The sequence below is a fragment of the Sphingorhabdus buctiana genome (assembly GCF_042680825.1).
GTDB lineage: Bacteria > Pseudomonadota > Alphaproteobacteria > Sphingomonadales > Sphingomonadaceae > Sphingorhabdus_B > Sphingorhabdus_B buctiana.
Window position 1 is genome coordinate 55,861 of sequence record NZ_JBHUEL010000002.1, and the last position, 56,026, is coordinate 111,886.

The window sequence follows — 56,026 nt, forward strand, 5'->3', positions numbered from 1 at the left end:
GCCGCTCGCGCTCATGGCGACCGCGCTGGTGGCTATGGTCGGGACCGGCGCCTACGCCTGGTACAACTTCAAGGTCCTCAACCGCTATGAATCGAGCAATGAGGGCGAAAAGTGGCAGGCGGATTATGAGAAGAAATATCTCAAATATGAAAAGCTGCCACGGCCGACCGTCAAATCGGTGAAATTTGATGTGCAGATCCATCCCAAGGATCGCCGTATGGACGTTGTCGGCAGCTATATCTTGCGCAACGAAACTGGCGCGCCGCTTTCCGAAGTGCATATCCGCCAGGGCGATCGTGATGCGACATTCAGCTTGCTCGACCTCAAAGGCGCAAAACTGGCGAGCGAGGACAAGATATTCGGCTATCGCATTTTCCGGTTCGAAAAGCCTCTCGCACCGGGTGCGGAGACCGAACTGAAATTCAAGTCGCAGATCTGGCATCGCGGCTTCCGCAATGGCCAGCCAGCAACGACGGTGAATTTGAACGGCACTTTTGCGAACAACAGGGCCTTTGCCCCGATCATCGGGATGAACCGCCAGGAGGTCATTCAGGATCGTACCGTGCGGCGACGGCAGGGGCTTCCTGCCGAGCTGCGCCCTGCGAAGCTGGAGGACATGTCAGCGACGCGCGAAAATTATGTGCGCAGCGACTGGATCATGTCGGACATCACCGTCACCACCGATGCTGACCAGGTGCCCATTGCACCAGGGCGGAAGGTTGCCGATTCAACCAGCAACGGCCGCCGCACGGCGCATTTCGTTTCGAGTGCGCCCATCCACAATTTCCTCTCGATCCAGTCGGCCCGCTACAAGCTGACCGAGAAGAATTACAAGGGTGTGCAACTGACGATCTTCCACGATCCACGCCACGAATGGAATGTGCCTGCGATGCTCAAGGCGCTTGAGGCTGGACTGGACTATTACCAGGCCAACTTCGGTCCCTATCAATTCGATCACGCCCGCATCATCGAATTTCCGGGTTATCAGACCTTCGCGCAGGCTTTTGCCGGCACGATGCCTTATTCCGAAAGCATCGGTTTTGCGGCGGATGTGACCGACCCGGATTCGATCGATTATGTCAGCTATGTCACCGCACATGAGCTTGGGCACCAATATTGGGCGCACCAGGTGATCGGTGCGGACATGCAAGGCAATACGATCACGAGCGAGACGCTGGCGCAATATTCGGCGCTGATGGTGATGAAAAAGCTCTATGGGCCCGACAAGATCCGCCGCTTCCTGAAATATGAACTCGACCAGTATCTGGCCGGGCGCAAGGGCGATCCGATTGGCGAATTGCCGCTCTATCGCGTCGAAAATCAGGGCTATATCCATTACCGCAAGGGCAGCCTTGTCATGTACCTGCTGCAGGAGAGGCTGGGCGAAGATGCCGTCAACCGCGCACTCGCGCGTTTCATCCAGACATGGAAGTTCAAGGGAGCACCCTACCACCGTTCGGTTGATTTGATCGCCGAGTTCCGCAAGGAAGCGAAAACGCCCGAAGATCAGGCGCTGATCACCGATCTGTTCGAACGGATCACGGTGTACGATTTCAAGGCGAAAGAGGCGAAGGCGAAGAAGCTTGCCAACGGCCTCTGGCAGACGACCATCTCGGTCGAGGCAGCGAAATATTATGCCGATGCCAAGGGTAATGAAAAGGCAGCACCGCTATCCGAACCGATCGAAATCGGTCTGTTCAACGCCCGCCCTGGCATCGGTGCATTTGGCAAGAAGGATGTGGTCTCGATCGAACGCAAGCCGGTGAAAGGCGGCAAGCAGCAGATCGTTGTCACGTCGAAGACCAAGCCCAAATTTGCCGGGATTGATCCCTACAACTTCTACATCGACCGCAATTCCGACGACAATCTGATCGATGTAACTGGCTAAACTGCGCCCGGGGGCGCCGCCAATATGGCGAAGCTCCCGGTTGCCAGCGCAACCAGCTTTCCGCCCTGTTCGATCCGCGAGGTGAGGTGGGCGATACTGCGCCCCTTATTGTCGATCTGCGTCGCGCATTGGATCTCGCCGCCGGAAACCGGGCGGAAATAGCTGATCTTGATTTCGATGGTGGCGCAAGCTTGTCCCGCATCCAGTGTCGGGTAGAGCGCGGCACCCATGCCGGTATCGGCCAGCGCATAGATCACTGCGCCATGGACGACGCCATGCGGGTTCATATGTTTGTGCTCCGCAACTAGCGTAGCCGTGCTGCCGCCCTTGCCGTCAGGCAGGACGGCAAGATCGATCAAATCGGCAAAGGGGTGCGGGCGGCCAGACATGCGCCCGGTCGATCAGCGTACGCGCGGACCGCCAAAGGGCATCGGCGGGGGCGGGCGACGCACGCCGCGCGGCAATTGCGCCTGATAGGCGCGGCCGCAATGTTCGACGCAATAGGGGAAGCCGGGGTTCACCGCTTCGCCGCAGAAATGGAAATCGGGCTCGCCCGGATGGCCCATCGGCCAACGGCAGACGCGATCGCTCAGGTCGAGCAGGCTGGTCTTGTCGGCGATTTCGGGGCTCGGCTTGGCCGGAACCAGGCGGCGCGGTGGCGCAGGCGGAATCGGTGCCTGCTGGTCGCCGGGGCCTTGGCGCATGAAACCGCCGGGGCCGATCGACACGATCTTGGGCATGTCCGAACGCGGGGTAGGGGTCGCCTGAGCAGGTGCTGCTGCCGAGGGGCTGCGTTCGGGGGCAGGCGCTGCCGCACGCGGGGCAGCGGCCTTTTCAACCGGCTTTGCCTTGGGCTTGGGTGCAGGCTTTGCTTCGCCTTCGTTCGCCTTGACGGGCGACGGGCGCGATTTGAGGCCGAGGCGGTGCGCCTTGCCGATCACGGCATTGCGGCTGACCCCGCCAAGTTCGTCGGCGATCTGGCTTGCGGTGAGGCCCTTTTCCCACATGGATTTCAGGCGATCGATCCGTTCGTCGGTCCAGGACATCAAAAACTCCAAACAAATAAAGCGCGGCTATTTGCTGCTACACATAAAAGCGCCTTGCCGCGCAAGGGGCAAGCCGATAGTCGATATTGCGATGAGTAGCAACCAAACTTCCAGCCAGCCCAAATCTAATGACGCCACGGTCGAGGTTCAAGCCGAGCCCGCCGAACGACAAATTCACACCGTCAACTGGATCGGCCTGAAGACGCTGTACCTCAAGGAAGTACGCCGCTTCATGAAGGTGCAGTTGCAGACCATCTGGGCACCCGCGATCACCACATTGTTGTACCTGATCATCTTCACCGTTGCTTTGGGCGGGGTGAAGCCATCGGTGTTGGGCGTGCCTTTCGCAGACTTCATTGCGCCGGGCCTGATTATCATGGGGATGATGCAAAACAGCTTTGCGAACAGCAGCTTTTCGCTGCTCGTCGGCAAGATCCAGGGCACGATTGTCGATTATCTGATGCCGCCGCTGTCTAATCTGGAACTGCTGGTCGCGATGGTCGGCGCGGCAGTGACCCGTGCAATATTGGTCGGGTTTGCAGTATGGCTTGCCATGGCCTTTTGGCCCGGCGTCAATGTCACCCCTGCGCATTATGGGGCGATGATCTGGTTCGGCCTGATGGGTTCGATCCTGCTCGCCCTGATTGGCGTTATCACCTCGATCTGGGCTGAAAAGTTTGACCATGCGGCGGCCATCGCCAATTTCGTTGTTGCGCCTGCAGCCTTGCTTTCGGGTACATTCTATTCGGTCGACAAATTGTCCCCCGTTTTCAACGCAATCAGCCATGCCAACCCGTTCTTCTATGCGATCTCCGGTTTCCGCTATGGCTTTATCGGAACGGCGGACAGCCCGGTGCTGTTCGGCGGGCTGCTGCTGCTCGGTATCAACCTGGCGCTCGGCGTGATCGCTTACGCGCTGCTCCGTTCGGGCTGGAAATTGCGCAGCTAATCAGCTTGCCGGCGTCCAGGTTTGGGTCTGGCAGATAGGGCCGATACAGCCTTTGACGACGAGGTTGCCCGACTTGCCCTTGTACACGACCGAACGGAAGGTCTTGCCCCGCCGCGGGTCGTAGATGCTCCCCTTCCATTCATTGCCCGCTGCCTTGAATCCGCTGAGCAGGTTGATGCCGAGCAGCGGGCGACTGCGCAGCGCCGGGTTTGAATTGTTCACATCCTTTTGCGCGTTTCCACCGGGCGGCGGGTTCAGGAATTTGGCAAGCTTGCCGCAAATACTGTCGCCGCAGGCATAGATTTCAACGACGCCATCCTTGTCTTGCGTAACCCATCGGCCTGTAATCGGCGCGGCTGCCTGAACCGGGGTTGCGATTGCCAAAAGGGCGATAATGGAAAGGCTGGTCTTCCGCATAAGGTCATTTCTCCTCTCTCATCGGTCATACCAATCAGACTGTGTGGCGCAATGCTTTTGCCTTTGGTCGCGGGCATGCTAACCGGCAGGTATGAGCGAAATTATCCTGTTCGACTATTGGCGATCCTCTGCCAGCTACCGCGTCCGCATCGCACTGAATCTCAAAGGTGTTGTCTACACCTCGGTGCCGACCGACCTGCTCGACGCATCGCACAAGAAACCCGAATATGTGGCGCGGAACCCGCAGGGATTCGTGCCCATGTTGTCTATCGACGGGCATGATCTGACTCAGAGCCTTGCAATTATCGATTATCTGGATGCGCGATATCCCGATCCGCCATTGGTTTCACCCGAACCGGCCATCCGATCGAAAACGCTGGCGCAGGCGCTGTTGATCGCGGCGGATATCCATCCACTCAACAATCTGCGTGTGTTGAATTATCTCGATTCTGCTTTTGCAGCATCGAGACAGGCAAAATCTGATTGGTATCAACACTGGATCATTGAAGGGTTCACCGCGCTCGAAGCCATGGCCCCCGAAGACGGCCTTTTCGGCAGCGACCTGCCCAACCTTGCCGATATCTGCCTTGTGCCGCAAATGGCCAATGCACGGCGTTTCGAAACCCCGCTCGATGCATTCCCGAAACTGGTGCGGATCGATGCCGCGCTGCGCGCGATAGAGGCCTTCGCCAAGGCTGCGCCGGAGGCGGTGAAGCCGGAATGAAAGGTGCATTGATAGCTCTGCCGCTCGCCTTTGCGGGCATGGCCTCACCTGCTTGGGCGCAAGTCAACAAGTCGGAGTATAAGGATTGTCCATCGGCAGCCGATGGAGAAACCCTCGAATTCTGCACGATTTCGGTGGTTGGAAACCTGCCGACGTCGATCGGTGAGCGCACCGAAGATGTCGATGAGGTCCCCTTGACTGCAGCAAGGCTCGAATCCGCATTGCAACAGGTTCCCAGCCTCCAGCAATTCCGCCGCTCTGATGCGCGTAGCGCAAACCCGACCAGCCAGGGCATCACCTTGCGCGGTCTGGGCGGCAACGCTTCCTCCCGTGCGCTGCTATTTCTCGACGATGTGCCGCAGGCCGATCCGTTCGGCGGCTGGGTAAGCTGGCCGGGCTATGATGCGTTGAACCTTGCCAGTGCGCGCGTGCGCAAAGGCGGCGGGCAAGCGAGTGCAGGGCCCGGGGCGCTCGCTGGCGTGATCGAGCTTGATAGCATACAGTATCGTGATGCCGCCGCTCTGGCGCTGGCCTATGGCAGCCGAAACAGCATCGAAGGCAAAGCAAACTACGCGACAAGACTCGGAGGTGGATCGGTCATAGCTGCGGCGAGCTATGCCCGCGGCGATGGCTTCATCCCGATCATTGCCGGTCAACGTGGGTCGGTCGATCGGCGGGCGCCTTACGAACAGGCGGGCATTTCACTGCGCGGTGTAGCTCCATTGAATGCCTCCACAGAATTGCAGGCCAATGTGCGTGCCTTCACCGATACGCGTGATCGCGGCGTCGATTTCAGCGATAATGCCAATAGCGGTGTTGATGCCAGTTTGCGGCTGGTCGACCGCATCGGTGACTGGCAATGGTCGGCAACGGGCTATGTCCAGATCCGCGAATTCTCATCCGAATTCGGAGCGGTCGCGGTCAACCGTAACAGCGTCACGCAAACGCTCGATCAGTTTGCGACGCCATCGACCGGACTTGGTGCACGTTTTGAGCTGCGCCCGCCAGTGGGCGAACAGGTGGAATTGCGTCTGGGTGGCGAATGGCGGCGAACCGATGGGGAGACCCGCGAATTTTTCACCTATGTCGCTGGTGCGCCGACGCGTTTTCGCACTGCGGGTGGGCAGACCGACAGCTATGGCGGCTTTGCTGAGTTGAGCTACCAGCCAGTGGAAGCGTTGACGCTCTCTGCCGGTGGTCGGCTCGATCGCTGGACGATTACGGATGGCTTCAGGCGCGAGGTCAATATCGGCGGTACCGTCCGCTCGGACGATCGTTTTGCTGACCGCAGCGGCACCGAATGGACAGGCCGCGCCGGTTTGGGCTGGGAATTTGCAGACGGATTTTCATTACGTGGTGCAGCCTATCGCGCATGGCGTTTGCCGACGCTCAACGAACTTTACCGGCCGTTCCGCGTTGGTGCCGATGCGACGGCCGCAAACGAAAACCTGCGCCCTGAAAGGGTCGAAGGTGTCGATGCCGGGCTAGCTTATGACAACGGGACACTCAACCTAGGTGTCACGATGTTCCGCAACCGCCTGAACGGAGCGATCGCCAACGTCACGCTGGGGCAGGGGCCGGGCAATTTCGCTGGCGTCGGCTTTGTCGCGGCAGGCGGCACCTATCGCCAGCGGCAAAATCTGGATGCGATTGTTTCCAAGGGCGTCGAATTGGATGCGGGCATTGACCTGACCGACGCGGTGTCGCTGACAGCTGGCTATGCCTTCGTCGATGCCGAGGTGCGCGGTTCGGGTGTTTCGGCGCCGCTGAATGGATTGCGTCCGGCACAAGTGCCGCGCCGTTTCGGCAATGCGACCTTGGCCTATGAACGGCAGTCGATCTCTGCCTCCGCCACATTGCGCTATATCGGCGCGCAGTTTGAGGATGATGCCAACATCCGCACGCTGGCCGATGCATGGACGCTCGATTTTGATTTAGGCTTCGAGATCATGCGCGGTTTGCGCCTGCAATTGCGCGGCGAAAACCTGTTCGATGCGCGGGTAGAAGCCGCCATTTCGGGCAGCGGTGTGATCGAACGCGCCAACCCGCGTACCCTTTGGCTTGGCGCAAGCTGGAAATTTGATTAGCAGACCGCGCATGACCCGTTCGAAACTCACCCTTGGCGAATTCCTGCCTTACCAGCTTTCGATCACCTCGAACGCGGTGAGCGACTTGATTGCGCGCAGCTATCGCGGGCGGTTCGGGCTCAAAATTCCCGAATGGCGGGTCATGGCGGTTCTCGGCGAAAAGGGGAGTGCGACCCAGCGGGAGCTGGTCGCTGCGACGCAGATGGACAAGGTGACGGTCAACCGCGCTTCCAAGGCATTGGACGAACGCGGGCTCATTGGCCGCGCCCCCAACGAAACCGATGGACGCTCGCACCACCTCGCGCTGACGGCGGTGGGCAAGGAATTGTACGACCAGATCGTCCCGCTCGCGCTGTCGGTTGAGTCCGAGATTGAGGGCATATTGGGCAATGAAGAGGCAGCGCAGCTTGCAGCCTTGCTTGCCAAGCTGCGTGAACGGGTGCGCGAAATGGAGCGCAAGGCGGACTAGGCCCGCAAGGATGCGCGCTTGCGCAAACTGGTTTCAATTGTTACTATATCGCAGATTCGGGATCCCCGAACATGGCTCTATTGTCTCTGGATGAACCCTCATGCCCGACCTGTTTGAAAATCCCCTTGGCCTCGACGGTTTCGAATTTGTCGAATTCTGCGCCCCGCAGAAAGGCATCCTTGAACCCGTCTTCGAAAGCATGGGCTTCACCCGCGTCGCCCAGCATCGTTCTAAGGATGTCCATCTGTGGAGGCAGGGCGAAATCAACCTGATCGCCAATTACGAACCACGCAGCCCTGCGGCCTATTTTGCCGCCGAACATGGCCCTTCGGCCTGTGGCATGGCGTTTCGCGTCAAGGATGCCGCCAAGGCGTATAAGGAGGCGATCGAGCGCGGGGCGGAGCCTGTTGAAAGCAAGACCGGCGTGATGGAACTGCGTATCCCCGCAATCAAGGGCATTGGCGGTGCGTTCATCTACCTTGTTGACCGCTACGCAACGCTTGAAAATCCTGATGCGCTGTCAATCTACGATATCGATTTCGTCTATCTGCCCGGGGCCGAGCATTTCCCGGTCGGCGCTGGCTTCAAGTCGATCGATCACCTGACGCACAATGTCTATGGCGGCCGCATGGCGCATTGGGCGTCCTGGTATGAGCGTATATTCAACTTCCGCGAGATCCGCTATTTCGACATCAAGGGCGAATATACCGGCCTGACTTCCAAGGCGATGACCGCGCCCGATGGCAAGATCCGCATCCCTCTGAACGAAGAAGGCAAGGCCGGTGGAGGCCAGATTGAGGAGTATCTGCGCGCCTATAATGGCGAGGGTATCCAGCATATTGCGCTGATCTGTGACGATCTGCTCGCCTGCTGGGACAATCTCAAGAAACTCGGCGTCACCTTCATGACGCCGCCGCCCGATACCTATTATGCGATGCTCGATGATCGGCTTCCCGGCCATGGCGAACCGGTTGATGCTTTGAAGGCGCGCGGAATTTTGCTCGACGGCACCACGGAAGGCGGCACGCCGCGCTTGCTGCTGCAGATTTTCGCACAGCCCGAAATCGGCCCGGTTTTCTTCGAATTCATCCAGCGCCGCGGCGATGAAGGCTTTGGCGAGGGCAATTTCAAGGCGCTGTTCGAAAGCATCGAGCGTGACCAGATCGAACGCGGCGTGCTGGAGGTGGCCGAATGAGCGTTCCCTTCAAGACCGACCGCATCCACCACGTCGCCTATCGCTGCAAGGACGCGAAGGAGACCGTTGAATGGTATGCCCGCGTTTTGGGCTTCACCTACACCACGGCCTTTGCCGAGGATCATGTACCGTCAACCGGCGAATATGATCCCTATATGCACATCTTCCTCGATTGCGGCGGTGGCAATGTGCTGGCGTTCTTTGAACTGCCCAACCAGCCCGAAATGGGCCGCGATGAAAAGACCCCGGCTTGGGTGCAGCACCTTGCCTTCAAGGTAGCTGATTTCGATACGCTGAAGGCGGCAAAGGCGCATATTGAGTCACTGGGTATCGACGTGATCGGCCCGACTTTCCACGGAATTTTCCGCTCGATCTATTTCTTCGATCCCAACGGCCATCGGCTGGAGCTCGCCTGCGATATCGGCACCGAAGAACAATATGCCGAATTGAAGCGTGTAGCGCCGCTGATGCTCGATGATTGGAGCAAAACCAAGACTGCGCCCCGCCACGCCGAATGGTTGCACAAGGAACCGATCGAAGCGTCCGAATAACCGTGCGGTCAGGTAGTTTCGTTGGCAGCGCGCCCGACCTTGGGCGTTTCAGTCTTGGGTACGCGCGCCTCAAGTGCGTTGAGCCAGGTTCGGGCATTGTCCCCGATGAATATCTGCGGATCGGACGGCACCAGACCGCGCCCCGCCTCCCACAGCAGGATCAGCGATCGCGCCTCGTCATTGGCCTGCTCGAGGCTTTGCGGCTTGCGCAACGCGGTGTTGATCAGGGCATCGCCGAAAAAGGTCCAATCATTGCCGGGGTTGCAGCCGAACGATGTGCGCTGCGACGAGGCGGCGGTTATGATAACCGATTGATCACTGTTGAGCACGGGTACGAAAACACCCGAAAAACAGGCCGAAAGGATGATCAACCGACGCTGGATACCCAGATCATCAAGCAAGGCTGCCAGTCGCTTGGGGGCAATCATGCCCATGGCTTTGTCCCCGTCGCGATAGACGAGCCCCAGTCGCGGGTCGCCATGGGTGGTCGCAAACAGGACGAGCACATCCTCTTTGACATTCATCTTCGCAGCGACCGCCGCCAGAGCGGTGGCAAGGTTGGGCGGCGATCCTTGCGGCGTACCCATGCCTTCATTGCCGGCCCCTGCGGCAAGGAAAAGCGAGCGGCCTGTGGCACCATAGCGCCGGGTCAGCACCTTCAGCGCTTCGCCCGCTTCGCGCCCGAAAACAGGATCGGAATCAAGCCCGATCGAAACCACATAAGCATCGATGGTGCCAGGGCGCTGCGGTTGCAAGGCGGCAAGCGCCGAGGACAATCGCCGGTGCTGCGCATAATGCCAAGCGGCACTGCGCCCTTGCTCCATAGACCAGCCATTTTCCGCCGCCTCGCGGTTGTTGAAGCCAACCTGGCTGGTCGACGGACCGGCCATGGCAGTCGCAACAAGAAGTGCGGCGGCAAGCGTTTTCCATCGCATAGCCACTGTCTCCCCAATTCCCATAATCTAGGCAGGATAATGCGATTGCTGCAAGCCCGTATTCCCGCCATGATGCACCACCACAACAGGATGCCCCTATGAAACTTGCCTCACTGAAATCCGGACGCGACGGAAAGCTCGTTGTCGTCTCGAACGACCTCGCCTGGTTTGCTGATGCCAGCCATATTTGTGCCACCCTGCAGGCAGCGCTCGATAATTGGTTTCGTATTGCACCGCGGTTGGAAGCGTTGGCTACCGATCTCGAGCATGATGTAATCCCCAAGGAACGCTTTCACGAACATGATGCTGCATCGCCGCTGCCGCGTGCGTATCAATGGGCAGATGGCTCGGCCTATGTGAACCATGTCGCACTGGTCCGGCAGGCGCGCGGGGCCGAGATGCCAGAGAGTTTCTGGCACGATCCGCTGATGTACCAGGGCGGCTCCGACGGATTCCTTGGGCCGCGCGACGATATTCCGCTCGGCGATGTCGCATGGGGATGCGACATGGAGGCAGAAGTCGTTGTCGTCACCGGTGATGTACCGATGGGTGTCAGCGCCGACGAAGCGCGCGAGTTTATCCGGCTCGTCGGTTTGACCAACGATGTCTCGCTGCGCGGCCTCATTCCGGATGAGCTTGCGAAAGGCTTTGGTTTCTTCCAATCGAAACCCGCCAGTGCCTTTTCGCCGGTGTTTGTGACGCCAGAGGCGCTGGGTGCGCGTTGGGATGGCGGCAAGCTGCACGGTGCGCTGTGCGTCGATTTGAATGGCAAACCGTTAGGACGCGCAGACGCTGGCGTCGACATGACCTTCGATTTCGGCCAACTGATCGCCCATGCCGCGAAAACGCGCAGCCTTGTTGCGGGTACGATCATCGGATCAGGCACTGTTTCCAATCGGGATGCCGATGGCGGCCCGGGCAAGCCGATAGGCGAGGGCGGTCTGGGCTATAGCTGCCTTGCCGAAGTACGCACGATCGAGACGATCCAGAAGGGCAAGCCCGAAACCCCCTTCATGCAGCCCGGCGATACGGTGCGGATCTGGATGGAAGATGAAAAGCACCATCCGATTTTCGGGGTGATCGAGCAGCAGGTGGTTGCAGCCTGAAACGAAAAAGGCGGGAAGCAATTCCCGCCTTTTCCTTTTTGAGATTTCGGATCGATCAGCGCTTCGAGAATGCGTCGCCGATCGAGCATGCTGCCGGGCCAAGGATCACGATGAACAGCGTCGGCAGGATGAAAAGGATCAGCGGCACCGTCATGATCGCAGGCAGGCGCGCGGCCTTTTCTTCTGCGCGCATCATGCGCTCGTTACGGAATTCGGCAGACAGCACGCGTAAGGCTGATGCCAGCGGCGTACCATATTTTTCGGTCTGGATCATCGTGGTGACAACGCCCTTTACCGAGTCGAGATCGACGCGATAGGCGAGGTTTTCGAAAGCCATGCGGCGTTCGGTCAAAAAGCCGAGTTCGATTGCGGTCAACGCGAATTCGTCACCCAGTTCGGGGAAGCCGCGACCCAGTTCCTTGGCAACGCGGTTGAAAGCTGCGTCGACTGTCAGGCCGGCCTCAGCGCAAATCACCAGAAGGTCGAGTGCGTCCGGCAAGCCCTTGCGGATAGCATCGGTGCGCTTCTGGATCAGGTTGCCCAGATAAATGTCGGCGGCCTTGTATCCGAATATGGTGATTGCCGCGAACGCGCCGAACTTCTTGAACGCAGTCCAGTCAGCCAAGCCGCCTAAGCCATAGATCCACATGCCAGCGGCGCCACCAAGGACGATAGGGCCAACAAGGCGGCTGAAAATGACTGCAACAGCCAGTTCCTTGCGGCGGATACCAGCTTGGGCCAGCTTTTGCTGGGCAACCTTGATCTGGTCATCCTGCAAAACCTTCAGCGACGACAGGAATTGACGCATCCGGTCGGTGGTTTCGGTGTTGCGCACAAGCTTTGCGCGCTTCTTGGCCGTCGATGCCGAGATACCAGCCTTCAGCTGCTCACGGCGTTCGTTCAATGCCTTGACGCGCTTGGCCATCGGATCGCGGACGGTAACCGCGGCATAGATGGCAAGGATTACCGCAAAGCTGGCAATCGCGGTCAGCAAGGTGGCGACCCAGAGTACGTCGACACCCATCAGTTCCGGGCCGGGTTGTGTACTGTTCATTCTATTGTACCCCCGCGCTCAGATTTCAAAGCTGACCATTTTGGCCATGATGCCGACACCAATCGCCATCCAGACCATGCCGACCAGGCCGGCGACCATCAGGCGCTGTTCGTAGAAGAAGCCTGCCAGATATTCGGGGTTCACCGACCAGACGAGGCCAAAGACCACGAACGGCAGCGAGCCGACGATATAGGCCGAAGCCTTCGATTCCGACGACATGGCGCGGATCTTCAGCTTCATCTGTGCGCGCTTGCGCAGCACATCTGCCAGGTTCGACAGCGTTTCGGCGAGGTTACCACCGGTCTCGCGCTGGATTGCCAGCGTGATCACAAAAAACTGGAACTCGGGCGTGCCGAGGCGCTCGGCAGTTTCCTGCAGTGCGTCTTCCATGGTCTTGCCGATCTTGATCTTTTCGGTGACCATCTTGAATTCTTCGCCGACAGGGCCGGGAATTTCGCGTGCGACGACGGTCAGCGTCTCGCCAACGGGAAGACCCGATTTCAAGCCGCGGACGAGAAGCTCGATGGCTTCAGGAAATTTGGTCGTGAAATCGTTGATACGCTTCTTGATCAGGAAACTGACCGCAAAGTGCGGCACCGCAAGCGCCAGGAACAGCGCCAGGCCGAATGCCAGCATCACGGGTGCGCCGCGGATCGAGAGAATACCGAGCGCAACGACGAAAATACCGCCAGTGGTATAGAGATACTGGTTCAGCGCCCATTTCTTGCCGGTCTGCTGCAGGCGCAGGCGGAGGCGATCAATCGGGCTCATCTTTGAGCCTTCGGTGAAGGTGATCGGGCGGCGCGCAGCAACGGCCTTGCGCATTTGCTGCTCAAGCTTGGCATCAACCGAGTCGGAGTGCCGAATTTTCACTGCACTCAAACGCCGGGATGCAGCCTTGCCCGTTGCCGGTCCGGCAAAGACATAGACCACCATTCCCAAGGATAACAGGAGGCCGGCAAGGAGTATCAGATTGTTCATCGCTTATTGCCCCCGTCTAACCGGCCTTCGAACATCGAAGGCTGATCATGACGATTGAGTGTTATTTTTTTGCCAACAGCGATTTGAAACCGCCGAGCATGGACTTTTTCGAGGCCGATTTGACTTCCTCTTCCACCGGTTCCGGGGTTCCGGTTGACTTGATCATTTCGGCGAGCGTTACGATGCCGCTGGCAACCTTGCTCGATCGCACTGAATCCACGACCGGCTTGCCGAGCTTCGCAGCCTGGGCGGTAGCCTTTGAATCGAACGGAATGACGAGGTCGATCTTGCGTTCGATCGAGCTTTCGAAATCCTTGCGCGAAATTTCGACGCCACCGGCCTGGACCTTGTTCGCCACGACCAGAGTCTGGCACGACGGTGCATTGGTCTTCAGCCATGCCAGCAGGCGGATTGCATCGCGGGCCGAAGCCAGCGTCAGCTCGCACACCACCACAGCGACGTTCACGTCGTGGAGAAGGTGCGGATAGGCGATCAGCATGTTGCGCGGCAGGTCGACAATCGTATTTTCGAATGCCGCGCGGAATTCTTCCTGCAACTGGAAGAAGGCCGAGCCGTCGGTCATGATCGGGTTGCTGATGGCAGCCTCGGCCGACAGGATCGAAAGCTTGTCATTCGCCTTGATCATCGCGCGTTCAATGAACAGCCCGTCGATGCGGCTGGGATTGTCGATCGCGTCGGTCAAGCCACGACCCGGTTCCAGATCGAGCGCAAGCGCGCCGGTTCCGAAATGGATATCGAGATCGAGCAGGCCTGTCAGATGATCCATGCGTTCGGACAGCAGCCACGCAAGCGAGGTTGCAATCGTCGACGCACCAACACCGCCGCGCGTGCCGATGACTGCGGTCGAAAGATGCGTATGCTCCTTCGCGCTGTCATCATGCTTGGGCGCGTTGAGCACCATCTGCGCGTGCGTCACCGCATCGCGCAGCGCATCGGGGCTGACCGGCTTCAGCAGGTAATCCTGCAGGCCCGACATCATCAGGTCGCGATAAAGGCGGACATCGTTGACCTGGCCCATGGCGATAACCACGGTGCCGGGTTCGCACACCTCGGCAAGGCCGTTTATGTCGGCAATCGGATCGCCCGATTCCGACAGGTCAACCAGCAGGATCTGCGGGCTTGCCGAAACCGAAAGCGATTGGATTGCGTTGCGCAGACCGCCCTTGAAAGCCTTTTCCTGCGGCCAACCCATATCGTCGCAAACGGTGCGAACGACATCGAGGGTCAGGTCATCGCAGACATAGGCCATGAACGGGTCACGCGACCCAATAGAGGCAGATTTCCATGGAGCGTTCATTATTTGGTGCCTCCAACTTTCTTGCGGGTGCCACCACGGCTGTTTTCAGGCGTGGATTCGCGGCCGCGAACCAGATCTTCCGGATCAGCGACCATCGCAGCGAGGTTGCTGTTGACTGCGCAGCCATAATTCGGGTGATTGGCCGAATTGAAGTTGCCTTCGGTCGTCTTGCTCCAATTCGGGCAGTTGGGAACACTGGCGGTTGAACGGGTAACAACCACGCGGGCGGTGCCCGGGGCCACATTGCCGGAGGTGACCGGCGCCGTTTCGCTTACCAGCATGCCATATTTCGCGGCCAAATCGGCCACTGCCTGCTTGGTCGCGGCGTCGGCATAGCCATCGCCGAAGTCAACTGCGATGCGATCGCCAAAGCCCAGCTTCATCGCCTCGAACCATTGCGTGATGCGATCCTGTTCGAACGAAGACAAACCGCTGCCGCCATCGACATTGACGTCGAGGGCATAGTTGCTCCGCTGCACAACGGGCTGGTTGGTCGAATAGAGCGAGGTGTTCTCACCGATTGCGCCGCAGCCGGCGAGCGTGAAGGCCAAAGTTGCCGTCAAAAGGATTTTTGCGCGCATGTTCTTGCTCCTCACATCACTCAGTTAAAGCTGAAGCCTGGTGCCGACGAAGCGTCACCCGATTTCGATTTGTTTGCCTGTTTCGGGCTGATGGCCGGTGCAGCTTCGCTGACGGTGCCGAATTCCGGGCCCTTCACATTGTCGGTGGCAACGGTCGGGACCGGTCGATCGGTCGGGCCGTTGGTGTTCGACGCGGTCTTGTTGAGCAGGATGCGCTCCAGATCGGTCGGCGTGTTATAGCCATCGGTCGGCAGCTTGATTTCCGATTCCGAAACCGGCTTCACCAGATAGGGCGTCACGACGATGACCAGCTCGGTCTCGTTGCGTTTCCAGCCATTGGACTTGAACAGCGCGCCCAGTACGGGAACGTCGCCAAGGCCCGGATATTTGTCGATCGAGGTGTTGGCCGAGTTCGACAGCAAACCTGCGATCATGAAGCTCTGGCCAGAGCCGAGTTCCACAGTCGTTTCCGCCATGCGGGTGGTGATGGCCGGGATTTCCGTGCCAGCGATACGCACAGCGCCTTGCGACGAGATGTCCGAAACTTCCGGGCGGACGCGAAGCAGGATGCGACCGTCGGCTTGCACTGTCGGCGTGTAACGCAGGCTGACACCGAAATCGCGGAACTGCACCGAGGTAGAACCGAAATTGTCGGCAACCGGGATCGGGAACTGGCCACCGGCTAGGAATTCTGCAGTTTCACCCGAAATCGTCGTCAGGTTGGGCTGTGCCAGGGTCGTCGAAAGACCGGCGCGCTCTGCAATGTCAAACGCTGCCGCAATATCGATGCCGAATAAGCGACCGGCGAGGTTCAGCGCATTGCTGCCCACCGGATTGTTGAAGGTGAACTGCGTTCCCCCAGTGATGAACCGGCCAGTGGCTGGATCGAAGGGCAGCGAAATCGAACCTGCCGGCAGACCGTAAAGCGACGAGGCATCAAGGCGCGGAAGGCCCGATGTGTTGATATCGCCAATGGTGCCGACATTGCGACCGCGACCGATGCCGAACACCAGGCCATTGCCGTCATTGTCACGCGTGGTGAAGTTCGAAGCGATTTCCTTGGCCAGCGAACGGCTGACTTCGGCAATGCGAACCTGCAGGTTGACCTGCATCGGAACGGCGGTCTTCAGGCGGCTGACAACCTTGGTCTGGTCGCCAACAAAAGCCTGCACCAGCGTTTCGGCTTCCTGCACATCTTCAGGCTGCGCAACCGTACCGGTCAGCAGCACGACGCCGTTCATGGTCGCAACCTTGATGTCGGCTTCAGGCATGGCGAGAAGCAGCATCTGGTCGATCGAGTCGAGATTGTTGCCCACGCGCACCGTAGCTGAATAGACCGTGCGGCCGACAGCATCGGTTGCATAAACCGTGGTTTCACCTTGGCCTTTTGCCAGGATGTAGATCTGGCGCGGGCTGCGCACGTCGACATCGGCAATCTGCGGGTTTGATACGACCACATCGGAAACCGAAGCGCCGAGGTTGATCTGTTCGCCGCGACCGACTGACAGGACGATGACACGTCCGGCCTTTGCACTGGCGGCTTCAGCCTTGGCGGGCGCCGCAACGGCGGGGTTCGTCAGTGAGGCAGCGAAAACAATCGCAGCGGCACCGGATTTCATGAATGTCTTGATGTTCATTGTTATTACCTCCGGTCCACATTGACTTCTTCGACGTTGCCGGCGCGCGAAACGCGGACGACGCTGCCACGACGGACCTGTTCAATCTGCTTTTCGACGCGAACCGCTTCAGCAGCGATCTGGACCGGCGTGATGGCCGGAGGGGTCGAACGCTGGAAGCGCGAGACGTCACCGCCGGTTGCATAGGTGCTCGGGCCAGCGGTCGGCTGCTTCTGGATCGAGGCGAGGATTTTCTCCTCCTCTTCCGGGGAAGCGCCCTTGGGCAGTTTCACATCGCCTGATGCCAACGCCATTTCGAGTTCGGCGGCATTGTCCGCGAGCGAGCGCAGCGAAAGGCTGATGGTGCCGATGGTCTGCGCAACTGCAATCTTTTCGGCGATGCGCGGTGTCACCTCAATGGTGACAAGCTTGTACTTCGACGGGACGGTCTTGCCCTTGGCATCGACGGTGGGTGTAGAACGCTGGTCGGTTGCCAATACGCGCAGGTTGCGGATGATCGTTTCCGAAACCTTGAGGGCTTGTCCGGTGCCCGCGCCATTCACATTCTGCGTCAGGACGAGGTCAACACGGTCGCCCGGGAACACAAAGCCTGCAACGCCGGTCAGTGCCGATACCGGAACCGAGACCGCACGCATGCCAGGGCCAAGTGCCGCTGCAAGGAAACCGCGATCACCAGGGGCAACAAGCGAGCCTTGGGTAATCGGCTGGCCTGCCGTGATCGGATTGCGCACAACGGTACCAATCAGCGTCGAAGTCTGGTCAGGCTGTCCGTCCTTGCGGATGAAATAGGCTTCCTCGATCAGCTCGGCAGGCCAGGGCTGATAGCGGATGGCATCCTCCGTAAGGATGGTGCCGACCGGCAACGCACGCGTGGCGACGATGACCTTCGGGCCGGTGGGTACCGGCTTTTGGGCGACGGCCCGTGGTGCGGCGCCTCCGCCTGAGAACATGCTGCGCGCCATGAAGGCGGTGACTGCGGCTATCAACAGCGCACAGACCAGCAATATGACTTTTTTCCTATCCATGACGAACAAGCTCCTGAACGGTCCCCTGAATGAGACAGCTAATCACCTAAAATGGTTAAAAAATTGTTCACCGCTGCACCAAAGGCCGGCGAGTGAAATCGCGACACCATAGGGTATCCGGACGGGCCCCTCTGCTTTCCGGATCTTGTGAATGGCAAAGAAGATTATGGTTACCAAAGCGCCGAGCAGGCTGGCATTGAAGACGAACTTTACGACCACCAAAGGGGGGAACCAGAGCGCCACGGCAGCGAACAGTTTGACATCCCCTCCGCCCATCATCCCGAACTGGAAAAACAGCGCAAAGAACAGGAAAGTCGCCAATCCGGCAGCAAGGTAATAGCCGATCTCGGGCCAGCCGAATGTGCCCGTCGCAACCCAGTAAAGCGGTGCGGCCAGGGCGATGGGGCCTGTCACCCAATTGTAAATAAGTCGGTAGCGTATGTCCGAATAGATCGACACCAGCAGGCCGATTGCCAAGCCGCCAAGCAGCGCGTAAGCGAGGAGAGACAGGTTCATATTGCACACCTGTTAACCATCAGAGCTTACCAAAAGGTAATCATGGCCGACGCCGAAATGGAAACTAAAGGTCGATCCATTCCTGCAAATGCGGTGGAGGGATTCTGGATTGCCACTGACGGTTGGAAAATCCGGCGCATCGACCTGAGCCCGATTTCAGCCAATGGGAAACCCGCGCAACAGCCGCGTGGCGCGATGCTTTTCCTGCCCGGACGCGGCGATCATTACGAAAAATATCTTGAAATGCTCGACCGCTATTCGCGCGAAGGTTGGGTAGTCACATCGATTGATTGGCGCGGGCAGGGCGGTTCCGGCCGGCTGCTAGACGACGCGCATGTTGGCCATATCGATGATTTTTCGACCTGGATAAACGATCTCAAAGCCTTTTGGGCGCAGTGGAAAGCTGCCACCCCGGGCCCGCATGTGGTGGTAGCCCACAGCATGGGCGGGCATTTGGCAATGCGTGCGCTTGCCGAGAAGGCCATTGATCCGGTTGCAGTTGCATTGTCGGCACCCATGCTGGGTATTCAGACGACGGGGCTGCCCTATTTCATGCACCACGCGGTTGCGCGGCTTATGCGCGGGCTTGGCAATCCTGAGCGGGCGGCCTGGAAAGAGGGCGAAAAGCCCGGCTCCCCGCTCAGTGTCCGCGCAAAGATATTGACCCACGACAGCCGCCGCTATGCCGATGAACTATATTGGTGGGAAGCGCGGCCCGAAGTCCGGCTTGGCCCCCCGAGCTGGCATTGGGTGGAGCGTGCGATCGAATCGACCCGGCAATTGAACGCCCCTGGCACCCTCGAAAAAATCACCACGCCGATCCTGTTGATGGCAACCACTGCCGACAGGCTGGTTGATACGCAGCGCATCGTTCGCGATTCCAAACGTTTGCCGAACAGCGAATTGCTGCTTTTTGGCAATGAAGCAGCGCATGAATTGCTGCGCGAGGCCGACCCGGTCCGTGATATGTGCCTTGATCGGATATCGCGCTTTTTCGAAGAGCGCGCCCCAAAACAATGACGCGTTTCGATGTGGCCATCATCGGCGCCGGTATGGCCGGTGCCAGCCTTGCAGCCGAACTGTCGGGCGAACGATCGGTGTTGCTGCTCGAGGCAGAAGAATTTCCGGGTTACCATTCAACCGGTCGCTCCGCTGCCTTCTGGAGCGAGACCTATGGCGGCCCGGCAATCCAGCCGCTGACCACGGCATCACGGGCATTTCTTGCAACCCCGCCCGACGAGTTTTCTGAAAAGGGCTTCCTGATCCCGCGCGGATCGCTGCACATCGGCACCGCGGAAAGCAAAGGCGAAGCCGCAGCAATGCTCGCCGATTTTGCGGATAGTCCGGTGCGACTGGAAAAGATCGAAGCGGACGAAATCGACCGCCACCTCTCCGGTCGGCGAAGCGGCTGGGACGTTGCCTTGTGGGAGCCGGATTGCTGCGACATCGACGTTGCGGGATTGCATCAGGCCTATTTGCGTGCAGCAAGTACCCATGGCTGCAAGCCGCTGTGCCGCGCGCGGGTGCGAAGCCTTTCCCACCGCGACGGGTGCTGGCTGATTGAAACCGAGGCTGGGCTGTATGAGGCGACAACCATCGTCAATGCCGCAGGTGCATGGGCTGATACGATCGCGCAAATGGCCGGGGTGCAGCCTCTGGGCATCCAGCCATATCGGCGAACCGTGGTGCAGTTGCAGGTTTCGCCAGCAGCATCGGCCGACCTGCCGTTGGTAGTCGGTCTGGATGGCAGTTTCTATTTCAAGCCCGAAGCGGGTGGCCGCCTGTGGCTTAGCCCGCATGACGAAATCGAAACGCCGCCTTGCGATGCCGCGCCTGAAGAACTGGACGTGGCAATGGCGATTGCCCGATTTGAAGAGGTGGTCGATTGGAAAATCGAACGGTTAGAACGCAAATGGGCCGGTTTGCGCAGCTTTGCGCCTGACCGTAAACCTGTGATCGGGCGCGACGGGGCGGTTGACAGTTTCTTTTGGTTGGCTGGGCAAGGCGGTTTCGGAATTCAGACAGCACCGGCAGTTGCCAAATTGGCGGGCGATTTGCTTCTCGAACGGAAAACCGATCCTGATTTGCCAATCAATCAATATGATCCTAGCCGCTTTGCGTAATTTTACACCGCTTTGCTTGTCTGTTCGCAACGGGCCGCTACTATCGCGATACGCATCAGCGTGAGGAGGTTTTATGGCCCATTATTTCGAGATCAAGCAGAACAAGGCCGGCGAATATGTCGCCTACTTCAAATATAACAGCGAAACCATCTTTTGGACCGAAGGCTATAAGAGCAAGGCATCGGCCAAGAACGCTATCGAATCGATTTTGAAGAACGGCCCCGGCGCGGAAGTGCGCGAGGGCTGATTACCGACCGACCGCTTCGGCGGCATCGCTCGCCAGGCGGTCGGCCCGTTCATTCTCTTCATGGCCATTATGGCCTTTGACCCACACCCATTCGACCTTGTGGCGGGCGACGGCCTCGATCAATTCGTGCCATAGATCGGCGTTGCGCACTGGCTGCTTCGAGGCATTTTCCCAGCCGTTGCGCTTCCAGCCTTCGACCCATTTGGTGATGCCGTCGAGCACATATTTGCTGTCGGTATGCAATGTCACGGCGCAGGGTTCGACCAGCAGGTTCAGTGCCCGGATCGCCGCCGTCATTTCCATGCGGTTGTTGGTGGTGTCGGGATCATTTCCCGAAATTTCCTTCTCATGCTTGCCATAACGCACGACCGCGCCCCAGCCGCCTGGGCCGGGATTGCCCTTGCACGCGCCATCGGTGAAGATTTCGACCTTCTTCATTGCTCGACACCGAATAATGCTACGACATCGGCGCTGCGATAAAATTCCAGCCGCCGGTGGAATGCCAGCGGGTCCTTGCGCGTCACCAGTGCGCCTGCGGGCGTGTTGATCCAGTCATAAAGCCGGGTGAGCAGGAAGCGTGACGAAGCGCCGCGGGCGAGCAGCGCAAAGGCCTGCTTTTCCGCATCGCTCAACTGGATGACTTCGCCATAACCTTGCAACAGCGCACGGCCGATATCGGCGAGATAGCTTTTGCCGTCATTGCTGAAACTCCAGGCGGCATGGGTCACCGCAAGGTCGAACGCGCGAAAATCGGTGCAAGCGAAATAGAAATCGATAAGTCCGCCAACCGCATCGCCGCGGAACAAGACATTGTCGGGGAAAAGATCGGTATGCACGGCATGTTTCGGCAGTTCGCTCGGCCAGTTTGCCTCCAGCCAATCGCATTCGCGCGCAATGTCGTCGGCGAGCCCGGGCAGCAGGCTTTCGGCAGCTGCACGGTCGCAGCGTTCGAACAGAGGTTTCCAGCTTTCCTGCCCCAGCGGATTGGGCTTGGCTTCGCTGAAACCTGCAACCGCCTTGTGCATCTGCGCCATGCTTTTGCCCACCGCTGCCGCCTGGATCGGGGTCGGTTCGGATACCGAGATACCGGGCAGAAACTCAATCAGGCAGGCTTTCTTGCCGAGCAGGTCTTGCAGCCAGTTACCCTGCCGATCATCGATGAAGCGTGGCACCGGGCATCCGGCATTGTGCAGATGTGCGAGGAGGTTGTGGAAATAGGGAAGATCCGCCGGATCGACCCGGCTTTCATACAAGGTCAGGATGAAGCGCGCGCGATCAGTTTCGAGCAGGTAATTGCTGTTCTCTACGCCTTCGGCGATGCCTTTGAGCGAAACCAGCCGGCCGACATCGTACAGCGCCAACAGCCGCTCTGCGGCCTCAGCACTCACCTGCGTGTAAACAGCCATCAGACCGGATCGGCGGCGGCCACCAGGCCCCGGGGCAGCTTGAAGGTGATGCTTTCCTCTGCCGTCACCACCTGTTCCTCGCTCACATCGAAACGCGTGGCGAGGTGCGTGATGAACTGGCGGACGAGCACTTCGGGCGCCGAAGCGCCTGCGGTGATGCCCAATGTCTTAACGCCATCAAGCCAGGCAAAATCGATATCTTCGGCACGCTGAACAAGCCGGGATATGGTGCCCGCGCGCTCGGCGACTTCGACGAGGCGGAGCGAATTGGAGCTGTTGGGCGCACCGATGACGAACAGCATGTCACAGCTTCCGGCAATCGCCTTTACCGCTGCCTGCCGGTTAGACGTGGCGTAACAGATATCCTCACCCTTCGGGCCCACAATGCCCGGAAAACGGCGCTGCAGCGCTGCGACGATATCCGCCGTATCATCGACCGACAGCGTAGTTTGCGTCAGGAAAGCAAGATTGCTGCTATTGGGCACCTGCAGATTTTCGGCATCCTCGACGGTTTCCACCAGCGTCATCGCGCCCTGAGGCACCTGGCCAAATGTACCGATCACTTCGGGGTGGCCACGATGGCCGACAAAGATGATGTGGCGGCCGGCCTCCACCTGTCGTTCGGCCTGGCGATGCACCTTGGAAACCAGTGGGCAGGTGGCGTCGAAATAGGATAGTCCGCGATTTTCGGCATCCGCCGGAACCGACTTGGGCACGCCATGCGCTGAAAAGACGACATGGGCACCAGCAGGCACCTCGTCCAGTTCGTCGACGAAAATGGCGCCCTTGGCTTTCAGGCTGTCGACCACAAATTTGTTGTGCACGATTTCGTGGCGAACATAGACGGGCGAGCCAAAGCGATCGAGCGCTTGCTCGACAATCTGGATGGCGCGATCGACCCCTGCACAAAAGCCGCGAGGCGCGGCCAGCATGATCTTCAACGGCGGTTTGGGAGAGTTTTGTTCAGTCATCGGCAATGTCATTTAGATAGTGTCGCGCCGCTGGCCAAGGACTTTCCCTTGTTGCACAGTTGGGGAAGCGCCGATAAAGACCCTGCAAGGTCGAAAGGCCAAAGTAATTCGAAGGGAAAATGCCCATGAAATCTGTCCGTTTCGCTTTGCCGCTCGCTGCGCTCACGCTCGCAGGATGTGCAGGCGATGGCGATCTGGACGTGTCATCGGGCGTTGGTTTTACAGCGACCCGTACGGGTTGCCCCACCGTTGCCGTTGCCGAAGGTACAGGTGATATCACGCTGTTCAGCCCCGGAGCCGGCCAGACGTCGGATTCGGTGGACGTCGTTGCGACGATCACCAAATTGCGCGCATCGTGCAACAGCGAAGGCGCGAAAATCTATTCGCAGGCCGATTTCGAGGTGCAGGCACGGCGCAGCAATGCCAGCGGTGCGCGTTCAGTGACCTTGCCTTATTATTCGACCGTGGTGCAGGGCGGCACTGCCGTGGTTGCAAAGCGCATCGGGCAGGTGACGCTCAATTTCGCGGATGGCCAAAACCGCGCCAGTGCCCCGGCCAAGGCCGCAGGCTATATCGATCCGGCTGCGGCTGCACTGCCAGCCGAAATCGTTGAAAAAATCACGCGCAAGCGCCGCCCGGGCGATGCCGATGCCGCGCTCGATCCGATGGCGGACCCAGAAGTTCGCGCCGCGATCCAGCGCGCCAGCTTCGAATTGCTTGTGGGCTTCCAGCTTACCGAGGACCAGCTCCGATATAATGTGACCCGATAAGGTCCAGCCCGAGGGGCTGACCGGCCCCTTTTTCTTTTCCGGCATATGGATTAGGGGGCAGCGAAACTGCGCCGACGAACCTATTTGCAGGAAAAGAAAATAGTGACCCTCTTTGTCCAATTTGCCGCCCATGTGAACGCCGCGCTCGACGCACTTGAAACGGCAGGAACACTCCCCGCCGGGCTCGACCGCAAGGCTGTGACTGTCGAGCCGCCCCGCGATGCCGCACATGGCGACCTTGCCACCAACGCCGCGATGGTGCTGGCAAAGCCGGCTGGCAGCAATCCACGCGCATTGGCAGAGGCGATTGCGGCTGAACTCGCCAAAGTCAGCGGCGTGACTGCAGTGGACATTGCCGGGCCGGGTTTCCTCAACCTCAAACTCGACCCGTCAATCTGGATTGAAGAGCTGCGCACCATCGCCACGCAAGGTGATGATTATGGCCGCTCTAGCCTGGGTGAGGGCAAGACCGTCAATGTCGAATATGTCTCGGCGAACCCCACGGGGCCGATGCATATGGGCCATTGCCGCGGCGCGGTTGTCGGTGATGCACTGGCCAATTTGCTGCAATTTGCCGGCTATAAGGTGACGCGCGAATATTATGTCAACGATGCCGGCGGACAGGTTGACGTGCTCGCGCGTTCGGCGCACCTGCGGTATCGCGAAGCGTTGGGCGAGGATGTGGGCGAAATCCCCGAGGGGCTCTATCCCGGTGATTATCTCGTGCCCGTTGGCCAGAAACTGGCGGCTGAACATGGCGACAAATTTGTCGGTGCTGCCGAGGGTGAATGGCTGGTGCTTTTCCGCCAGACTGCAGTCGCGATGATGATGGAGATGATCCGGTCCGATCTCGCGCTGCTCGGCATCCACCACGACATCTTCGCATCAGAAGCCGAAGTGCAGCGGGCGAAGAAACCTGAAGCCGCTGAAGCCTTCCTGCGCGAGCGGGGCCTTGTTTATGATGGTGAACTTGAGCCGCCCAAGGGCGAACCCGACCCCGATTGGGAGCCGGTGACGCTGCCGCTGTTCAAATCGACCCAATTTGGCGACGACCAGGATCGACCGATCCGCAAATCGGATGGCAGCTGGACCTATTTCGGCGCCGACATGGCCTATCACTTCCAGAAAGCGCAAAATGCCGACTGGCTGATCGATATTTGGGGTGCCGACCATGCCGGTACCGTGAAGCGTATCAAGGCAGCGGTTGCAGCGCTGACCGAAGGCAAGGCCGAGTTCGACGTCAAGCTGGTGCAGATGGTGCGCCTGCTGCGCGGTGGCGAGCCGATCAAGATGTCGAAACGCGCGGGCAATTTCGTCACGCTCGCGGACGTCGTGCGTGAAGTGGGTAAGGATGTCGTGCGCTTCACCATGCTGACCCGCAAGGCGGATGCACAGATGGATTTTGACTTCGCCAAGGTCGTCGAAGCGTCAAAGGACAATCCGGTATTCTACGTCCAATATGCCCATGCGCGCATCTGTTCGACGCTGCGCAAGGCAGAGGCGGAGGAGGGCTTCAAGCCTGGCTCTGACCATTTGAACCTGCTGGGCGCAGAGGAATTGTCGCTGGTACGCGAAGCGGCAAACCTGCCGCGCGTGGTCGAGGCAGCGGCCAAGGCCGGCGAACCGCATCGCATCGCCTTTTTCCTCGGCGATTTGGCGGCGGCATTCCATGCTTATTGGAACCTGGGTAACGACCAGCCCGACAAGCGCTTCATATTGGCACAATCGCCCGAACTCAGCAGCGCGAGACTTTTCTTGGCAGAAACTTTGGGGCAGGTTATTCGCAACGGTCTGCGTTTGATGGGAGTGGACGCCGCAACGCAGATGTAAGTGGGCAAAAGTGAATCGACTGTGACCAGAGGGATTGAAAGCGATGACCGACAACGATCGCGATGAAGATTTGGGGTTGGACGATGCGGATCGCTTGCCTTGGCTCGAAACCGCCGATGGCTACGAATATGAAGAGACCGCTTCACCGCTGAAGGTTGCCGGTTTGGTTCTCGCTGGCCTCGCGCTGCTCGCGGCGATTGTTGGTGGCATTTACTGGATCCAGCGCAGCCAATCGGGCGGGGCATCGGGCAATGGCGAACTGATTGCCGCGCAGGAAGGCGACTATAAGGTCGCCCCGACCGACCGTGAGGGCAAGAGCTTTGAAGGTGAGGGCGATGCCGCCTTTGCCGCGAGCGAGGGCAAGAAAGTCGAAGTATCGATCGATCCTGCCAAGGCTAAGGCTGCTGCCCAAGCGCCAGCGCCGGCACCTGTCGCAGCCCCGCAGGCGCAGGGTGCAACCCCTGCAGGCGCTGGCTTTGTCCAGCTTGGCGCGTTCAGCGATTCCGCCAAGGCTGACCAGGCATGGGCGGCCATGGGCAAGCGTTTTGGTTTCCTTTCCGGCCTTAACCGCCGCATCGCCGAAGGCGCGGCCGAAGGCGGACGCAAGGTTTATCGACTCCAGGCAGTGGCCGCGAACCCGGCTGCCGCCCAGCAATTGTGTGCCAAGCTGAAGGCGGCTGGCGAGAATTGCATGGTGGTCAAGTAATCGCCGTCAGGCGGATTTGCCTTCATTGGGGGATGAAGGCATTTTCGGCCGTGGAGCGGGGCATCGCTCCACGGCCTATTTTTTGCGGTTTTGCACAGTTTTCACCTTCGGGGCCGAGTGACGCGCTTGTCAGTAGGGCGAAGCTGACCTAGCCTTTTGCCGTGGAAATTCGGAGTTCGGTCCAGTCATGAAACCAGTCATATTCGGGCTGTCCGGCGAAGAACTGACCAGCGACGAACGGGCCCTGTTCGCTGAAGTCGATCCCGTCGGTTACACATTGTTCAGGCGCAACATCCGCGACCGGGAACAGTTGCGTGCATTGACGGATTCGCTCCGCTCGCTCCACGGGCGCGACGACGTGCTGATCTTCGTCGATCAGGAAGGCGGCCGGGTGATGCGCATGCAACCCCCGACATGGCCCGCATTTCCGCCCGGCTCGGCTTTTGACGCACTATACGATATTTCCGCGATGACCGCGATTGAGGCTGCGCGGGTCAATGCAGAGGCATTGGGATTGGTGCTCAACGAGGTTGGGATCACCGTCAATTTCCTGCCTGTCCTCGATGTCCGCGTAGCCGACACAACGGCAGCCATTGGCGATCGGGCGATGGGTTTTGATCCGGTGCGTGTCGCTGCGCTCGGCCGTGCGGTGCTCGACGGGCTCCACAAGGGCGGCGCGGCTGGTGTTATCAAGCATATGCCCGGGCATGGCCGCGCGATCGTCGACAGCCATTTCGAACTGCCCCATGTCCATGCCACGCGCGAAGAACTTGAAGCGGATATTGCACCGTTTCGCGCGCTCAACGGCGCGACGATGGGGATGACCGCACATCTGGTCTATGATGCATGGGACAATGAGCGGTGCGCCACCATGTCGCCCACCGTCATCCACGATATCATTCGCGGCGAAATCGGCTTCGATGGCCTGTTGATGAGCGACGATCTCGAAATGAAAGCCCTGAAGGGCGACGTGCCGACCCATGCGGTGGATTGCATCGCAGCCGGCTGCGACGTTGCGCTCAATTGCTGGGGCAGGTTGGACGAGATGGTCGCTATCGCCAACCGGTTACCGGACATTTCCGAAGATGCCCGGCGACGGGTTGATGCAGCAAGAGCAGCGTTGCCTTCGGTGGCGTTTGATCAGCAGCGGCTCGACTTCCTGCTTGCCAAGCGCGACGAATTATTGGGATTGGCTGTGCATGTTGCCGATGCAAAGGCTACCAATGCGGAAACAGGCGCGTCATGGGCCTAGACGAAGACCTTGAATTCGAAGCGGGCGAAACCGCGCCGCCGGAAGTCGCGGACGACAGCGAACGACTGACCATAGACATCGATGGCTGGGAAGGTCCGCTCGACCTATTGCTCACACTTGCCCGCACGCAGAAGGTCGACCTGCGGCAGATTTCGATCCTGCAACTGGTTGAGCAATATCTGGGTTTCATCGAAAATGCCCGCGCGCTGAAGCTTGAATTGGCGGCCGATTACCTCGTGATGGCAGCCTGGCTGGCATATTTGAAATCGGCACTGTTGCTGCCCAAAGACCCGGAAATCGATCCGTCGCCCGAAGAATTGGCGCTGCGGCTGCAGCTTCGGCTTGAGCGGTTGAACGCGATGCGTGAGAGCGGCGCGCGGTTGATGGCGCGCGACCGGATCGGGCGCGATATCTTCACGCGCGGCGCCCCCGAAGGGTTGCGCGTGGTGCGCACCACCGCATGGGATTGCAATTTCTTCGAACTGATTTCCGCCTATGGCCAGATCCAGGCGCGCAATGCACCGGTGATGCATGTGGTCAAGCGGCGCGCGGTGATGACGCTTGAAGAGGCGCTCGACCGCGTTTCCGCCATGCTCGGCCATGCGCTCGATTGGACGCAGTTGGAGGCATTCCTGCCCCCCGATGCCGAACCGGCATTGCGCCGTTCGGCACTGGCATCGAGTTTCCTCGCCATGCTGGAACTGGCTAAACAGGGGCGGGTGGAGTTGCAGCAGGAAGCGAATTTCGGGCCGTTGATGGTCAAGTCGCGGGCAGGGGCAAAAGCATGATGATCGAACATGATCCGGCGGTTAGGGCGGTCGAAGCGACCTTGTTCGCATCCGAAGCCCCGATGACAATCGAACAGATCCGCGCTTATGTCGGCGAAGAGGTCGATGTTCCTGGCGCGCTCGGCAAGTTGGAAGAACATTATCAGGGCCGCGGTGTCGAACTCGTCAAGCGCGGCAAAACCTGGCATTTTCAGACTGCCGCCGATCTGGCGCATTTGCTGCGCCGCGAACGCGAGGAAAGCCGCAAATTGAGCCGCGCCGCGGTCGAAACGCTGGCGATCATTGCCTACCACGAACCCGTCAGCCGCGCGGAAATTGAGGCCATTCGCGGCGTGCAGATTTCAAAAGGCACGCTCGATGTGCTGATGGAAGCAGGCTGGGTCCGCCCGGCAGGTCGCCGCGAAGTGCCGGGACGGCCTTTGATCTACGCGACGACAGGCGAATTTCTGACGCATTTCGGATTGGCGTCGCGCCGCGATCTGCCCGGTCTATCCGACCTTAAAGCGGCAGGTCTGCTCGATCCGGTCGACCTTGCGCTCGAAGGGTTTCAGGGGCTTTCTGCCGTCGAAAGTGGCGATATGCCGGAAGAAGGCGAGAGCGAACTGGAAATTGGCGAGGAAAGCGCTTAAATCCCATTAGCAACAAGGCTGCTGGCGTGCAGCAATTGGGGAAGCCCCCGCACGAGGAGTTTGAAAAATGGGTAGTTTCAGCATCTGGCATTGGCTGGTCGTCGGCATCATCATCCTGTTGCTGTTCGGCAAAGGTCGCTTTTCGGACATGATGGGCGATGTCGCCAAGGGCATCAAAAGCTTCAAAAAGGGCATGGCCGAAGACGATGAGGCAAAGCCCGCACCGCGCATCGACAATGCACAAGGCACCGTTGTTGATGCCGAAAAACAGGCGGACAAGACAAACTGATCCCCTGATCCCGGGCTGAACCCGCATGTTCGATATCGCATCCGGCGAATTGCTTTTGGTCGCGCTGGTCGCCTTGCTGGTGATCGGCCCCAAAGACCTGCCGCGCGTGTTGCGTCATGTCGGCCAATGGGTTGGCAAGGCGCGCCGGATGGCTTCGCATTTCCGCAGCGGTATAGACGAGATGGTGCGCCAGTCCGAACTGGAAGAGCTCGAGAAAAAGTGGGCAGCGGAAAATGAGCGCATCATGCGCGAACATCCGCCGGTGCGCGAATATGATTCGCTGCCGCCGCCAGAGGTCGCTGCGGATCCGGCGGATAACAGCCCGCCCAAGGCCGAGCCGCAGCCATGAAGGATATCGACGACAGCAAGATGCCGTTGCTCGATCATCTGGTCGAGCTGCGCAACCGGCTGCTCTGGTGCGTGGCGGCGCTCGCCATATCCTTTGGCGTGTGCTTTTATTTTGCAGAGCCGATTTATGGCTGGCTGGTCCAGCCGCTCAAAAATGTCGGGCAGGACAAGCTGATTTACACCGATATTTTTGAGGCATTTTTCGTGCAGGTGAAGGTCGGCCTGTTCGCCGCATTGATGCTCAGCTTCCCGGTGTTCGCGACGCAAATCTGGCGCTTTGTCGCCCCCGGGCTGTATCGCAACGAGAAGAAGGCGTTCCTGCCCTTCCTGCTGATGACGCCGGTGCTGTTCGCGCTGGGTGCGAGCATGGCCTATTTCGGTGCGATGCCGGTGGCGCTGCGCTTCCTGCTTGGTTTTGAAGGGACTGTTGGCGGCGTGACGCAGGAAGCGTTGCCCGGTGTAGGCAATTATCTGAGCTTTGCGACAACCTTCATTTTCGGCTTCGGCGTCGCATTCCAGTTGCCGGTATTGCTGATGCTGCTCGAACGTGCAGGGATAGTAACGCGCGACCAGCTCAAAGCCGGGCGTCGCTACGCCATTGTAGGCGCTTTCGCGGTTGCAGCGGTGTTGACCCCGCCCGACGTGGTCTCTCAATTGCTGCTCGCTGTTCCGCTTTGCCTGCTCTACGAGCTGGCGCTTGTCGCGATCTGGTTCACCCAGCGCCGCCGCGAAAAGACCGAAGGCGGCGCTGCAAGTGAAGAGCCAGAGACCGCTTAAATAGCCTCGTCACCTGCCTGGCCGACCGATTCAATATCGCGTCCCAAGCCCTTCACAGTGTTGCAAGCCGACAGCAAAAGCGATGCTGCGACGATGGAGGCGGCGATTATCTTGCGCATGACTCTGTCCTCTTGTTGTTGGCGTCCAGCCTATCTTGGAAGGACAATGCTGAACGCCTGATGAGTCAAATGCAATTAAAAGCTGATACGTGCCGTTACTCGGAAATCACGGCCGGCCAGAGGTACATAATCCTTGGTGAAGGAAGCGGCACGTCGCGCGGAAACGTTGAAGATGTTGTTCACCGACGCGATCAGCGCGATGTTGCGGTCACGACCGAAGGGGCGCCAGCTTGCTGATGCATTGACCAGCGTGAAGCCTGCGGTTTCGGTTTCAAAAGTGGCATTGCGCCGCTGATCGTCCGCCCATTCAACCTCTCCACGAAGGTCAAGGCTGCCGCTTTGCAGTTCAACGCCACCCAGGAGGCGAAGCGGCGGTATACGCGGAACGGGGCCACCGCCGTTGGAGATCGAGGCGCGGGTGTAATCGGCAACGCCATCAACGACGAAATCGAAACCGCCGACACGGCCAAGGCGTGCAGAGACATCGGCCTCAAAGCCCCAGAAACGAGCATCGCTCTGGAAATATTGGAAAACGGGCAGGTCGTCTTCTTCTGCGCCGGTGGCGTCTTCATAGATGAAGCCATCGAACCAGTTCGAGTAGACGGTGACCGTCGCGTCGACATTGCTGCTGTCGAAACGCGCATATAGCTCCGCATTCCAGGCCTTTTCGCTGCGCAGATCGGGATCGCCGATTTCATAGGCTTGGGTTGCGATGTGCGGCCCGTCTGAAAACAGCTCTTCGACTGCAGGCGCTCGGCCTGTGCGCGAAGCGTTGATGCCGATTTTCAAATCGCCGATCAAATAAGCCAGGCCAAAGGCAGCCGATACATTGTTGAAATTGCGCGTGATGCCGAGCGTCTGCGCTTCCTGCTTGACCCGGTCATAACGCAACGCTGCTTCTAAGTGCAGCCCGCCCAGATCGAACTCCTGCAGCGAGAACAATCCCAATTGGCGGGTACGGTTGGGCGGAACAAAAGCTTCGGCACCAATCGCTTCGAAATCCCGCGACAGGTACTGGATGCCGCTTGCACCGCGCCAACCATCGCGATTGGCCTGCACCGCTTCGGCGCGGGCTTCAAAGCCGTTGCTCCTGAATACAGTGCCGATTTCATCGCCTTCGAATTCGGTGTGTTCATAATCGGCATAGCCGGCCCGGAAAGTCAGCTTTTCAAGGAAGCCGCCTCCGGTTTCGACTTCGCCACGGATGTCGGCGCGATATTGACGCAGGCCGATGGTAACCGCTTCTTCGCCAGCCTCAGCCATTGAAACTTGCTCACCGGCTGCGGTCGCTTCTTCATGATGGCCAACGCCGGGGCGTCCGGGAATGCCATATTTGGTATCATAGATGCTGAACGAAACGCCCAGATTGCCGCCATCGTCGATGAAGGCGGTGCCGATGCCTGCAGTCCAGGTTTCCACCGCACTGTTGGGAACCCGTCCGCGATTCTCGGCGGCTTCACGCAGCTCTTCTGCCTCGTCGAGTTCGCCTTCTGCTTCTTCTTCATCGGCAAGGTCGAAAACCTCGTCGCGCAGAACGGACGACAATTGGTAACCCGAGATGCGCAGGTCATCGCTTTTGCGATAGCTGCCATCGGCATGGACCACCAGGCGATCGGTAACCGGAACGTCAACCGACGCACCAGCCGACCATTCATCGGCAGCGCTGCCATAGCCTGCCAGCGCATCGACATGGGCCGCTTCCTTGGGAATTGCGCGCGGGATACGCTTGTCGATAGCATTCACCGCACCACCCACTGCCTGGCCGCCAAACAGCAAGACGGCAGGTCCGCGCAGCACTTCGATGCGCTCGGTGGTCAGCGATTCAATCGTCACTGCATGGTCGGCGGAGGTATTCGAAGCGTCGATATTGCCAATGCCATCGGTCAGCACCGCGACGCGATTGCCCTGGAAACCGCGCAGCACCGGGCGTGACGATCCGGGTGTGAAGCTGGTTGCCGAAACACCGGGAAGCGAGAGCAGCGTGTCGCCAATCTGGCCGCGCGATTGCTGTGCCAACTCTTCACCCGACAGCGCCGACGTGCCCGCCAGCAGGTCAAGCCGTTCAAAATAGGGCGCGGTGACGACGATTTCGCCTGTGCGGTGAAAGTCATCATCGGCCACATCCTGTTCCGCCTGTTGCTGCGCAAAAGCGGGGGAGGAGATAAGGGAGAGAGCGAGAATTGAGGTCGCTGCACTGGTACGGAAAAGGGTTTTCATTTGTTATTCCATTGTCTTGTTTGCGCGTCTGCTAGATGAAATGATATAGTATAACAATACCCAATTAGGCGTCGTCGACAAATCGCTGCTTCTGCGCGATGAACTGCAAGGCGATATGCAAAGGCGAACTTCTTGCTCGAAAAGTCGCCATCGCTTGCGTCTTGTTCCATCCGAAACTACCTGAGGGGTTATGAAAGCGACGCCAAACAGCCTGGACCTTATCGGCAACACCCCGCTCGTCCTTTTGAAGGGGCCAAGCGAAGCCACCGGATGCGAGATTTACGGGAAGTGCGAATTTGCCAACCCCGGCGCATCGGTGAAGGATCGCGCAGCCTTGTTCATCGTCCGCGACGCGGAAGAGCAGGGGACGTTGAAGCCGGGCGGCACCATTGTCGAAGGCACGGCGGGCAATACCGGTATCGGTCTGGCGTTGGTCGGCAATGCGCTGGGTTACAAGACGATCATCGTCATGCCGGAAACGCAAAGCCAGGAGAAAAAGGATACGCTGCGCGCGCTGGGCGCCCAGCTCGTCCTCGTGCCCGCCGCGCCCTTTTCCAACCCCGGACATTTCGTGCACACTTCGCGTCGCATTGCCGAGGAAACCGACAATGCGATCTGGGCGAACCAGTTTGACAATATCGCCAATCGCCGCGCGCATATCGAAACAACTGCCGAAGAAATCTGGGATCAGATGGAGGGCCGCGTCGATGGCTTTACCTGTGCCGCGGGAACCGGCGGTACGATTGCCGGTGTTGGCCTTGGCCTCAAAGCGCGCGATGAAAATGTGACGATCGCCCTCAGCGATCCGCATGGCGCAGCGCTGTATAACTATTATGCGCATGGCGAATTGCGCGCGGAAGGCAATTCGGTTGCCGAAGGTATCGGGCAGGGGCGGATTACCGCAAATCTCGATGGCGCGCCTATCGACACGCAGTTCCGCATCTCTGATGAAGAAGGCCTGGTCTGGGTCCGCCGTTTGCTGGCAGAAGAGGGGCTTTGTCTGGGCCTTTCTTCGGGCATCAACGTTGCCGGCGCGGTTGAACTGGCAAAGCAGCTCGGCCCGGGGCACCGGATAGCCACCATCCTGTGCGACACCGGATTCCGCTATCTTTCGACGCTCTACAATCCCGTTTGGATGCAGTCGAAGGGATTGCCGCCAATGCCATGGCAACTGGACAAAGCCGATTGATTGGGCTTTAATCGGGCCATGGCACGTCCGGCACAATCCGCTGTGCAGCGCATACAGGTAGGCCTGCTTGGCCTTGTGGCCGTGCTGTTATTTGTTTCGATCGCGAACATGATCCTCGACCGTGCGGATAGCAACATGAAGCCGACACAGGCTTCGACCGTGACCGATCGCAAGGATGGCAAACAGCCCAAGGATGAACCGCTCGCCGAGCTGGGCGTCACCCCCTCTGTCGGTGCAGAGGAAGAACCCAAGTCAAAACAGCGCGCCCCGAACTGACGCCATGGTGCTGCGCAACCGCGCCTTGCCGGCGCTGCTCTTGATCACCCTGAATGTTGGCATCGCGATTGTATGGTGGTGGCAAAGCCGCAGCCAGCCTGTGCAAGACCGTCCAATGGTCATGATGTCGAGCATCGACCTGCAATGGGGGTCTGCCGATCTTGGGGCCGTTGCACGCGGCGAAGGCAAGTCGGACCCGCTGTTTGTGCGCCTGGATCAGGATCGCCAGATCATCATGGTGGATAATGTTGCGCAGTTGCAGGCAGCCAAGGCCAAGGTCGCGATGCTCGTCCAGCCGCGCCCCTTCACGCCTGAAGAGCTGGCGCGCCTCGATCATTGGGTACAGGCAGGTGGGCGGTTGCTGTTCTTTGCCGATCCCGCCTTGCAATGGCCAAGCGAACTTCCCTTCGGCGATCCGGCGCGTCCGCTGTTCACGTCGATGCACTCGCCGCTGTTCGCGCATTGGGGGCTCGAACTGGTGCTGCCCATCGATCCCGATGCCACCACATCGGAAACCGAGGCCAAAGTTGGCAAGCAGCAACTCCGCACGATTTCACCAGGGCAATGGCTGGCGCTGAAATCAGGTTCAGGCAATTGTCGTATTGCCGAAGGCGGGCTGGTGGCGGAGTGTCGGCCGGGGAAAGGGCAGGTGATATTGGTCGCCGATGCCGACTTGCTGCACAGCGCGCTATGGCAGTCTGCTTTACCTGGCGGCGACAGTTCACCGAATATGGACTGGACGATGCAGCTTTTGGACCGACTCGAACGGGGTCGCAGGCTTGTGGGACAGCGTGGGGAAATTCTGGAATAATCTGGGCAGTCGAAATCGACTTTTAAAAATATACATTAAAAACAATGGAATAGGATTGTCGTCAAATTGTAACTGTTAACGCGGGTCGAGCGATAGAGAAGGGAATGCAAAACAAAAAATACAATAAAAACAATACAGTGATACGCTAAGCCCAAAAATTCCCATAGAATCCCTCTTTTCACCCACGAAATCCCTTGATAAGGAACATCCTTATCGGGGTGAAATCCAATTTGTTGCGTTCAAGAGAACGTCAACGCGAAGGCGTTGCGCTTTAGCGGACGGTGGATTGCGCCCAAGGGAAGGGGTGTTTCAAGACTGTGTCCGCATTCGTTGTCTATGCCGGTTCCGGACTATCGACGATCGATGCCAAAGGGCGCGTCACCATCCCGGCCGAGCTTCGCGACACAGTTGCTGAATCCTCTGGCGAGAACATTGTCTGCATCTCGCGCCACCCCAATCTTCCCTGCCTGATCGGTTATGGCCGCGCCGAGCGCCAGAAATTGCGGGCAGATATCGAAACCCAATGGCAGGCAGCGGTGCAGCGCGGCGGCGAATTCGACCGTGAGAGCGCCGGCGTCGTTGCCTCCTCGATCTTCGAAACCGCGTTTGAAAGCAGCGGCCGCTTCGTGTTGCAGCCGATGCTGCGCCATTTCGGCAAGCTCGGCGAGAAGGCCTTCTTCTTCGGCGCGACGACTCATTTCATGCTCTGGAATCCTGATGTGTTCATGGATTCCGCCCCGCCCGCCTTTGCGCATGTTCGCGAAGAGCTGGAATATTGGCTGGGCGAGCATGGGAGGCGCGGCAAATGACGCAGCCTTCCCCCCATATTCCAGTCCTTCTGGATGAAGTAATTCACGCTCTGGCCATCACCCCAGGTTCAGACGTCGTGGATGGCACTTTCGGTGCTGGTGGTTACAGCCGGGCTATCCTGGCTGCGGGTGCACGCGTTCATGCTTTTGATCGCGATCCCTATGCTGCCGCAGCGGGTGCTGACCTTGCAGAGCGGAGTGGCGGTGCTTTGCGCTTCCACTCCGCCTGCTTTTCAGAAATGGATAAAAGGCTCGCCGAATGCGGCGTGCAACAGGTCGATGCCGTGGTGCTCGATATCGGCGTATCGTCGATGCAGATCGACCAGGCCGATCGCGGCTTCTCGTTCCAGAAAGACGGCCCGCTCGATATGCGGATGAGCCAGTCGGGCGAAAGTGCGGCGGATTTCGTCAATTCGGCGGACGAGGCCGAAATTGCCAATGTCATCTACCTTTATGGTGAAGAGCCGAAATCGCGTCGCATCGCCCGCGCGATCGTCGCGGCGCGGCCGATCAATACCACCACCAAGCTTGCCGATGTGGTGCGCAAGGCCTTGGGTCACCGGATGGGCGCGCCCAAGGATCCTGCAACGCGGACCTTCCAGGCGCTGCGCATCCATATCAACCGCGAACTCGATGAACTGACCGCAGGGCTTGAAGCCGCCGAGCGTATTCTGAAACCGGGTGGCCGGCTTGCGGTGGTCAGCTTCCACAGCCTTGAAGATCGCATCGTGAAGCAATTCCTGCGCGATCGCAGCGGTTCAACCGCAACCGGTTCGCGCCATATGCCAATAGTCAAAGCCGCGCGCGCGGCGACTTTTGAAAAACCGGCAAAGGCAGTGCGCCCCAGCGCCCGCGAGATTGAGGCCAATCCCCGTGCCCGCTCCTCGACGCTGCGCTCTGCCATTCGAACCGACGCACCAGCATGGTCCAGCAAGGAGATGGCGGCATGACGCTCGCGATGAAACGCCTCAAGAATCTCGGATGGCTCGCGCTGGTATTCATGGTTGCAGTGCTGCTCTATCCGCTGTCGCTCAACGTTGCGGCTTTGCACAGCGATTTGACGCGTATCGACCGCGATATCCTTGAGACCAAGCAGGAAATCAACTTCCTGCAGGCCGAAATCCGTACCCGTGCGAGCGTGGCTCAGCTCGAGGAGTGGAACGAATTGCTCTATGGTTACGAACCGCCGCGCGCCGACCAGTTCATCGATGGCGAACGCGGTCTTGCGAGCCTCAGTGGTTCGGAGCCGCTGGTTAAACCGGTGCTAGTCGCTGTCGATACGCCGGCTGGTGAGATTGGTGGCGGCGGTGCGGCTGAATCGTCGATCTTGGCAGATGCCAGCGCAGCGATCCGATCGGTTACGTCGGTTGAAAAGGTCGATGCAAAGCCCGTTCAGCCAACTGAAGCGCAAAAACCCAAGGAAACCAAGGCCAAGGCTGCCGAACCTGCAACCCGCACCGAACGGCTTGCGCGCATGGACGACAAACTGCTGTCTGATAATCTGATGCGCGAAATCCAGAGCAAGTCTGAGAAGGAGCGTCGCCGGTAATGACTACCTTCGTCGTAAGGCCACACAGCCGCCATGCGATAAATGCGACGAGGGTTCATGCCGCCATTGCCTTTTGGCGCCTGCTGGTTCTGGTGGGGCTGTTCGGGCTTTTCCTGTTGCTCGTTATCGGGCGGCTCGCCACGCTGGCCATCTTTGAAGGCAGCCGCGCTTTCGGCGCGACGCCAAGCGAATTTGTGCCGGAGCGTGGCGATATCGTCGATCGCAATGGCGCGCCGCTAGCCCGCACGATCCAGGGTTATGCGATTTGGGTAAAGCCCGCCAATCTGGTGAATGATCCTAAGGAATTGGCAGCGGGATTGGCGCGTATCTTCCCCGACACACCCGAAGCCGAATTCTACGCCAAGCTGACCGCCAAGGCCCCCGGATACCTGCGCAAACGCGCTTTGCCCGAAGAGGTGAAGGCAGTTCACGACCTTGGCGAAATTGCGATCGAATTCCCGCGCGAAAGCACGCGCCTTTACCCGCAACATGAACTGGCGGCGCACGTCCTCGGCTTTGTCAGCCGCGACGGCAAGGGCGCGCTCGGCATGGAACGGGTGATGGACGATCATTTGCGCGGTGAAGAAACGCGCGGCAAACCGGTCGAACTTTCGCTCGATGTCCGTATCCAGGCCGCACTCGAGCTCGAACTGGCGCGCGGGATGGAAGATTCGAATGCCAAGGGCGCGGCAGGCGTTATCCTCGATTCGCGGACGGGTGAGGTGCTGGCGATGGCTTCACTGCCCTCGTTCAACCCCAACCGCCCGATCTTTGCGAACATTCCCGACAATGGTGAAATGATTGTCGACGGCCGTTATCCGATCAGCCGCCAGACCAACTTCGTTACCAACCGGGTTTTCGAACTGGGCTCCACATTCAAGCCGCTAACAGTGGCGGCGGCGCTCGATGCGGGCACGGTGCGTGATCTTTCGCTGCGCTATGATGCCACGGCGCCATTGGAGGTTGCCGGCTTCCGCATCCGTGACAGCCATCCCACCGGCCGCTGGCTCAACGTCCCCGAAATGCTGGTGCACAGCTCCAACATCGTCACCGCGCGCATTGCCGACAATCTTGGCAGGACAAGGCTGGAGCAGATGCTGCGCACGCTTGAATTCGACAAGCGGCCTTCGATAGAGCTTGCCGAACGTTCGCGGCCGCTCTGGCCCTCTGACTGGGGCCGCATCACAACGATGACCGTCGGCTATGGCCACGGCATGGCGGTCACGCCGCTACACCTTGCCTCGGCCTATGGCGCGATGGTCAATGGCGGTATGTGGCACCCGGCAACGCTCAAGAAATTCACGCCCGGGCAAAAGCCGGTCAGCCGCCGCGTGTTCAGCGCCGCCACCAGCGCGCGCATGCGCCAGCTGCTTCGCATGATCGTCGTCGATGGCACCGGCAAGAAGGCTGATGCCCCTGGATATCGTGTTGGCGGTAAAACCGGGTCTGCAGAAAAGCCGAATGCCGGAGGTTATGCACGGAATCTTGTGGTTTCGACCTTCGCAGCGGCTTTCCCGATGGATAATCCCCGCTATATCATTATCGCTATGGTAGACGAACCCAAGGGCACCACTGAAACGGCGTTCCAGCGCACTGCCGGCTTCACGGCAGCGCCGATTGTGAAGCGGACGGTTGAGCGCATCGGCCCGCAACTCGGCATCATCCCCGACACGCATCGCGACGTTGACGTTTCCGAACTGATGCCGCTCCTTTGGTCTCCCAAAGGGAGCACCTGATGCGCCTCGACAGTTTGATCGGTGAGCTGGCAGGAGACGCCGGCTCTTCGCGCGTAACCGGATTTGCCATCGATAACCGCAAGGTTGCGCCCGGCACGATTTTCGGCGCTTTCCAGGGTGCTGCTTTCAATGGCGAGGATTTCATTCCCGCAGCAATAGAGGCAGGCGCAATCGCCGTGGTCGCACGGCCGGAAGCCAAGGTTGAAGGCGCGATCCACATCGCCGATGCCAATCCGCGCAAAGCCTTTGCAATGATTGCCTCGCGCTTTTTCGCGCCTTTTCCTGCGCATGTCGCAGCAATCACCGGAACGAATGGCAAAACCTCCACTGTCGAAATGACGCGCCAATTGTGGCGCATGGCAGGGTTCAACGCCGCTTCGATTGGCACGCTTGGCATCACCACCGCCGATGAACAGGTCCGTACGGGCCTTACCACCCCCGATATCGTAACCTTCCTGTCGAACATGGCAGGGCTGGAACGCGAAGGCGTGACCCACGCCATTTTCGAAGCATCGAGCCACGGCCTCGACCAGTACCGGATAGCGGGTGTGCCCGTTTCGGTCGTCGGTTTCAGCAATCTCAGCCGCGACCATCTCGATTATCACGGTACGATGGACGCCTATTTCCAGGCCAAGATGCGGCTGTTCGATGAAGTGGCGGCTGAAGGCGCAACGGCGGTGATCTGGGCCGACGATGAATGGTCGCAAAAAGCCATTGCCCGCGCGAAGGAACGCCCGCTGCGCCTGATCACCGTTGGCACCCAAGGCCAGGGCATCACATTGCTCTCGCGAGAGCCGACCCAGCTTGGCCAGACGCTGGAAATATCGGTGCAGGGGGAGGTCAGCAAGATCAAGCTGCCGCTGATAGGTGCCTATCAGGCTGCCAATGCCTTGGTTTCGGCCGGAATCGCAATTGCCAGCGGCTGCGATGCCGAGGAAGTGATCGCCAATCTGGCGCGGTTGCAACCGGTTCGCGGGCGGCTGGAACGCGCGGCAATCAGCCGCAGCGGTGCCCCTGTTTATGTCGATTATGCGCACACACCCGACGGACTAGAAGCAGCGATCGCCGCACTTCGCCCGCATACAAAGGGCAAGCTGATCCTCGTTTTCGGCGCGGGCGGTGATCGCGATGCCGGCAAACGGCCCTTGATGGGGCAGGTTGCGGCGCGCGATGCCGATATCGTGATCGTTACTGATGACAATCCGCGTAGCGAAGATCCTGCGGCCATTCGCCGCGAAGTATTGGCGGGTGCGCCTGCCGCGCTCGACATTGGTGATCGGCGCGAAGCCATCGCCGAAGCGATCCGCCAGGCCGCCGCCGAAGATATCGTCATGATCGCTGGCAAGGGCCACGAAGTCGGCCAGATCATCGGCGACAAGGTCTATCCGTTTGACGATGTTGAAGTTGCAAGGGAGTGTGCGGCATGAGCCCGCTTTGGACATCGGCGGAAATCGCTGCGGCAACCGGCGGGCAGGCGAGTGCGGATTTCGAATGCAACGGCGTCGCCTTTGACTCGCGCGAAATCGGGCCGGGCGACCTGTTCTTCGCAATGAAGGGGGAGCAGGCGGACGGGCATCGTTTTGTTGCGCAGGCCTTTGCCAGCGGCGCCAGCGGTGCTGTCGTCAGCAGCCCGGTTGACGGGCCGCATGTGCTGGTTCCTGATACGATGCGTGCGCTCGAACAGCTTGGCATTGCATCGCGTGCGCGGGTCACCGCAAAGGTCATCGGCGTTACAGGATCGGCGGGGAAAACCGGCACCAAGGAAGCGCTCTATGCCGCGCTCGAACGCTGCAATCCCGGCAAGGCGCACCGTTCGGTCAAAAGCTACAACAACCATGTCGGCGTGCCGCTCAGCCTTTCGCGCATGCCACGCGAAACCGAATATGGCGTGTTCGAAATGGGCATGAACCATGCGCAGGAAATCGCGGCGCTTACCCGTTTCGTTCGGCCGCATATTGCCATCGTCACGACGATTGCCCCGGCGCATATCGAAAATCTGGGCAGCGAAGAGGCGATAGCCGACGCGAAGGGTGAGATTTTCGAGGGGCTCGAACCCGATGGCACTGCCATCATACCGTTCGACAGCCGCCATTATGCCCGTTTGCGGGCAAAGGCAGAGCAGCATGCCGCGCGCATTATCAGCTTTGGCTTCAATCAAGGTGCAGATGTGCGCTGCATCGATCATCTCGCCAGCGCCAATGGTGGCAGCCTGGTGACTGCGCAATTGCCCGGTGCGATGCTGCAATATGAACTGTCGCAACCCGGCGACCATTGGGTTTCCAATTCGCTCGCGGTTCTGGCCGCGGTGCAGGCTGCAGGCGCGGATCTTGCGGTTGCCGGACTGGCGCTGGCCGATATGGGCGGGCTAAAGGGGCGCGGAGCGCGGCATCGTGTGCGGGTCGCCGGTGGTGAAGCCCTGCTGATCGACGAAAGCTATAACGCCAACCCCGCCTCAATGGCCGCAACGCTGACGGGGCTGGGCAATGCCCGCGCCGAACGGCGGATTGCGGTGCTGGGTGCGATGAAGGAATTGGGCGAACAATCGGCCATGTTCCACACCGAACTCAAACAGCCAATCGAGGCGGCAAATGTAAATATGTTGCTGCTTGTCGGTGAGGAGATGGCTCCGCTCGCCAAAGCGTTGGCTGGTGATGTTGCCTGGGCGGGCAAATTCGCCCATTGCGCCTCGGTTGCCGAAGCGTCGCAGCGGCTTCGCAGCGAAGTTCGCGGCGGCGATGCAATATTGATAAAAGGGTCGAATTCCGTGGGTCTATCCGCGGTGGTCGAGGACATGCTCGGCGGAGGGGATTGATGTTTTACTGGCTCGCGCAATATTTCGATTTTGCGGGTTTCCTGAACCTGTTTCGTTACCTCACTTTCCGCTCTGGCGCGGCAGTGGGGACGGCATTTGTGATCGGCCTGATCATCGGGCCGAAATTCATCAACATGCTGCGCGTGCGCCAGGGCAAAGGCCAGCCCATTCGCTCGGATGGCCCGCAAACGCACCTCGCCAAGGTTGGCACGCCGACGATGGGCGGGCTGATGATCCTGACCTCGATTGCAATATCGATGCTGCTTTGGATGGACCTGTCGAATAGCTATGTCTGGGCATGCATTGTCGTGATGCTCGGTTTCGGCCTCGTCGGCTTCATGGACGATTATGACAAGGTGAAAAAGCGCAGCACGGCAGGGGTTTCGGGTAAGGTTCGCTTGCTACTCGAATTCCTGATCGCAGGTGGCGCGGTGGCGCTGATCGTCCACCAGTCGGGCGGCAAACTCTATTTTCCCTTCGTCAATGGCCCCGTCGTTGACCTTGGCTATTGGTACATCATTTTCGGGGCATTCGTGATTGTGGCGTTCGGCAATGCGGTGAACCTGACCGATGGTCTCGATGGCCTCGCCACCATGCCCGTGATCATTGCATCGCTTGCTTTCATGCTGATCGCCTATCTGGTCGGCAATGCGCGCTATGCCGAATATCTGGGAATTCCGTTCTTCCTAGGCGCAGGTGACCTTGCCATTTTGTGCGGAGCGATCATCGGGGCAGGGCTGGCTTTCCTGTGGTTCAATGCTCCGCCAGCGGCGGTGTTCATGGGCGACACTGGCAGCCTTGCCCTTGGCGGCACGCTGGGCGCAATCGCGGTCGTCGCGCACCATGAATTTGTCCTCGCGATTATCGGCGGCCTGTTCGTGGTCGAGGCTCTGTCGGTGATCATCCAGGTCTTCTGGTTCAAACGCACCGGGCGGCGCGTGTTCCGCATGGCGCCTATCCACCACCATTTCGAACAATTGGGCTGGCCGGAATCGACCGTCGTTATCCGCTTCTGGATCATCTCCTTTGTGCTCGCCCTTGCAGGATTGGCAACGCTCAAGCTCAGATGATCACATCCGACGCCTTTCGCGGCAAACGCTATGCAGTGCTCGGCCTCGCAAGGTCGGGCCTTGCCACTGTGCGCAGCCTGGTCGCGAGCGGGGCAGAGGTAACTGCCTGGGACAGCAAGGAAGAGGCAAGGGCGCAAGTCGAAGGCGACGTCCGCTTTGCCGATCCGATGGAAATCGACCTTTCCAGCTTTGACGGGCTGGTGCTCTCACCCGGCGTGCCGCTCAACACCCACCCGATTGCCAACAAGGCGCGCGATGCCAATGTGCCGATCATCGGCGATATCGAACTGTTCGCCTTGGCCCGCGCTTCATTGCCGCCGCACAAGGTGATTGGCATCACCGGCACCAACGGCAAATCAACCACCACAGCCTTGCTGCACCATATGATGCAGACCGCTGGGCTGCCGTCGCTGATGGGCGGGAATATCGGCCTGCCGATCCTGTCGCAGCAGCCCTTGCCCGAAGGCGGAGTCTATGTGCTCGAACTGTCGAGTTACCAGATCGACCTCACGCACAGCCTCGATTGCGATGTCGCAGTGCTCACCAACATCACCCCCGACCATCTCGATCGCTATGACAGTTTCCTTGATTATGCCGCTGCCAAGGAACGGTTGTTCCACATGCAGCATGCCGACAAGGTGTCGGTGGTCGCGGTTGATGACGATCCCTGCCGGATGATTGCCAGCCGTATCCACCACCGGCTACGGCGTGTTTCGGCCAAGAATATCACGGACCAATCACGCTGGCCCTCGCTGCAAGGCCCGCACAATGCGCAGAATGTCGCGTGCGCCATTGCGGCGTGCGAAGCGATCGGGCTCAATTCCGAAACGATTGAGCGCGGGCTTGCAAGCTATCCCGGCCTTGCCCATCGGATGGAGCGGTTGGGCGAAGTTGGCGGCATATTGTTCGTCAATGACAGCAAGGCAACCAACCCGACCTCGACCGCACCGGCATTGGGCGCATATCCGGCGATCCACTGGCTGCTTGGTGGTCAGGCAAAGGGCGACGATCTCGATGCCTGCCTGCCGCATATCGGCAATGTCCGCGCGGCTTATGCCTTTGGCGAGGATGGAGCAAAGCTTGCGGCGATCCTGAAGGGCAAGGTCGCGGTCAGCGAATATGCAGACCTCAAGGCCGCAACTGAGGCCGCCTCCGCGGCGGCGCAGCCGGGTGAAACCGTGCTGCTCTCGCCCGCCTGCGCCTCATTTGACCAATTTCGCGATTTCGAACACCGGGGCGACACATTCCGGGAGATAGTGGCTGCATTGCGCAACAGGGGTAGCTGATGTTCGGTATTTTGAAGGGCAACGGGAACAGCCTGCCGCCGGGATTTGGCGGCAAACGCGATCTTTCAAATCGGCTGGGGCGCGGTGACCGCTCTCCATTGAGCATCTGGTTCTGGGAACTGGACCGTGTTTTGCTTTCGCTGATCCTTGTGCTGATTGCCATCGGATTGATCGCGGTTGCCGCCGGTTCGCCAGCAACCGCGCGCCGCCTCTCAACCGATACGGAATCGCTCAGCCCGCTCTACTTCTTCTACAAACAGCTCGCTTGGGTCGCGATTGGCGTGCCCTTCATGTTCGTGATCTCGATGTACCCGCGCGAACAGGCGAAACGCATTGCACTTGGTGGCTTTTGCGTTTTCCTGTTTCTGCTCCTTCTGGTTCCCATATTGGGCAAGGAAGTGAACGGGGCACAGCGTTGGTTCGGGCTTGGCCCGGCAAGTTTCCAGCCCTCCGAATTTCTGAAGCCCTGTTATGCCGTGACGATGGCGTGGATCATCAGTTGGCGGCAACGCGATCCCACTTTGCCGGTGCGGATCATCACCATGGGCTTTACCGCGCTGATTTGCGGCGCACTGATGCTCCAACCCGACCTTGGGCAAACCATTTTGTTCTGCGGTATCTGGTTTGCTTTGATGATGGTGTCGGGCGTGCAGGCAAAAATGCTCTGGTCCAGCGCGGTCGCCGGGGTGGTGGGGATTGTCTCGGCCTATAATTTCTACCCGGTCGCCCAGCAGCGCATTGACGCCTGGATTTTCGGCACCGAGGGTATCACCCACGACAAGCTGGCGATGGCTACCCTTACCGCGGGCGGCTTGATCGGTACCGGCCCGGGGCTTGGCACCCGCAAATTCTCCCTGCCGGAGGCGCATACCGACTATATCTTCTCGGTGGTGGGGGAGGAATTCGGCCTTCTCGCCTGCATGGTCATCGCGGTGCTGTTCTTTGCAATCCTCGTCCGCGTTGTCATCCGCATGCTCGATGAACAGGACCAGTTCATCCTGCTCGCAGTCACCGGTCTAGCCGCGCAATTCTGCGGGCAGGCGATGATCAACATCGCGGTGAACCTCGGCATTTTCCCATCCAAGGGCATGACCTTGCCGTTCATCAGCTATGGCGGATCGTCAACACTAGCGCTGTGTCTGTGCTGCGGATTGCTGCTCGCGCTCACAAGGCGCAACCCTTTCCTTGACCAGTCACCCTATATCGGGAATGGGCGTTAGGAATGAGCGTATCGCGCAATTTCGTTCTCGCCGCAGGCGGCACTGGCGGCCATATCATCCCGGCCTATGCCTTGGGTGCCGAATTGATGCGCCGCGGGCACCAGATTGCGCTGATTACAGACAATCGCGGATCGACCATTCCCGGCTGCCCCGATCGCATGGAAATGCACATCATGCCCGCAGGGCGCGTTGCAGGCGGGCCGCGCGGTTGGCTCGCGGCGGCGCGCAACATCTGGCGCGGGCGAGCCATGGCGCGAGCGCTGTTCAACGAATTCGATCCGACTGCGGTGGTCGGCTTTGGCGGTTATCCGGCCCTGCCTGCCTTGCTTGCGGCCTTTGCCAACAAGGTGCCCACCGTCATCCATGAACAAAATGCCGTGCTGGGCCGGGTCAACCGCTTGGTGGCAGGCAAGGTGAACGCAATTGCCACTGCCTATCCCGATGTGCAGCGGGTCAAGCCTCGTCACGAAAACAAAGTACATCTGGTAGGCAATCCGGTCCGTGCCGAGGTTATCGCGCTGCGTGACGAGCCATTCCCACCCTTTATCGAGGATGGCGTATTCCGCGTGCTGGTAACGGGTGGTAGCCAGGGCGCCTCGATCCTGTCCGAAGTCGTCCCCGACGCATTGACACGCCTTCCGCTCAACCTGCGCCGCCGCTTGCAGGTTACCCAGCAATGCCGTGCTGAAGATCTGGAAACCGTTCGCAAGACCTATGCCGACCACCAGATACCTGCGCAGCTTGCCACCTATCTGGAAGATTTCCCCGAAAGGCTCGGTTGGTCGCATCTGGTGATCGGGCGGGCAGGGGCATCGACCATTGCCGAACTGACCTGTGCGGGTCGCCCGGCTATCCTGATCCCGCTGCCATCGGCGATGGACAACCACCAGGCGTTCAATGTCAGCGAGATGGTCAAGGCCGGCGGCGCACGTGCAATCAAGCAATCGTCGTTCACCCCGGTCGAGCTTGCCAAGCAGATCCAGAAAATGGCGCTCATCCCGGAAACGCTGGAAAATGCCGCCCGAGCCGCAAAAAGCTGCGGCCGCCCCGATGCGGTGCATGATCTGGCTGATCTGGTGGAATCCTTCGGTCGTGCGCCGCTGATGCAGACGCTGACCACCAAAGAACAAACGGGCCTTGGCTTTGGCGGTGCCGAGCCGGCCCTTGCACGGAAAGCGACTTCATGAAGGGTGTGGGTACCGACATCGGAACCATCCATTTCGTCGGCATCGGCGGCATCGGCATGTCCGGCATTGCCGAGGTGATGCACAATCTTGGCTATTCGGTGCAGGGCAGCGACATTGCCGAGGGCTATGTGATCGAAGGGCTGCGCAGCCGCGGCATCAAGGTTATGATCGGCCATGCCGCTGAAAATCTGGGCGATGCCGCTGTGGTGGTGACGTCGACGGCTGTGAAGCGCGGCAATCCTGAAGTAGAGGCCGCGCTCGAGCGCCGTATTCCGCTGGTCCGACGTGCGGAGATGCTCGCAGAATTGATGCGGCTGAAATACACCGTCGCGGTTGCGGGTACGCATGGCAAGACCACGACGACCTCGCTGATTGCCGCGATGCTCGATGCCGGTGGGCTCGACCCCACCGTGATCAATGGCGGCATCATCAACAATTATGGCTCGAACGCGCGTTTGGGTGACAGCGATTGGATGGTGGTAGAGGCCGACGAGAGCGACGGCAGCTTCCTGCGCCTCGATGGCACGATTGCCGTCGTCACGAATATCGATCCCGAGCATCTCGATCATTATGGCGATTTCGACACGGCCAAGGCGGCCTATATCGAGTTCATCGAAAATGTGCCTTTTTACGGCGTCGCCATCCTTTGCCTCGACCATCCGGAGGTGCAGGCGATCATCCCGCGTATCCGCGATCGTCGCATCCTGACCTATGGCTTCTCGGCACAGGCCGATGTGCGCGCAGACAATGTCCGCCCCGAATTGGGCGGCAACACCTTTGATGTCGTGATCCGCGCGCGCGATGGCAGTAAGAGAGAGATCAAGGATGTCTTCTTGCCGATGTCGGGCCGCCACAATGTGCAGAATGCGCTCGCCGCCATTGCCGTCGGCCTTGAGCGCGGCATGAGCGATGGACAGGTGCAGGCTGGCTTTGCCAAATTTGGCGGGGTCAAACGGCGCTTCACCAAGGTGGGTGAGGTTGATGGCGTCACCATCATCGACGATTATGGCCACCATCCGGTCGAAATCCGCGCCGTACTGTCGGCCGCACGCGAAGGCGTGAAAGGCCGCGTGATTGCGGTGTGCCAGCCGCATCGTTATTCGCGTCTCGGCAATCTGATGGAAGATTTCGCAACCGCCTTCAACGATGCCGATGTGGTCTATGTGACGCCGGTCTATGCAGCAGGTGAAGCACCGGTCGAAGGCGTAAGTAGCGCCGATCTCGTCGGCAAGATCAAGCGACGCGGCCACCATAATGCGCAGGAAATCGACAGCGCCGATGCGCTGGCAAATGAACTTGCAGCGACCACGCGCGAAGGCGACCTTGTCGTTTGTCTGGGTGCGGGCGACATCACCAAATGGGCCGCAGGGCTGGCCGAGGCGATCAGGAAAGCGCGTGCATGAGCGTCTGTTACGCCTTGCCAACGGTGCGCGGAAAGCTGACGCACGATGCGCCGCTGGCGCCGCTTGTCTGGTTCAAGAGCGGCGGCAAGGCCGAATGGCTGTTTGAACCAGCCGACACCAAGGACCTTGCCGATTTCCTCTATGCGCTCGACCCAGCAGTTCCGGTGATGGCACTTGGGCTGGGATCGAACCTCATCGTGCGCGATGGTGGCGTACCGGGCGTTGTGGTCCGTCTGGGCAAGGCTTTTGCGAAGGTCACCAAGGTTGATGACGTGACGCTCGATTGCGGGGCAGGAGCCAGCGGCATCCTCGTTTCCTCGACCGCGCGTGACAATGGCATTGCGGGAATGGAATTCCTGCGCTCAATCCCCGGTACCGTTGGCGGCTTCGTTCGCATGAATGGCGGCGCCTATGGCGGCGAGGTGAAGGACATCCTCGTCGATTGTGATGTGGTCTTGCGCAATGGTGAACTGGTCACCCTGCCGGCCGCACAACTGCAATACAGCTATCGCCACAGCGAACTGCCCGATGGCGCGATCGTAGTTGGCGCGCGTTTTCGTGGGCGCCCCGGTGAACCCGAAGCCATCCAGGCCGAAATGGACCGCATCTCCGCCAGCCGCGAAGCATCGCAGCCGCTGCGTTCGAAAACCGGCGGTTCAACCTTCAAAAACCCGGATGGGCAAAAGGCTTGGCAGTTGGTCGATGAAGCCGGTTGCCGTGGCCTCCAGATCGGTAGCGCGCAGGTTTCAGAAAAGCACACCAACTTCCTCATCAACACCGGCGATGCCACCAGTGCCGATATCGAGGAACTGGGCGAGGAAGTGCGTCGCCGCGTGAAAGCAAAATCGGGCGTTGATCTGCATTGGGAAATTCAACGCGTAGGCGTTTACGCCGAAGCGTCAAACAATGAACGAGTAGGGAATGCGAAGTGAGTGAGCCGATCCATGTTGCAGTCCTCATGGGTGGCTGGTCGAACGAACGGCCGGTGTCGCTGATGAGCGGCAATGGCGTTGCCGATGCGCTCGAAAAGGTGGGCTACAAGGTCAGCCGCGTCGATATGGACCGCAATGTTGCGCAGGTGCTTGCCGGATTGCGACCTGATGTCGTGTTCAACGCGCTCCACGGCGTTCCGGGCGAAGATGGCAGCGTGCAGGGCATGCTCGACCTGATGGGCATCAAATATACCCATAGCGGCATGGTCACTTCGGTAATTGCTATCGACAAGGAATTGACCAAGCAGCGGCTGGTCCCAGCCGGCATCCCGATGCCCAAAGGTACGATTGTCGAGAGCGAAAGCCTTTATGCCGGTGATCCGCTGCCGCGCCCCTATGTGCTGAAGCCAGTCAATGAAGGTAGCTCGGTGGGCGTTGCCATCGTCAAGGCCGACGGGAATTACGGAAACCCGATCTCCCGCGATGCCATAGGGCCTTGGCAGGAATTTGATACGCTGCTCGCCGAACCTTTCATCAAGGGGCGCGAATTGACCGTCGCGGTGCTCGGCGGAAAACCGCTTTGCGTGACAGAGCTGAAGCCCAAGAGCGGCTTTTACGATTTCGATGCCAAATATACCGATGGCCTCACCGAACATGTCTGCCCGGCGGAAATCCCGCAGGATATTGCCGATTACATGATGGAGCTGGCGCAGCGCGCGCACGAACTTCTCGGTTGCAAGGGGGCATCGCGCACCGATTTCCGATGGGATGATGAACTGGGCCGCGACGGCGTGTTCGTGCTTGAAACCAATACCCAGCCGGGCATGACGCCTTTGAGCCTCGTTCCCGAACAGGCCAAGCAGATGGGTATCAGCTATGAACAGCTTGTCGATATCCTTGTGAAGGAGGCGCTTGCATGAAGACGGCAACTGCCCGCAAGGCACCTGCCAAGGCACGCAAGGCTGCACCGCGCAAGAAGGTGCGGCAGGTCGGCATCATGGACCGGCTGCTGCGCATCCTGCCTTTCACCGAAGAGGATATCCAGCGCGCGCTGACCTGGGGCGTGCTCGCCATCTTGTTGTTGATCGCGCTTATCGTCGCCAACTGGTTTGGCGTGCCGCAGGCGGCTTACCAGCAATATGCGCAGGTCGCGGCCAAAGCGGGATTTGAGGTCAAGCGCGTCGAGATTACCGGCATGGATCGGGTCGACCAGCTCAAGGTGTATGACATCGTGCTCGCCGAAAAGGACCGGGCCATGCCGCTGGTCGATATCGACAAGATCCGCACCGACCTTATCGAATATGGCTGGATCAAGGATGTCCGCGTAACCCGCCGCTTGCCCGATACGCTGGTCGTCGACATCATTGAACGCAAACCGACGGCGGTCTGGCACCGCAATGGTGTTTATTCGCTGATCGATGAAAAGGGCGTCGAACTCGAAAAGATTTCGCGGGCCGAAATTGGCGCGTTGCCGATCATCAACGGCGAAGGGGCCAACCGGCAGGTCGTGGCGCTCGCCAAGCTGCTCGATAGCGCGCAGTCGCTCAAGGATCAGGTCGTGGGTGCAAGCTGGGTGGGCAACCGCCGCTGGGATCTACGCTTCAAGACCGGGGAGACGCTGTCGCTTCCCGAAGGCGACAATCTGGCGGCGCAGGCTCTGGTGAACTTTACCCGCATGGATGGCGTGCACCGCTTGCTGGGCCGCGACATCATTCATTTCGACCTGCGCGATCCGGAACGGGCCTATATGCGCCGCGCCGCAAAGGAAAAGCCGGTCCAGATCGAAAAACAGGACGAGAAGCCCTCTGCCGAGGCCGGAACAGGTGGGGTTTCGGCCTGATGGCGGTGCGCTACGAAAAGATCATTTCCACGTTAGATATCGGGTCGTCCAAAGTTTCCGCGCTGATTGCCGGGGTAGATGAGGGCGGTACGCTGCACATCCTTGGCACTGGCCAGCGGGAGAGCAAGGGCGTTGTCCGCGGATGCATTGCCGACATGCAATTGGCCGAACTTTCGGTTCGCCATGCGGTCGAACAGGCAGAGCGGATTGCCGGCATAAACATCGACCGGGTGTGGCTTGGCATGTCGGCCGGCGGGCTTGATAGCCTGTTGTCGCCCGTAGAAATCGATCTGGGCGGGGACAAGGTCGAACAGGCGGATATTGACGACCTGCTCACCGCAGGACGCACCAATATCGACACACGCGGCAAGGTCGTGCTGCACGTCAGCCCGACGCTCTATGCGCTCGATGGCAATGCCGGGGTCGCGAACCCGCTCGGGCTCTATGCCGACCGTGTCGGAGTGGAAATCCACGCGGTGCTGGCCGATCCTTCGCCGGTCCGCAATCTCGACATGACGGCGCGCGCATCGCATCTGGGTGTCGACGCCATTGTCGCATCGCCTGTGGCTGCCGGGCTTGCCTGCCTCAGCGCCGAAGAACGCGAATTGGGCGTGGCGATGGTCGAAATGGGCGCCGCAATCACCAACGTTTCGGTCTTCATCGGCGGCATGCTGGCGGGGCTGGTGACGCTCAACCACGGCGGTGCGGATATCACTGATGAGATCGCTTCGGTCTTCGGCATCCGTCGGGCAGAGGCGGAGCGGCTGAAATGCTTCCATGGTTCTGCCATCACGTCGCCGCGCGACCATCAGGAAAGCCTCGACGTCGGCGCGCCGGGCGATACCAGCCAGGCCGAACGGCCCAAAATCACCCGCGCGCAGTTGAATGCGATCATCTCGCAGCGCATCGATACCATGGTCGTCGATATCGGCCGTGCGCTTAAGGAAATGGGCTTTTCCAACCCGGGCAGGCACCACATCGTGCTGACCGGCGGCGGGGCCGAATTGAAGGGTCTTGCAGACCACATGCAGGCCGCACTCGGTCGTACGGTGCGTGTCGGCCGACCGACCGAACTACCAGGGCTGCCCGATGCCCATTCAGGGCCGGCATTTTCGACCATGGCCGGGCTTGCGCTCTACGCAAATTCGAACCCATCCGATCTCCGTTTGGGGCTGCAAGGCTCTGATAGTGCGATGAAAACACAGAATGCAGGGGTATTCGCCCGTATCCTGCAGGCGATCAGAGAGAACCTCTAGCCCGATCGCAAGAACAACCCGCAGCCTGTGGGTAACTTTTACGTGTTTTGCTCTCAATTTTGTGCCACAAGACACAGTTAACGGGGGTTTTTGGACTTCTTTTACTTATGCCTGACCGGCCAAGGGAGTGAATGGGAATGAGCATCAACATCGGTCCGCCAATCGTCGATGAACTGAAGCCTAAAATTGCAGTCATCGGTGTGGGCGGAGCAGGGGGCAACGCGATCGCGAACATGATCGGCGCACGCGTCGAGGGTGTCGATTTTGTTGTGGCCAATACCGACGCACAGGCGCTCAATGCGTCTCCCGCCGAATACCGTATCCAGCTTGGCCCTGATATCACGCAAGGTCTTGGTGCAGGCTCGCGTCCGGAAGTTGGCCGTGCAGCGGCCGAAGAGACCATCGAGCAGGTGAAGCAGGCGCTGCAAGGCGCGCATATGTGTTTCATCGCGGCTGGTATGGGCGGCGGCACCGGCACCGGTGCGGCACCTGTGATCGCGCGCGCTGCGCGTGAAATGAACATCCTGACCGTCGGCGTCGTGACCAAGCCCTTCCTGTTCGAAGGCTCGCGCCGCATGCGCTCTGCAGAATCGGGCATTGCCGAGCTGCAACAGCATGTCGACACGCTGATCGTCATTCCGAACCAGAACCTGTTCCTGGTCGCCAATCCGAACACGACCTTCAAGGAAGCGTTCCTGCTCGCGGACGAAGTCTTGCAGCAGGGTGTGCGTGGCATCACCGACCTGATGGTTATGCCCGGCCTCATCAACCTCGACTTTGCCGACGTGCGTTCGGTAATGCACGAAATGGGCAAGGCGATGATGGGCACCGGCGAAGCCGAAGGCGATGGCCGCGCTCTTGAAGCCGCTGAAAAAGCGATTGCCAACCCGCTGCTCGACGGTGTGTCGATGCAGGGTGCGCGCGGCGTCATTATCTCGATCACCGGCGGCGAAGATATGCGCCTGATGGAAGTCGACGAAGCCGCGAACCATATTCGCGAACTGGTCGATCCCGATGCCAACATCATCTGGGGTTCGGCGTTCAACGAAAATCTCAACGGCAAGATCCGCGTCTCGGTCGTCGCCACTGGTATCGATCAGGATGCGCAGGCTGCAGTGCAGCCGCCGCGTTCCTATGCGTTCGACAGCCGCCCGGCCACCCCGCTCGGCGGGTTTGCAACGCCGCCCGTAGCTGCAGAGCCAGAGCCGGTGGTTGAAGAGCCGCTCGAACTTTCCGAACCTGAACAAGAGGCTGCACCCGAAGCGGAATATTCGGAAAGCCCGGCGTTCGATTATCAGGAAGAAGCTGCGTCGGACGATGATGGCGTTCTCGATCTCTCCGAACCGGCGGCTGAAGAAGCGCCGCTCGAACTCGGTGAATCGCATGTCGAACCGGAACAGCACTTTGCCGAACCCGAACCGGCCCCTGCGCCAAGTTTTGGCACTTCGGCCCCGGAACCAACGCCCGCTCCGCGCGTTTCAACCGGCGGCGGTACGCTGTTTGAGCGCATGTCGAACCTGTCGCGCGGACTGACGCGTGGCAATGATGAGCCGGAAGATGATAATGCAGGGGGCGTTAACATCCCCCGCTTTCTCGACCGTCAAAGCAATAGCTGATTAAAACGCGCCGGAACGCCGCTTGTCGAGCATGCGGCACAATCCGGCGCGCTTTGCCGCGTATCGATTGCAATTTTGCCCCGCGCACCACATTTGCGGCCCGATGATGCATAAACAACGGGTCTCGCTATCCTTCGCGCTCGCGCTTGCCCTGGCAGCCCCGATTGTGGCCCAGGATGCAGACGAAAGCGTGTTGGACCAGTTCGAACAGGCCAAACCGCAAGTCAAACCTGCCTATGACTCGCCGGCTTCGGTCGAGTTGCGCGATGCTGTGCGCCGCATGGCGATGCGCCCGACCGATCCGGTCGCGCTGACCGATGCGGGCCTTGCCTCGTTGAAACTGGGCGATGCCGCTGCGGCGCTCAACTTCTTTACCCGTGCGAACAGCATCCAGCCGGGCAATTCGCGGACCATTGCCGGTATGGGTTCGGCGATGGTGCGCACCGAAAACCCCTTTGAAGCTCTTCGCTATTTCGATGATGCGGTCCGTTTGGGTGCATCCGAACGGTCGATCGCGCTCGATCGCGCACTGGCGTTTGACCTTTTGGGCAATTTTGCCCGCGCGCAGCAGGATTACCAGTTGGCGCGCAGCTATGGCCAAAGCGATGACCTGACGCGCCGTTATGCCATGTCATTGTCGATGGCAGGTAAGGCAAATGAGGCCGACGCCATGTTGCTGCCCTTGCTGCAGCGCAATGATCCGGAGGCGTGGCGCGCCCGGTCGATGATGCTCGCAGCGCGCGGCAACATCAAGGAAGCGGTGCAGATTGCCGAGGGCTTCCTCGCGCCCGATGCTGCCCGCCGGATGGAGGGTTTCCTCCGCCAAATGCCACGGATGACCGACGCACAGCGCGCCGCCGCGATGCATTTCGGCCATTTCCCGGTCGGTCGGATCGGTGAAGACAGCGCCGAGATCAAACAGGTGGCTGCGGCCACCGGCGTCACCAAGGTGGCCAGCGCCGCGACCGGGCAGGACAGGCTGATCCCTTCAGGCCAGCCGCTCGGCGGAACAAGCAAGAAGCCCGCAGCCAACAAAAAAGAAGAGAAAAAGCCCGCGCAACGCGAACAGCGTGTCGCCAGCAATGGGGCTGCGCCCGGCTTCTCGACCTCGACCGCGCAGCAAAAGGTTGAGGAAGCGGCAAAGGCAAAACCTGTTGTGCTGGCTTCGGCGCAATTGCCGCCGCCAGACCGGGCACGTCCGCCGGTTCGCATCATCCTGCCGGGTAGCAGCGCGCCAGCAACCAACCAGCCAAGCGCAGCTGCCACCGAGCCGCCGCGTATAGCCGTGAATAACATTCCGGCTCCTGCCACGCCTGCCTCTGCCCCGCGCAATGCCCTTGAACAGGCGGCGCAGCGCCAGCAGCAGGTCACGACGCCGGCCGCAACGACAAGCCAACCGCAACCGGCACCCGAAACGACCAAGCCCGTAATCGTGCCGCCGCCGGCAGAAACTCGCATGGCCGAAAATGTGAGGGTGGAGACGGCGCCTCCGCCCGCCGCCCAACCGGTTCAAACGCCGATGGTAACCGAAGCGGCTCCGCCCGCCTCGTCCAACGTTCCGGCGCAAAATCCGGTGCAGCCAAGCCAGCCTGTCCGCACAGCATCTTTTGATCTGGATTCGATCGTCCAGTCGATCGAGATTCCCGAAAGCGAGCAAAAGCCGACGGTCGCACCGGTGGACTTGAAAGCAATCCAGAAAACCCAAGCCAAGGTCGATCCGGCAAAGACAGCCGCTGCGGCCAAGGATCCGAAAACCGGCAAAGCTAAAGTCGAGCCAAAGGCACCGCCGCAACCTGCGCGCATCTGGGTGCAGGTCGCGACGGGTGCCGAAGCCGCATTGGGTGCCGATTTCCGACGCTTTGCCAAGAAATCGCCTGAGCTGTTCAAGGGCAAAGAGGGCTGGACCTCGGTCTGGGGCAAATCGAGCCGCCTGTTGGTTGGCCCCTTTGCCAATGCCAATGCTGCCAAGAAATGGGACGCCGATTATCGCAAGGCGGGCGGCAGCAGCTTTGTCTGGAACAGCGAAAACGGCACCGTCGTCAAGAAACTGGGTGCCAAATAGCGGCTGGTTTTGTCGACGCCT

General features: G+C 59.7%; 56 protein-coding genes (1 of these 56 cut by a window edge). 40 read left to right on the forward strand and 16 right to left on the reverse strand.

Annotated features, from left to right (window positions below; all coding sequences use genetic code 11):
* Positions 1 to 1,888, forward strand: the 3' portion of a protein-coding gene (locus ACFSAG_RS00735; protein WP_381510587.1) for an ABC transporter permease/M1 family aminopeptidase. 1,706 nt of this gene lie to the left of the window's left edge; the window shows 1,888 of its 3,594 coding nt (coding positions 1,707–3,594); its start codon lies off the left edge, out of view; the stop codon is at positions 1,886 to 1,888.
* On the opposite strand, the gene ACFSAG_RS00740 is transcribed toward ACFSAG_RS00735, so the two are convergent.
* The gene (locus ACFSAG_RS00740; RefSeq protein WP_381510589.1) at positions 1,885 to 2,277 is read right to left on the reverse strand and encodes a PaaI family thioesterase; all 393 of its coding nucleotides are present in this window, start codon (positions 2,275 to 2,277) and stop codon (positions 1,885 to 1,887) included. The genes ACFSAG_RS00735 and ACFSAG_RS00740 overlap by 4 nt on opposite strands.
* 12 nt (positions 2,278 to 2,289) lie before the next feature.
* Positions 2,290 to 2,934, reverse strand: a complete 645-nt coding sequence (locus tag ACFSAG_RS00745; RefSeq protein ID WP_374614487.1) for a GcrA family cell cycle regulator — start codon at positions 2,932 to 2,934, stop codon at positions 2,290 to 2,292.
* 91 nt (positions 2,935 to 3,025) lie between these two features.
* Between ACFSAG_RS00745 and ACFSAG_RS00750 the strand changes: the two genes are divergently transcribed.
* Complete coding sequence (locus tag ACFSAG_RS00750) at positions 3,026 to 3,883, forward strand: ABC transporter permease (RefSeq protein ID WP_381510591.1); 858 nt, start codon at positions 3,026 to 3,028, stop codon at positions 3,881 to 3,883.
* Here ACFSAG_RS00750 and ACFSAG_RS00755 read toward each other — a convergent pair whose 3' ends face one another.
* The gene (locus ACFSAG_RS00755; RefSeq protein ID WP_381510593.1) at positions 3,884 to 4,300 is read right to left on the reverse strand and encodes a DUF2147 domain-containing protein; all 417 of its coding nucleotides are present in this window, start codon (positions 4,298 to 4,300) and stop codon (positions 3,884 to 3,886) included.
* Positions 4,301 to 4,391: 91 nt separating this feature from the next.
* Here ACFSAG_RS00755 and maiA point away from each other — a divergent pair, with 91 nt between their 5' ends.
* The 5 genes from maiA to ACFSAG_RS00780 all read left to right on the forward strand — a co-directional run bounded on the left by maiA (position 4,392) and on the right by ACFSAG_RS00780 (position 9,326).
* A complete protein-coding gene (gene maiA, locus ACFSAG_RS00760) occupies positions 4,392 to 5,024 on the forward strand; it encodes a maleylacetoacetate isomerase (RefSeq protein WP_381510595.1) in 633 nt (210 codons plus the stop codon).
* Positions 5,021 to 7,111 carry a TonB-dependent receptor gene (locus ACFSAG_RS00765; protein ID WP_381510597.1) on the forward strand — a complete coding sequence of 697 codons (2,091 nt, stop codon included), beginning with the start codon at positions 5,021 to 5,023 and terminating at the stop codon, positions 7,109 to 7,111. The genes maiA and ACFSAG_RS00765 overlap by 4 nt, the downstream gene beginning before the upstream one ends.
* Before the next feature lie 10 nt (positions 7,112 to 7,121).
* The gene (locus tag ACFSAG_RS00770) at positions 7,122 to 7,580 is read left to right on the forward strand and encodes a MarR family winged helix-turn-helix transcriptional regulator (RefSeq protein ID WP_381510599.1); all 459 of its coding nucleotides are present in this window, start codon (positions 7,122 to 7,124) and stop codon (positions 7,578 to 7,580) included.
* Positions 7,581 to 7,680: 100 nt separating this feature from the next.
* Positions 7,681 to 8,775: a 4-hydroxyphenylpyruvate dioxygenase gene (gene hppD, locus ACFSAG_RS00775; protein ID WP_381510602.1), complete on the forward strand. Its 1,095-nt coding sequence runs from the start codon at positions 7,681 to 7,683 to the stop codon at positions 8,773 to 8,775.
* Positions 8,772 to 9,326 (forward strand): VOC family protein, encoded by a 555-nt coding sequence (locus ACFSAG_RS00780; protein ID WP_374614502.1) that lies wholly within the window; start codon positions 8,772 to 8,774, stop codon positions 9,324 to 9,326. Before hppD ends, ACFSAG_RS00780 begins: the two co-directional genes overlap by 4 nt.
* Before the next feature lie 8 nt (positions 9,327 to 9,334).
* Here ACFSAG_RS00780 and ACFSAG_RS00785 read toward each other — a convergent pair whose 3' ends face one another.
* Positions 9,335 to 10,216, reverse strand: coding sequence for a C13 family peptidase (locus tag ACFSAG_RS00785; protein ID WP_381510605.1), 882 nt, complete (start codon positions 10,214 to 10,216; stop codon positions 9,335 to 9,337).
* A 143-nt stretch (positions 10,217 to 10,359) separates the two neighbouring features.
* On the opposite strand from ACFSAG_RS00785, the gene ACFSAG_RS00790 reads away from it, so the two are divergent.
* Positions 10,360 to 11,367 carry a fumarylacetoacetate hydrolase family protein gene (locus tag ACFSAG_RS00790; RefSeq protein ID WP_381510607.1) on the forward strand — a complete coding sequence of 336 codons (1,008 nt, stop codon included), beginning with the start codon at positions 10,360 to 10,362 and terminating at the stop codon, positions 11,365 to 11,367.
* 55 nt (positions 11,368 to 11,422) lie between these two features.
* Here ACFSAG_RS00790 and ACFSAG_RS00795 read toward each other — a convergent pair whose 3' ends face one another.
* From ACFSAG_RS00795 to ACFSAG_RS00825, 7 genes are all read right to left on the reverse strand, one after another.
* A complete protein-coding gene (locus ACFSAG_RS00795; protein ID WP_374614508.1) occupies positions 11,423 to 12,421 on the reverse strand; it encodes a type II secretion system F family protein in 999 nt (332 codons plus the stop codon).
* Between the two features lie 18 nt (positions 12,422 to 12,439).
* Positions 12,440 to 13,402, reverse strand: coding sequence for a type II secretion system F family protein (locus tag ACFSAG_RS00800; protein WP_374614511.1), 963 nt, complete (start codon positions 13,400 to 13,402; stop codon positions 12,440 to 12,442).
* 61 nt (positions 13,403 to 13,463) lie between these two features.
* Positions 13,464 to 14,720: a pilus assembly protein CpaE gene (locus ACFSAG_RS00805; RefSeq protein WP_374614512.1), complete on the reverse strand. Its 1,257-nt coding sequence runs from the start codon at positions 14,718 to 14,720 to the stop codon at positions 13,464 to 13,466.
* Positions 14,720 to 15,301 carry a CpaD family pilus assembly protein gene (locus ACFSAG_RS00810; protein ID WP_381510611.1) on the reverse strand — a complete coding sequence of 194 codons (582 nt, stop codon included), beginning with the start codon at positions 15,299 to 15,301 and terminating at the stop codon, positions 14,720 to 14,722. The genes ACFSAG_RS00805 and ACFSAG_RS00810 overlap by 1 nt, the downstream gene beginning before the upstream one ends.
* A gap of 20 nt (positions 15,302 to 15,321) precedes the next feature.
* A complete protein-coding gene (locus ACFSAG_RS00815) occupies positions 15,322 to 16,938 on the reverse strand; it encodes a type II and III secretion system protein family protein (RefSeq protein WP_381510613.1) in 1,617 nt (538 codons plus the stop codon).
* 5 nt (positions 16,939 to 16,943) lie between these two features.
* A complete protein-coding gene (gene cpaB / locus ACFSAG_RS00820) occupies positions 16,944 to 17,963 on the reverse strand; it encodes a Flp pilus assembly protein CpaB (protein ID WP_374614519.1) in 1,020 nt (339 codons plus the stop codon).
* Positions 17,964 to 18,005: 42 nt separating this feature from the next.
* On the reverse strand, positions 18,006 to 18,479 hold the full coding sequence (locus ACFSAG_RS00825; RefSeq protein ID WP_381510615.1) for an A24 family peptidase: 474 nt from the start codon (positions 18,477 to 18,479) through the stop codon (positions 18,006 to 18,008).
* 42 nt (positions 18,480 to 18,521) lie between these two features.
* Between ACFSAG_RS00825 and ACFSAG_RS00830 the strand changes: the two genes are divergently transcribed.
* From ACFSAG_RS00830 to ACFSAG_RS00840, 3 genes are all read left to right on the forward strand, one after another.
* Positions 18,522 to 19,499, forward strand: coding sequence for an alpha/beta fold hydrolase (locus ACFSAG_RS00830; RefSeq protein ID WP_381510617.1), 978 nt, complete (start codon positions 18,522 to 18,524; stop codon positions 19,497 to 19,499).
* Positions 19,496 to 20,602: an NAD(P)/FAD-dependent oxidoreductase gene (locus ACFSAG_RS00835; RefSeq protein ID WP_381510618.1), complete on the forward strand. Its 1,107-nt coding sequence runs from the start codon at positions 19,496 to 19,498 to the stop codon at positions 20,600 to 20,602. Before ACFSAG_RS00830 ends, ACFSAG_RS00835 begins: the two co-directional genes overlap by 4 nt.
* Before the next feature lie 73 nt (positions 20,603 to 20,675).
* Complete coding sequence (locus tag ACFSAG_RS00840) at positions 20,676 to 20,849, forward strand: YegP family protein (RefSeq protein WP_381510620.1); 174 nt, start codon at positions 20,676 to 20,678, stop codon at positions 20,847 to 20,849.
* Here the strand turns inward: ACFSAG_RS00840 and rnhA are convergent, their stop codons facing one another.
* Genes rnhA through ispH form a run of 3 tightly spaced genes read right to left on the reverse strand, consistent with a single transcriptional unit; the run spans position 20,850 to position 23,226 of the window.
* Positions 20,850 to 21,287, reverse strand: coding sequence for a ribonuclease HI (gene rnhA / locus ACFSAG_RS00845; protein WP_381510622.1), 438 nt, complete (start codon positions 21,285 to 21,287; stop codon positions 20,850 to 20,852).
* A complete protein-coding gene (gene thrB / locus ACFSAG_RS00850) occupies positions 21,284 to 22,255 on the reverse strand; it encodes a homoserine kinase (protein ID WP_381510623.1) in 972 nt (323 codons plus the stop codon). The genes rnhA and thrB overlap by 4 nt, the downstream gene beginning before the upstream one ends.
* Positions 22,255 to 23,226 (reverse strand): 4-hydroxy-3-methylbut-2-enyl diphosphate reductase, encoded by a 972-nt coding sequence (gene ispH / locus ACFSAG_RS00855; protein WP_381510625.1) that lies wholly within the window; start codon positions 23,224 to 23,226, stop codon positions 22,255 to 22,257. The genes thrB and ispH overlap by 1 nt, the downstream gene beginning before the upstream one ends.
* Positions 23,227 to 23,351: 125 nt before the next feature.
* Between ispH and ACFSAG_RS00860 the strand changes: the two genes are divergently transcribed.
* From ACFSAG_RS00860 to tatC, 9 genes are all read left to right on the forward strand, one after another.
* Complete coding sequence (locus tag ACFSAG_RS00860; RefSeq protein ID WP_381510627.1) at positions 23,352 to 23,996, forward strand: hypothetical protein; 645 nt, start codon at positions 23,352 to 23,354, stop codon at positions 23,994 to 23,996.
* Positions 23,997 to 24,098: 102 nt separating this feature from the next.
* The gene (gene argS, locus ACFSAG_RS00865) at positions 24,099 to 25,826 is read left to right on the forward strand and encodes an arginine--tRNA ligase (protein WP_381510629.1); all 1,728 of its coding nucleotides are present in this window, start codon (positions 24,099 to 24,101) and stop codon (positions 25,824 to 25,826) included.
* Positions 25,827 to 25,869: 43 nt separating this feature from the next.
* Complete coding sequence (locus ACFSAG_RS00870; protein ID WP_381510631.1) at positions 25,870 to 26,532, forward strand: SPOR domain-containing protein; 663 nt, start codon at positions 25,870 to 25,872, stop codon at positions 26,530 to 26,532.
* A gap of 187 nt (positions 26,533 to 26,719) precedes the next feature.
* Positions 26,720 to 27,784: a beta-N-acetylhexosaminidase gene (nagZ, locus tag ACFSAG_RS00875; protein WP_381510633.1), complete on the forward strand. Its 1,065-nt coding sequence runs from the start codon at positions 26,720 to 26,722 to the stop codon at positions 27,782 to 27,784.
* Entirely contained in the window at positions 27,775 to 28,572 is a 798-nt protein-coding gene (locus tag ACFSAG_RS00880) for a segregation and condensation protein A (RefSeq protein WP_381510635.1), read from the forward strand. Before nagZ ends, ACFSAG_RS00880 begins: the two co-directional genes overlap by 10 nt.
* Complete coding sequence (gene scpB / locus ACFSAG_RS00885) at positions 28,569 to 29,201, forward strand: SMC-Scp complex subunit ScpB (protein ID WP_381510637.1); 633 nt, start codon at positions 28,569 to 28,571, stop codon at positions 29,199 to 29,201. The genes ACFSAG_RS00880 and scpB overlap by 4 nt, the downstream gene beginning before the upstream one ends.
* Positions 29,202 to 29,268: 67 nt before the next feature.
* Positions 29,269 to 29,490 (forward strand): twin-arginine translocase TatA/TatE family subunit, encoded by a 222-nt coding sequence (locus ACFSAG_RS00890; RefSeq protein ID WP_374614535.1) that lies wholly within the window; start codon positions 29,269 to 29,271, stop codon positions 29,488 to 29,490.
* Positions 29,491 to 29,515: 25 nt separating this feature from the next.
* A complete protein-coding gene (gene tatB / locus ACFSAG_RS00895; RefSeq protein WP_381510639.1) occupies positions 29,516 to 29,839 on the forward strand; it encodes a Sec-independent protein translocase protein TatB in 324 nt (107 codons plus the stop codon).
* On the forward strand, positions 29,836 to 30,615 hold the full coding sequence (tatC, locus tag ACFSAG_RS00900) for a twin-arginine translocase subunit TatC (protein WP_381510641.1): 780 nt from the start codon (positions 29,836 to 29,838) through the stop codon (positions 30,613 to 30,615). Before tatB ends, tatC begins: the two co-directional genes overlap by 4 nt.
* Here tatC and ACFSAG_RS00905 read toward each other — a convergent pair.
* Positions 30,612 to 30,734 carry an entericidin A/B family lipoprotein gene (locus tag ACFSAG_RS00905; RefSeq protein ID WP_374614540.1) on the reverse strand — a complete coding sequence of 41 codons (123 nt, stop codon included), beginning with the start codon at positions 30,732 to 30,734 and terminating at the stop codon, positions 30,612 to 30,614. The genes tatC and ACFSAG_RS00905 overlap by 4 nt on opposite strands.
* A 75-nt stretch (positions 30,735 to 30,809) precedes the next feature.
* A complete protein-coding gene (locus ACFSAG_RS00910; protein ID WP_381510644.1) occupies positions 30,810 to 32,951 on the reverse strand; it encodes a TonB-dependent receptor in 2,142 nt (713 codons plus the stop codon).
* A 190-nt stretch (positions 32,952 to 33,141) separates the two neighbouring features.
* On the opposite strand from ACFSAG_RS00910, the gene ACFSAG_RS00915 reads away from it, so the two are divergent.
* The 20 genes from ACFSAG_RS00915 to ACFSAG_RS01010 all read left to right on the forward strand — a co-directional run bounded on the left by ACFSAG_RS00915 (position 33,142) and on the right by ACFSAG_RS01010 (position 56,005).
* On the forward strand, positions 33,142 to 34,140 hold the full coding sequence (locus ACFSAG_RS00915; protein WP_374614542.1) for a cysteine synthase A: 999 nt from the start codon (positions 33,142 to 33,144) through the stop codon (positions 34,138 to 34,140).
* A gap of 18 nt (positions 34,141 to 34,158) precedes the next feature.
* Positions 34,159 to 34,416 carry a hypothetical protein gene (locus ACFSAG_RS00920; protein ID WP_381510646.1) on the forward strand — a complete coding sequence of 86 codons (258 nt, stop codon included), beginning with the start codon at positions 34,159 to 34,161 and terminating at the stop codon, positions 34,414 to 34,416.
* A 40-nt stretch (positions 34,417 to 34,456) separates the two neighbouring features.
* Positions 34,457 to 35,227 (forward strand): DUF4350 domain-containing protein, encoded by a 771-nt coding sequence (locus ACFSAG_RS00925; RefSeq protein ID WP_381510648.1) that lies wholly within the window; start codon positions 34,457 to 34,459, stop codon positions 35,225 to 35,227.
* 317 nt (positions 35,228 to 35,544) lie between these two features.
* Complete coding sequence (locus ACFSAG_RS00930; RefSeq protein WP_374614545.1) at positions 35,545 to 36,036, forward strand: division/cell wall cluster transcriptional repressor MraZ; 492 nt, start codon at positions 35,545 to 35,547, stop codon at positions 36,034 to 36,036.
* Entirely contained in the window at positions 36,033 to 36,986 is a 954-nt protein-coding gene (gene rsmH, locus ACFSAG_RS00935) for a 16S rRNA (cytosine(1402)-N(4))-methyltransferase RsmH (protein WP_381510651.1), read from the forward strand. The genes ACFSAG_RS00930 and rsmH overlap by 4 nt, the downstream gene beginning before the upstream one ends.
* Positions 36,983 to 37,585 carry a hypothetical protein gene (locus tag ACFSAG_RS00940; protein WP_381510653.1) on the forward strand — a complete coding sequence of 201 codons (603 nt, stop codon included), beginning with the start codon at positions 36,983 to 36,985 and terminating at the stop codon, positions 37,583 to 37,585. The genes rsmH and ACFSAG_RS00940 overlap by 4 nt, the downstream gene beginning before the upstream one ends.
* Entirely contained in the window at positions 37,585 to 39,321 is a 1,737-nt protein-coding gene (locus ACFSAG_RS00945) for a peptidoglycan D,D-transpeptidase FtsI family protein (RefSeq protein ID WP_381510655.1), read from the forward strand. Before ACFSAG_RS00940 ends, ACFSAG_RS00945 begins: the two co-directional genes overlap by 1 nt.
* Positions 39,321 to 40,748 (forward strand): UDP-N-acetylmuramoyl-L-alanyl-D-glutamate--2,6-diaminopimelate ligase, encoded by a 1,428-nt coding sequence (locus tag ACFSAG_RS00950; RefSeq protein WP_381510657.1) that lies wholly within the window; start codon positions 39,321 to 39,323, stop codon positions 40,746 to 40,748. Before ACFSAG_RS00945 ends, ACFSAG_RS00950 begins: the two co-directional genes overlap by 1 nt.
* Positions 40,745 to 42,133, forward strand: a complete 1,389-nt coding sequence (locus ACFSAG_RS00955; protein ID WP_381510660.1) for a UDP-N-acetylmuramoyl-tripeptide--D-alanyl-D-alanine ligase — start codon at positions 40,745 to 40,747, stop codon at positions 42,131 to 42,133. Before ACFSAG_RS00950 ends, ACFSAG_RS00955 begins: the two co-directional genes overlap by 4 nt.
* A complete protein-coding gene (gene mraY / locus ACFSAG_RS00960; RefSeq protein ID WP_374614552.1) occupies positions 42,133 to 43,203 on the forward strand; it encodes a phospho-N-acetylmuramoyl-pentapeptide-transferase in 1,071 nt (356 codons plus the stop codon). The genes ACFSAG_RS00955 and mraY overlap by 1 nt, the downstream gene beginning before the upstream one ends.
* A complete protein-coding gene (gene murD, locus ACFSAG_RS00965) occupies positions 43,200 to 44,489 on the forward strand; it encodes a UDP-N-acetylmuramoyl-L-alanine--D-glutamate ligase (protein WP_381510662.1) in 1,290 nt (429 codons plus the stop codon). Before mraY ends, murD begins: the two co-directional genes overlap by 4 nt.
* Complete coding sequence (locus tag ACFSAG_RS00970) at positions 44,489 to 45,709, forward strand: FtsW/RodA/SpoVE family cell cycle protein (protein WP_374614554.1); 1,221 nt, start codon at positions 44,489 to 44,491, stop codon at positions 45,707 to 45,709. The genes murD and ACFSAG_RS00970 overlap by 1 nt, the downstream gene beginning before the upstream one ends.
* A 2-nt stretch (positions 45,710 to 45,711) precedes the next feature.
* Positions 45,712 to 46,896 carry an undecaprenyldiphospho-muramoylpentapeptide beta-N-acetylglucosaminyltransferase gene (gene murG / locus ACFSAG_RS00975; RefSeq protein ID WP_381510665.1) on the forward strand — a complete coding sequence of 395 codons (1,185 nt, stop codon included), beginning with the start codon at positions 45,712 to 45,714 and terminating at the stop codon, positions 46,894 to 46,896.
* Positions 46,893 to 48,299, forward strand: coding sequence for a UDP-N-acetylmuramate--L-alanine ligase (gene murC, locus ACFSAG_RS00980; protein ID WP_381510667.1), 1,407 nt, complete (start codon positions 46,893 to 46,895; stop codon positions 48,297 to 48,299). The genes murG and murC overlap by 4 nt, the downstream gene beginning before the upstream one ends.
* Positions 48,296 to 49,231, forward strand: a complete 936-nt coding sequence (gene murB / locus ACFSAG_RS00985; protein WP_381510669.1) for a UDP-N-acetylmuramate dehydrogenase — start codon at positions 48,296 to 48,298, stop codon at positions 49,229 to 49,231. Before murC ends, murB begins: the two co-directional genes overlap by 4 nt.
* The gene (locus tag ACFSAG_RS00990) at positions 49,228 to 50,151 is read left to right on the forward strand and encodes a D-alanine--D-alanine ligase (RefSeq protein ID WP_374614558.1); all 924 of its coding nucleotides are present in this window, start codon (positions 49,228 to 49,230) and stop codon (positions 50,149 to 50,151) included. The genes murB and ACFSAG_RS00990 overlap by 4 nt, the downstream gene beginning before the upstream one ends.
* The gene (locus tag ACFSAG_RS00995) at positions 50,148 to 51,071 is read left to right on the forward strand and encodes a cell division protein FtsQ/DivIB (protein WP_381510670.1); all 924 of its coding nucleotides are present in this window, start codon (positions 50,148 to 50,150) and stop codon (positions 51,069 to 51,071) included. Before ACFSAG_RS00990 ends, ACFSAG_RS00995 begins: the two co-directional genes overlap by 4 nt.
* Positions 51,068 to 52,327 carry a cell division protein FtsA gene (gene ftsA, locus ACFSAG_RS01000; RefSeq protein WP_374615370.1) on the forward strand — a complete coding sequence of 420 codons (1,260 nt, stop codon included), beginning with the start codon at positions 51,068 to 51,070 and terminating at the stop codon, positions 52,325 to 52,327. Before ACFSAG_RS00995 ends, ftsA begins: the two co-directional genes overlap by 4 nt.
* Before the next feature lie 137 nt (positions 52,328 to 52,464).
* The gene (gene ftsZ / locus ACFSAG_RS01005; protein WP_381510672.1) at positions 52,465 to 53,943 is read left to right on the forward strand and encodes a cell division protein FtsZ; all 1,479 of its coding nucleotides are present in this window, start codon (positions 52,465 to 52,467) and stop codon (positions 53,941 to 53,943) included.
* A 103-nt stretch (positions 53,944 to 54,046) separates the two neighbouring features.
* Positions 54,047 to 56,005: a hypothetical protein gene (locus ACFSAG_RS01010; protein ID WP_381510674.1), complete on the forward strand. Its 1,959-nt coding sequence runs from the start codon at positions 54,047 to 54,049 to the stop codon at positions 56,003 to 56,005.
* Positions 56,006 to 56,026 lie beyond the last annotated feature (21 nt).

Coding starts and splice junctions, on each gene's coding strand:
- ACFSAG_RS00740 (WP_381510589.1), bottom strand. CDS start 2,277: ATGTCTGGCCGCCCGCACCCCTTTGCCGATTTGATCGATCTTGCCGTC.
- ACFSAG_RS00745 (WP_374614487.1), bottom strand. CDS start 2,934: ATGTCCTGGACCGACGAACGGATCGATCGCCTGAAATCCATGTGGGAA.
- ACFSAG_RS00750 (WP_381510591.1), top strand. CDS start 3,026: ATGAGTAGCAACCAAACTTCCAGCCAGCCCAAATCTAATGACGCCACG.
- ACFSAG_RS00755 (WP_381510593.1), bottom strand. CDS start 4,300: ATGCGGAAGACCAGCCTTTCCATTATCGCCCTTTTGGCAATCGCAACC.
- maiA (WP_381510595.1), top strand. CDS start 4,392: ATGAGCGAAATTATCCTGTTCGACTATTGGCGATCCTCTGCCAGCTAC.
- ACFSAG_RS00765 (WP_381510597.1), top strand. CDS start 5,021: ATGAAAGGTGCATTGATAGCTCTGCCGCTCGCCTTTGCGGGCATGGCC.
- ACFSAG_RS00770 (WP_381510599.1), top strand. CDS start 7,122: ATGACCCGTTCGAAACTCACCCTTGGCGAATTCCTGCCTTACCAGCTT.
- hppD (WP_381510602.1), top strand. CDS start 7,681: ATGCCCGACCTGTTTGAAAATCCCCTTGGCCTCGACGGTTTCGAATTT.
- ACFSAG_RS00780 (WP_374614502.1), top strand. CDS start 8,772: ATGAGCGTTCCCTTCAAGACCGACCGCATCCACCACGTCGCCTATCGC.
- ACFSAG_RS00785 (WP_381510605.1), bottom strand. CDS start 10,216: ATGGCCGGTCCGTCGACCAGCCAGGTTGGCTTCAACAACCGCGAGGCG.
- ACFSAG_RS00790 (WP_381510607.1), top strand. CDS start 10,360: ATGAAACTTGCCTCACTGAAATCCGGACGCGACGGAAAGCTCGTTGTC.
- ACFSAG_RS00795 (WP_374614508.1), bottom strand. CDS start 12,421: ATGAACAGTACACAACCCGGCCCGGAACTGATGGGTGTCGACGTACTC.
- ACFSAG_RS00800 (WP_374614511.1), bottom strand. CDS start 13,402: ATGAACAATCTGATACTCCTTGCCGGCCTCCTGTTATCCTTGGGAATG.
- ACFSAG_RS00805 (WP_374614512.1), bottom strand. CDS start 14,720: ATGAACGCTCCATGGAAATCTGCCTCTATTGGGTCGCGTGACCCGTTC.
- ACFSAG_RS00810 (WP_381510611.1), bottom strand. CDS start 15,301: ATGCGCGCAAAAATCCTTTTGACGGCAACTTTGGCCTTCACGCTCGCC.
- ACFSAG_RS00815 (WP_381510613.1), bottom strand. CDS start 16,938: ATGAACATCAAGACATTCATGAAATCCGGTGCCGCTGCGATTGTTTTC.
- cpaB (WP_374614519.1), bottom strand. CDS start 17,963: ATGGATAGGAAAAAAGTCATATTGCTGGTCTGTGCGCTGTTGATAGCC.
- ACFSAG_RS00825 (WP_381510615.1), bottom strand. CDS start 18,479: ATGAACCTGTCTCTCCTCGCTTACGCGCTGCTTGGCGGCTTGGCAATC.
- ACFSAG_RS00830 (WP_381510617.1), top strand. CDS start 18,522: ATGGCCGACGCCGAAATGGAAACTAAAGGTCGATCCATTCCTGCAAAT.
- ACFSAG_RS00835 (WP_381510618.1), top strand. CDS start 19,496: ATGACGCGTTTCGATGTGGCCATCATCGGCGCCGGTATGGCCGGTGCC.
- ACFSAG_RS00840 (WP_381510620.1), top strand. CDS start 20,676: ATGGCCCATTATTTCGAGATCAAGCAGAACAAGGCCGGCGAATATGTC.
- rnhA (WP_381510622.1), bottom strand. CDS start 21,287: ATGAAGAAGGTCGAAATCTTCACCGATGGCGCGTGCAAGGGCAATCCC.
- thrB (WP_381510623.1), bottom strand. CDS start 22,255: ATGGCTGTTTACACGCAGGTGAGTGCTGAGGCCGCAGAGCGGCTGTTG.
- ispH (WP_381510625.1), bottom strand. CDS start 23,226: ATGACTGAACAAAACTCTCCCAAACCGCCGTTGAAGATCATGCTGGCC.
- ACFSAG_RS00860 (WP_381510627.1), top strand. CDS start 23,352: ATGAAATCTGTCCGTTTCGCTTTGCCGCTCGCTGCGCTCACGCTCGCA.
- ACFSAG_RS00870 (WP_381510631.1), top strand. CDS start 25,870: ATGACCGACAACGATCGCGATGAAGATTTGGGGTTGGACGATGCGGAT.
- nagZ (WP_381510633.1), top strand. CDS start 26,720: ATGAAACCAGTCATATTCGGGCTGTCCGGCGAAGAACTGACCAGCGAC.
- ACFSAG_RS00880 (WP_381510635.1), top strand. CDS start 27,775: ATGGGCCTAGACGAAGACCTTGAATTCGAAGCGGGCGAAACCGCGCCG.
- scpB (WP_381510637.1), top strand. CDS start 28,569: ATGATGATCGAACATGATCCGGCGGTTAGGGCGGTCGAAGCGACCTTG.
- ACFSAG_RS00890 (WP_374614535.1), top strand. CDS start 29,269: ATGGGTAGTTTCAGCATCTGGCATTGGCTGGTCGTCGGCATCATCATC.
- tatB (WP_381510639.1), top strand. CDS start 29,516: ATGTTCGATATCGCATCCGGCGAATTGCTTTTGGTCGCGCTGGTCGCC.
- tatC (WP_381510641.1), top strand. CDS start 29,836: ATGAAGGATATCGACGACAGCAAGATGCCGTTGCTCGATCATCTGGTC.
- ACFSAG_RS00905 (WP_374614540.1), bottom strand. CDS start 30,734: ATGCGCAAGATAATCGCCGCCTCCATCGTCGCAGCATCGCTTTTGCTG.
- ACFSAG_RS00910 (WP_381510644.1), bottom strand. CDS start 32,951: ATGAAAACCCTTTTCCGTACCAGTGCAGCGACCTCAATTCTCGCTCTC.
- ACFSAG_RS00915 (WP_374614542.1), top strand. CDS start 33,142: ATGAAAGCGACGCCAAACAGCCTGGACCTTATCGGCAACACCCCGCTC.
- ACFSAG_RS00920 (WP_381510646.1), top strand. CDS start 34,159: ATGGCACGTCCGGCACAATCCGCTGTGCAGCGCATACAGGTAGGCCTG.
- rsmH (WP_381510651.1), top strand. CDS start 36,033: ATGACGCAGCCTTCCCCCCATATTCCAGTCCTTCTGGATGAAGTAATT.
- ACFSAG_RS00940 (WP_381510653.1), top strand. CDS start 36,983: ATGACGCTCGCGATGAAACGCCTCAAGAATCTCGGATGGCTCGCGCTG.
- ACFSAG_RS00945 (WP_381510655.1), top strand. CDS start 37,585: ATGACTACCTTCGTCGTAAGGCCACACAGCCGCCATGCGATAAATGCG.
- ACFSAG_RS00950 (WP_381510657.1), top strand. CDS start 39,321: ATGCGCCTCGACAGTTTGATCGGTGAGCTGGCAGGAGACGCCGGCTCT.
- ACFSAG_RS00955 (WP_381510660.1), top strand. CDS start 40,745: ATGAGCCCGCTTTGGACATCGGCGGAAATCGCTGCGGCAACCGGCGGG.
- mraY (WP_374614552.1), top strand. CDS start 42,133: ATGTTTTACTGGCTCGCGCAATATTTCGATTTTGCGGGTTTCCTGAAC.
- murD (WP_381510662.1), top strand. CDS start 43,200: ATGATCACATCCGACGCCTTTCGCGGCAAACGCTATGCAGTGCTCGGC.
- ACFSAG_RS00970 (WP_374614554.1), top strand. CDS start 44,489: ATGTTCGGTATTTTGAAGGGCAACGGGAACAGCCTGCCGCCGGGATTT.
- murG (WP_381510665.1), top strand. CDS start 45,712: ATGAGCGTATCGCGCAATTTCGTTCTCGCCGCAGGCGGCACTGGCGGC.
- murC (WP_381510667.1), top strand. CDS start 46,893: ATGAAGGGTGTGGGTACCGACATCGGAACCATCCATTTCGTCGGCATC.
- murB (WP_381510669.1), top strand. CDS start 48,296: ATGAGCGTCTGTTACGCCTTGCCAACGGTGCGCGGAAAGCTGACGCAC.
- ACFSAG_RS00995 (WP_381510670.1), top strand. CDS start 50,148: ATGAAGACGGCAACTGCCCGCAAGGCACCTGCCAAGGCACGCAAGGCT.
- ftsZ (WP_381510672.1), top strand. CDS start 52,465: ATGAGCATCAACATCGGTCCGCCAATCGTCGATGAACTGAAGCCTAAA.
- ACFSAG_RS01010 (WP_381510674.1), top strand. CDS start 54,047: ATGATGCATAAACAACGGGTCTCGCTATCCTTCGCGCTCGCGCTTGCC.